The 57,671-nt window shown below is 44.8% G+C and carries 32 protein-coding genes, 1 tRNA gene and 10 pseudogenes (2 of these 43 cut by a window edge); 25 read left to right on the plus strand and 18 right to left on the minus strand.

Annotation, left to right across the window (positions count from 1 at the left end; translation table 11 throughout):
- Window positions 1–1,407: pseudogene (gene metG, locus A4A68_RS00250) on the plus strand (methionine--tRNA ligase) (its annotated part extends 231 nt beyond the left edge of the window); the annotation flags it as partial.
- Window positions 1,397–1,840, plus strand: a pseudogene (locus A4A68_RS00255) (hypothetical protein); the annotation flags it as partial. The pseudogenes metG and A4A68_RS00255, both read left to right, overlap by 11 nt.
- A 423-nt stretch (window positions 1,841–2,263) precedes the next feature.
- Here the strand turns inward: A4A68_RS00255 and A4A68_RS00260 are convergent.
- Window positions 2,264–2,339: transfer RNA gene (locus A4A68_RS00260), tRNA-Asn, on the minus strand.
- A gap of 1,402 nt (window positions 2,340–3,741) precedes the next feature.
- Here A4A68_RS00260 and nfuA point away from each other — a divergent pair.
- Window positions 3,742–4,320 (plus strand): Fe-S biogenesis protein NfuA, encoded by a 579-nt coding sequence (nfuA, locus tag A4A68_RS00265; RefSeq protein WP_067565233.1) that lies wholly within the window; start codon window positions 3,742–3,744, stop codon window positions 4,318–4,320.
- Window positions 4,321–4,527: 207 nt separating this feature from the next.
- On the opposite strand, the gene mrdB is transcribed toward nfuA, so the two are convergent.
- The 6 genes and pseudogenes from mrdB to leuS all read right to left on the minus strand — a co-directional run bounded on the left by mrdB (window position 4,528) and on the right by leuS (window position 12,750).
- Complete coding sequence (mrdB, locus tag A4A68_RS00270) at window positions 4,528–5,640, minus strand: peptidoglycan glycosyltransferase MrdB (protein ID WP_067565236.1); 1,113 nt, start codon at window positions 5,638–5,640, stop codon at window positions 4,528–4,530.
- Between the two features lie 6 nt (window positions 5,641–5,646).
- Complete coding sequence (gene mrdA, locus A4A68_RS00275; protein WP_067565239.1) at window positions 5,647–7,551, minus strand: peptidoglycan DD-transpeptidase MrdA; 1,905 nt, start codon at window positions 7,549–7,551, stop codon at window positions 5,647–5,649.
- Window positions 7,552–8,008: 457 nt separating this feature from the next.
- A pseudogene (locus A4A68_RS03825) lies at window positions 8,009–8,278 on the minus strand (RsfS/YbeB/iojap family protein).
- 236 nt (window positions 8,279–8,514) lie between these two features.
- Window positions 8,515–9,546 (minus strand): DNA polymerase III subunit delta, encoded by a 1,032-nt coding sequence (holA, locus tag A4A68_RS00280; protein ID WP_067565242.1) that lies wholly within the window; start codon window positions 9,544–9,546, stop codon window positions 8,515–8,517.
- Between the two features lie 31 nt (window positions 9,547–9,577).
- Entirely contained in the window at window positions 9,578–10,162 is a 585-nt protein-coding gene (gene lptE / locus A4A68_RS00285) for an LPS assembly lipoprotein LptE (RefSeq protein WP_067565246.1), read from the minus strand.
- A 14-nt stretch (window positions 10,163–10,176) separates the two neighbouring features.
- Window positions 10,177–12,750: a leucine--tRNA ligase gene (gene leuS, locus A4A68_RS00290; protein ID WP_067565249.1), complete on the minus strand. Its 2,574-nt coding sequence runs from the start codon at window positions 12,748–12,750 to the stop codon at window positions 10,177–10,179.
- Window positions 12,751–13,193: 443 nt separating this feature from the next.
- Here leuS and prlC point away from each other — a divergent pair, with 443 nt between their 5' ends.
- Window positions 13,194–15,230, plus strand: a complete 2,037-nt coding sequence (gene prlC / locus A4A68_RS00295) for an oligopeptidase A (RefSeq protein WP_067565252.1) — start codon at window positions 13,194–13,196, stop codon at window positions 15,228–15,230.
- Between the two features lie 345 nt (window positions 15,231–15,575).
- Here the strand turns inward: prlC and dxs are convergent.
- From dxs to xseB, 3 genes and pseudogenes are all read right to left on the minus strand, one after another.
- Window positions 15,576–17,388 (minus strand): annotated as a pseudogene (gene dxs / locus A4A68_RS00300) (1-deoxy-D-xylulose-5-phosphate synthase).
- Window positions 17,389–17,417: 29 nt separating this feature from the next.
- Window positions 17,418–18,320 carry a (2E,6E)-farnesyl diphosphate synthase gene (ispA, locus tag A4A68_RS00305; RefSeq protein ID WP_067565255.1) on the minus strand — a complete coding sequence of 301 codons (903 nt, stop codon included), beginning with the start codon at window positions 18,318–18,320 and terminating at the stop codon, window positions 17,418–17,420.
- Window positions 18,317–18,565 carry an exodeoxyribonuclease VII small subunit gene (xseB, locus tag A4A68_RS00310; RefSeq protein ID WP_067565258.1) on the minus strand — a complete coding sequence of 83 codons (249 nt, stop codon included), beginning with the start codon at window positions 18,563–18,565 and terminating at the stop codon, window positions 18,317–18,319. Before xseB ends, ispA begins: the two co-directional genes overlap by 4 nt.
- A 201-nt stretch (window positions 18,566–18,766) precedes the next feature.
- On the opposite strand from xseB, the gene thiI reads away from it, so the two are divergent.
- Entirely contained in the window at window positions 18,767–20,218 is a 1,452-nt protein-coding gene (thiI, locus tag A4A68_RS00315) for a tRNA uracil 4-sulfurtransferase ThiI (RefSeq protein WP_067565261.1), read from the plus strand.
- 92 nt (window positions 20,219–20,310) lie between these two features.
- Here the strand turns inward: thiI and yajL are convergent, their stop codons facing one another.
- Window positions 20,311–20,901 (minus strand): protein deglycase YajL, encoded by a 591-nt coding sequence (gene yajL, locus A4A68_RS00320; protein ID WP_067565264.1) that lies wholly within the window; start codon window positions 20,899–20,901, stop codon window positions 20,311–20,313.
- A 647-nt stretch (window positions 20,902–21,548) separates the two neighbouring features.
- Between yajL and mutS the strand changes: the two genes are divergently transcribed.
- The gene (gene mutS, locus A4A68_RS00325; RefSeq protein ID WP_067565267.1) at window positions 21,549–24,116 is read left to right on the plus strand and encodes a DNA mismatch repair protein MutS; all 2,568 of its coding nucleotides are present in this window, start codon (window positions 21,549–21,551) and stop codon (window positions 24,114–24,116) included.
- Window positions 24,117–25,599: 1,483 nt separating this feature from the next.
- On the opposite strand, the gene xseA is transcribed toward mutS, so the two are convergent.
- Complete coding sequence (xseA, locus tag A4A68_RS00330) at window positions 25,600–26,943, minus strand: exodeoxyribonuclease VII large subunit (protein ID WP_067565269.1); 1,344 nt, start codon at window positions 26,941–26,943, stop codon at window positions 25,600–25,602.
- Between the two features lie 89 nt (window positions 26,944–27,032).
- On the opposite strand from xseA, the pseudogene guaB reads away from it, so the two are divergent.
- Window positions 27,033–28,482, plus strand: a pseudogene (gene guaB, locus A4A68_RS03635) (IMP dehydrogenase).
- A gap of 197 nt (window positions 28,483–28,679) precedes the next feature.
- A pseudogene (guaA, locus tag A4A68_RS00340) lies at window positions 28,680–30,006 on the plus strand (glutamine-hydrolyzing GMP synthase); the annotation flags it as partial.
- Window positions 30,007–30,409: 403 nt separating this feature from the next.
- Here the strand turns inward: guaA and A4A68_RS03400 are convergent.
- Complete coding sequence (locus A4A68_RS03400) at window positions 30,410–30,652, minus strand: hypothetical protein (protein ID WP_158648161.1); 243 nt, start codon at window positions 30,650–30,652, stop codon at window positions 30,410–30,412.
- Window positions 30,653–30,805: 153 nt separating this feature from the next.
- Here A4A68_RS03400 and A4A68_RS03405 point away from each other — a divergent pair, with 153 nt between their 5' ends.
- Window positions 30,806–30,955, plus strand: coding sequence for a hypothetical protein (locus A4A68_RS03405; protein ID WP_158648162.1), 150 nt, complete (start codon window positions 30,806–30,808; stop codon window positions 30,953–30,955).
- Window positions 30,956–31,233: 278 nt separating this feature from the next.
- On the opposite strand, the pseudogene A4A68_RS00345 reads toward A4A68_RS03405, so the two are convergent.
- Window positions 31,234–31,989, minus strand: a pseudogene (locus A4A68_RS00345) (2,3,4,5-tetrahydropyridine-2,6-dicarboxylate N-succinyltransferase).
- 263 nt (window positions 31,990–32,252) lie between these two features.
- Window positions 32,253–33,218 (minus strand): glucokinase, encoded by a 966-nt coding sequence (gene glk / locus A4A68_RS00350; protein WP_067565272.1) that lies wholly within the window; start codon window positions 33,216–33,218, stop codon window positions 32,253–32,255.
- Between the two features lie 1,366 nt (window positions 33,219–34,584).
- On the opposite strand from glk, the pseudogene A4A68_RS00355 reads away from it, so the two are divergent.
- A pseudogene (locus A4A68_RS00355) lies at window positions 34,585–35,347 on the plus strand (dihydrodipicolinate synthase family protein).
- A gap of 236 nt (window positions 35,348–35,583) precedes the next feature.
- Window positions 35,584–35,931, plus strand: a complete 348-nt coding sequence (bamC, locus tag A4A68_RS03830) for an outer membrane protein assembly factor BamC (protein WP_067565275.1) — start codon at window positions 35,584–35,586, stop codon at window positions 35,929–35,931.
- A 793-nt stretch (window positions 35,932–36,724) separates the two neighbouring features.
- Here bamC and rpmG read toward each other — a convergent pair.
- Both rpmG and rpmB read right to left on the minus strand, forming a co-directional pair.
- Complete coding sequence (gene rpmG / locus A4A68_RS00365) at window positions 36,725–36,892, minus strand: 50S ribosomal protein L33 (protein ID WP_067565279.1); 168 nt, start codon at window positions 36,890–36,892, stop codon at window positions 36,725–36,727.
- Window positions 36,893–36,908: 16 nt separating this feature from the next.
- Window positions 36,909–37,145: a 50S ribosomal protein L28 gene (gene rpmB, locus A4A68_RS00370; RefSeq protein WP_067565282.1), complete on the minus strand. Its 237-nt coding sequence runs from the start codon at window positions 37,143–37,145 to the stop codon at window positions 36,909–36,911.
- A gap of 1,008 nt (window positions 37,146–38,153) precedes the next feature.
- Here rpmB and mreB point away from each other — a divergent pair.
- The 10 genes and pseudogenes from mreB (at window position 38,154) to A4A68_RS00420 (ending at window position 50,754) form a co-directional block, all read left to right on the plus strand.
- Window positions 38,154–39,197, plus strand: coding sequence for a rod shape-determining protein MreB (mreB, locus tag A4A68_RS00375; RefSeq protein ID WP_067565285.1), 1,044 nt, complete (start codon window positions 38,154–38,156; stop codon window positions 39,195–39,197).
- Window positions 39,198–39,289: 92 nt separating this feature from the next.
- Complete coding sequence (gene mreC / locus A4A68_RS00380) at window positions 39,290–40,354, plus strand: rod shape-determining protein MreC (RefSeq protein ID WP_082800136.1); 1,065 nt, start codon at window positions 39,290–39,292, stop codon at window positions 40,352–40,354.
- Window positions 40,351–40,839: a rod shape-determining protein MreD gene (gene mreD / locus A4A68_RS00385; protein ID WP_067565288.1), complete on the plus strand. Its 489-nt coding sequence runs from the start codon at window positions 40,351–40,353 to the stop codon at window positions 40,837–40,839. The genes mreC and mreD overlap by 4 nt, the downstream gene beginning before the upstream one ends.
- A gap of 885 nt (window positions 40,840–41,724) precedes the next feature.
- Complete coding sequence (typA, locus tag A4A68_RS00390) at window positions 41,725–43,536, plus strand: translational GTPase TypA (RefSeq protein WP_067565291.1); 1,812 nt, start codon at window positions 41,725–41,727, stop codon at window positions 43,534–43,536.
- Between the two features lie 469 nt (window positions 43,537–44,005).
- Entirely contained in the window at window positions 44,006–45,115 is a 1,110-nt protein-coding gene (gene mnmA / locus A4A68_RS00395; RefSeq protein WP_067566487.1) for a tRNA 2-thiouridine(34) synthase MnmA, read from the plus strand.
- Window positions 45,116–45,222: 107 nt separating this feature from the next.
- Window positions 45,223–45,852 carry a high frequency lysogenization protein HflD gene (hflD, locus tag A4A68_RS00400; RefSeq protein ID WP_067566490.1) on the plus strand — a complete coding sequence of 210 codons (630 nt, stop codon included), beginning with the start codon at window positions 45,223–45,225 and terminating at the stop codon, window positions 45,850–45,852.
- Between the two features lie 19 nt (window positions 45,853–45,871).
- Window positions 45,872–47,126: pseudogene (locus A4A68_RS00405) on the plus strand (lyase family protein).
- Between the two features lie 154 nt (window positions 47,127–47,280).
- Entirely contained in the window at window positions 47,281–47,952 is a 672-nt protein-coding gene (gene phoP, locus A4A68_RS00410; RefSeq protein WP_067565294.1) for a two-component system response regulator PhoP, read from the plus strand.
- A gap of 5 nt (window positions 47,953–47,957) precedes the next feature.
- Entirely contained in the window at window positions 47,958–49,424 is a 1,467-nt protein-coding gene (phoQ, locus tag A4A68_RS00415; protein ID WP_067565297.1) for a two-component system sensor histidine kinase PhoQ, read from the plus strand.
- Window positions 49,425–50,050: 626 nt separating this feature from the next.
- A pseudogene (locus tag A4A68_RS00420) lies at window positions 50,051–50,754 on the plus strand (MarC family NAAT transporter).
- A 97-nt stretch (window positions 50,755–50,851) separates the two neighbouring features.
- Here the strand turns inward: A4A68_RS00420 and A4A68_RS03645 are convergent.
- Window positions 50,852–51,046 (minus strand): hypothetical protein, encoded by a 195-nt coding sequence (locus tag A4A68_RS03645; protein ID WP_067565299.1) that lies wholly within the window; start codon window positions 51,044–51,046, stop codon window positions 50,852–50,854.
- A gap of 1,997 nt (window positions 51,047–53,043) precedes the next feature.
- On the opposite strand from A4A68_RS03645, the gene sodA reads away from it, so the two are divergent.
- From sodA to lon, 4 genes are all read left to right on the plus strand, one after another.
- Entirely contained in the window at window positions 53,044–53,661 is a 618-nt protein-coding gene (gene sodA, locus A4A68_RS00430; RefSeq protein ID WP_102135075.1) for a superoxide dismutase [Mn], read from the plus strand.
- A 578-nt stretch (window positions 53,662–54,239) separates the two neighbouring features.
- Window positions 54,240–54,863 (plus strand): ATP-dependent Clp endopeptidase proteolytic subunit ClpP, encoded by a 624-nt coding sequence (gene clpP / locus A4A68_RS00435; protein WP_067565305.1) that lies wholly within the window; start codon window positions 54,240–54,242, stop codon window positions 54,861–54,863.
- A 112-nt stretch (window positions 54,864–54,975) separates the two neighbouring features.
- Window positions 54,976–56,250, plus strand: coding sequence for an ATP-dependent protease ATP-binding subunit ClpX (clpX, locus tag A4A68_RS00440; RefSeq protein ID WP_067565308.1), 1,275 nt, complete (start codon window positions 54,976–54,978; stop codon window positions 56,248–56,250).
- A gap of 166 nt (window positions 56,251–56,416) precedes the next feature.
- On the plus strand, window positions 56,417–57,671 hold the 5' portion of the coding sequence (lon, locus tag A4A68_RS00445) for an endopeptidase La (RefSeq protein ID WP_173644518.1). It continues 1,097 nt past the right edge of the window; 1,255 of the gene's 2,352 nt are visible here — the first part of the coding sequence; the start codon lies at window positions 56,417–56,419; its stop codon lies beyond the right edge, outside the window.

Raw genomic sequence — 57,671 nt, forward strand, 5'->3', positions numbered from 1 at the left:
AACCTGGAGCATAAAAGGGACTTTGCTGGATTTGGTATTAGCTACGATAACTACTATTTAACCCATAGCGAAGAGAATCGACAGCTATCGACCTTGATTTACCAACGTCTAAAAGATAATGGATTTATTGAATCGAGGATCATTTCCCAACTATTTGATCCTGAAAAGGGCATGTTTTTGCCAGACCGCTTTGTGAAAGGCGGTTGCCCGAAATGCCACTCACCTGATCAATACGGCGATAATTGTGAAGTTTGTGGCGCCACCTATAACCCAACGGATCTAATTAATCCGAAATCGTCAGTGTCGGGCGTTACGCCGATCATACGAAAGTCAGAGCACTTTTTTCTTAACTTATCCGCTTTCAGTGAAATGTTACGTTCCTGGACGCATTCCGGTGCGCTGCAAAAGCAGGTGGCTAACAAGATGCAAGAGTGGTTCGAATCTGGGTTGCAGCAGTGGGATATTTCCCGCGATGCGCCTTACTTTGGCTTTGAAATACCAGATGCGCCAGGCAAATATTTTTATGTATGGCTGGATGCGCCTATCGGATACATGAGCGCATTCCAAAACCTGTGCCAGAAACGCAGTGATCTCCGCTTTGACGAATTTTGGAATGTGGATTCCAAAGCCGACCTTTATCATTTTATCGGTAAGGACATCGTGTATTTTCACAGCCTCTTCTGGCCTGCGATGCTTGAAGGTAGTCACTTTCGAAAACCAACTAATTTGTTTGTACATGGTTATGTAACCGTCAACGGCGCTAAAATGGCTAAATCACGTGGCACTTTCATCAAAGCTAGTACCTATCTAGCGCATTTAGATGCAGACTGTTTGCGTTATTACTATGCAACTAAACTATCGTCTCGCATCGATGATATCGACCTTAATCTCAAAGATTTCGTCCATAGGATCAATGCCGATATCGTCAATAAAGTCGTTAATCTAGCCTCGCGCAACGCCGGATTTATCAATAAATGCTTTGACGGCAAGCTATCGGGGTCAGTAGCTGACCCAGCATTATATATTATTTTCGTTAATGCTGCAATGTCTATAGGCGAGGCGTTCAGCAATCGTGAAATCAGCCGCGCAGTTCGAGAAATCATGGCATTAGCAGATTTGGCAAATCGCTATGTCGATGAGCAAGCACCTTGGGTCGTGGCAAAACAGGAAAGCCGAAAGGCGGATTTGCAGGTTATCTGTTCGATGGGCATCCAGCTGTTCCGAGTATTGATGACTTATTTAAAACCAGTTCTACCTTTTTTGGCAGAGCGAGCTGAAGCCTTTCTTGCTACCTCACTTCACTGGAACGATCTATCATCTCCGCTGCTGTCGCATCGCATACAACCGTTTAAGGTGCTGCTCAGTCGCGTTAAAACATCCCAGGTAGAGGCTGTGATTGAAGCATCGTTTCGACGGCAAGCTGCTGGGGTCAGTAGCTGACCCAACATTATATATTATTTTCGTTAATGCTGCAATGTCTATAGGCGAGGCGTTCAGCAATCGTGAAATCAGCCGCGCAGTTCGAGAAATCATGGCATTAGCAGATTTGGCAAATCGCTATGTCGATGAGCAAGCACCTTGGGTCGTGGCAAAACAGGAAAGCCGAAAGGCGGATTTGCAGGTTATCTGTTCGATGGGCATCCAGCTGTTCCGAGTATTGATGACTTATTTAAAACCAGTTCTACCTTTTTTGGCAGAGCGAGCTGAAGCCTTTCTTGCTACCTCACTTCACTGGAACGATCTATCATCTCCGCTGCTGTCGCATCGCATACAACCGTTTAAGGTGCCAACTGTCGTGATTGAGACCCTTTGCTTGAAGCTGCAAGGCGTCGGAAGCTAACGTGGAGTTTGACGTCTCATTAACTAGGACCTTATCACTCCCACAACAAACTGTAATGATTTACCAATATGGGTGTGCTGGTTCAGTGTGTCGTACGTTCTCATAGGTATTACCGTCTTCTCACTTGTTTGTTATTGATTTTAAACAACAAACGCGGCCTGTGATTAGTCATTTCGTGCCGCAATAGCACAATCCGTCACTCGATCAGATCAAGTGTAGATCGTGGAAATTAGAGATTTTATAAAGTTTATTAGCAGGCTTGAAAGAGCAGATTTTCTGCATTGGCAAAAGACACATAAAAGATATTAAATTAATCTCTAATTTCCAAATACTGAAGGCAAAATATATCTGGAAAGTTTTGCACATTTACACCTCAAATGAACATCATATAAGGATTTACAAGAACGCGTGAAAGCAGAAAATTGGCTCCTCTGACTGGACTCGAACCAGTGACATACGGATTAACAGTCCGTCGTTCTACCAACTGAACTACAGAGGAATCGCGAGAACGTAGAAAATCATAGCGAGACGCTGGTAAGGTGTCAACGAATAACCCTATGAAACAACTCAGTTGCGCAAGGCTTAATCGCATTGATGATGATCGGCGCTTGATAAAGAAACCGGCACCCTTTATAAATCCGGGAAAATAAAAGCGCTCTGATAACAGAGCATTTCGCTGGATCGCTGGCGTCCCCATACTAGCCGTTTATAAATTTTGTATATTCCCCATGTTATAGGGAATAGTGTCCGTGAAGACTATACTACTAAATTAAACTTGCGACCTACATAGATAATGAGATTTAAAGAATCTCGAATTTCGAACCAGCTCATATGCGCTAGATCAAAATCATTCATTCAAACTATCCTCTACCACGAGAGACGTCGGGTAGCTTCTATTTTTCATAAAAGCCATCAAGCTTTTCCAGCCATAGTGCTGTCGTTAAGAGTCAAAGGTGGTGATAAGCTTAAAAGCACTAATTTTCTATCTTTTAATTTTAAAGAGTATATCCTAAAATAGATGTTATCTGTCTTCATTGCAGAAAAGCTGATATTTTCACTATCAAAACGCTCAATCAGACAGACATTAGTAAAAACGAATCATGTTTTATATAAGAATACTGCACAAGTTTTGAGAATGTCATTTAGTGTATTTAAAAAATTACACTTAGTATAGCGCCTAATGCTGCAGTCATACGAATAACGATCTTATGTGTGTAAGAAGGCTAAGCCGCCGTATAGAAAAACGAGTTCTTACTCATGTTTCTCAAGTGAACATGACGCTGCAGAAATGATTAATGCTATTAAGAAAATTCAACACAGCCTTTAGGATTGTGTTGAATTTTCTGATGGTGACGTACGATCATAACACATCATATAGTGTTTCTGATTTTGAAAATCAATAGTTTTGCGAGTAAGATCTTTTATGTGAATACGTCAAGTTATATAACTCCATCCGTTATACTAATGACTAATTAAGTTTAACAAGATTTTATAAACAGGATATACATTAGTTATGTAGAAGACTACATTGAATTTGCATAATAGTATTAATAATTTTTGTAGCGTCTGTGTATTGCTCAAATCAAAAATATATATAGACTAATATCAACCTTCAGCCGCCTGGTGAAAAATTTATACATTTTATAGCGACACTAACTTTGTCCGAGTGTTTATCTATCTGTCTGTTGACTACATGAGTACATCAGACACAGGTTAAGAGAAGCTAAATTTAATGCATCTTTATATGTTTACCGTTACTACTTGAGAGATTATAATTGAGCTAGAAAAATAAGGCGGTTGACTGTTACAGTGAAATTCAGCTACACTTTTTTTATACCTTCTAGTCTGCATGGGAAAGCGTATAATTTCAGACTAGTTTTATCAGCTATCGGGTAAATGTTATGATCCGTATGACGGATGTTGCCCAGAGACATGTTGCCAAATTATTGGCTAATCAGGAACCAGGCACTCAGATCCGCGTGTTCGTCATCAATGCTGGCACAGCTAATGCGGAATGCGGCATCTCGTACTGCCCGCCTGATGCGGTAAAAGCTCTTGATACCGAACTAAAATTCGGTAAGATCTCCGCCTATATAGATGAGCTTTCTGTGCCTTATCTGCAGGATGCGGAAATTGACTTTGTTACGGATAAGTTTGGCTCTCAACTAACCTTCAAAGCGCCAAATGCCAAGATGCGCAAAGTGAACGATGACTCGTCTCTTATCGAGCGCGTGGAATATTTTTTGCAGTCGCATATTAATTTGCAATTAGCCGGACACGGTGGTCAAGTGACTCTGATAAAAATCACCGACGATATGCTCGCTATCCTACAATTTGGCGGTGGCTGTAATGGCTGTTCAATGGTAGACTACACCCTTAAGGAAGGAATTGAGAAAGCACTGCTAAAAACATTTCCTGAACTGAGGGGTGCGCGCGATTTCACCGAACATCAACGCGGTGAGTATTCTTACTATTCTTAATATAATGCTTGCTAATTCTTTCAGAAAGCGCCTAATTAATGATTAACAGCCCTTTGAGTAAGCAGAAGGCTTACCAACCGTTCACTTAGCTTCACTAAGGTATCATTTACGCATCCGTACAGGATGTAACCGTGTAGATGCTAGTCCCTGCTAGGCAGGGACAAAAGTATATCAGCAATGCATCTAGGCGTTTGCATTACTCATCCCCTATAAACTTTTTGACAACATTTTTCGATGAGTATGTATCGACATAACGATACCAAAACCCGCCATTAATACAATAAGTGCCGAACCGCCGTAGCTTACTAACGGTAATGGCACGCCAACTACCGGTAAGATACCACTAACCATACCGATATTGACAAATATATAAACGAAAAAAATCAGCATCAAACCGCCGGCCATTACTTGGCCGAATATGTTTTGCGCCTGTACTGCAATCACTAGACCGCGAATAATTATCCCAAAATAAAGCGCCAGTAGCACTAACACACCGATAAGCCCCAGTTCCTCACTCAATACAGCAAAGATAAAATCGGTATGGCGTTCCGGTAAGAATTCTAACTGTGACTGGGTGCCGTACAGCCACCCTTTACCCGATAAACCTCCGGAGCCGATGGCGATTTTCGACTGGATAATATGGTAGCCGGCGCCTATAGGATCTGTTTCAGGAGCGAGCAACATCATCACTCGATTGCGCTGATAATCATGCATCAAAAAGAACCACAGTACGGGGATAAACGCTGCCGCTAATAACGCGGCGACGGCAATCAATTTCCAACTCATACCAGATAAGAATAACACGAACAGGCCGGAGGCAGCAATAAGGATGGATGTCCCCAGGTCGGGCTGTGCTGCTACCAGCAATGTGGGTATAAAAATCAGCACCAGCGGAATAACGGTATTTTTCAGCGACGGTGGGCAACTATCACGGTTGATAAAACGTGCGATCATCAGCGGAACAGCAATTTTTGCGATTTCTGAAGGCTGGAAGCGAATAATACCTATATCTAACCAACGTTGCGCGCCTTTGCTGATCTGGCCAAACGCATCCACCAACACCAGAAGCAACACGCATAAAATATATAAATATGGCGCCCACGCTTCATAGACACGAGGCGGCACCTGCGCCATCACCAGCATCACTAGTATGCCCATCACTATCTGAGCAATCTTATGCTCCATCATGCTGACATCTTGGCCGCTTGCGCTCCACATCACCAGGACACTATAGATCAGCAATAGCGTTACAAAAAACAACAGTATCACATCAATATGCAATTTATTCCAAAGAGGAGTTTGTTTTGAATTATCAGTCATGATAGGTCAATCTCTCTCGAGACCGAGCGTGGAAATCGACTCTGCGTGTAAATCTGCAGTCTTATTGCTCAAAAGGATGTGATCAAGAATCTTTCGGGTAATCGTTCCCACTGTCGGTCCGATTCCGCCGTTTTCTAAAATGATCACTACACCAACTGTCGGTTTATCATAGGGGGCAAAAGCGGTCATTAGTTTATGATCGCGCAGACGTTCGGCGATTTTTTGGGCATTATAGGTTTCGTTAGCTTTCATACTATATACTTGAGATGTACCAGATTTAGCGGCTACTTTGTAAGGTGCGTCAGCAAAACTCTTGTGCGCCGTGCCGTTTGGCCGGTTGGCGACGCCATACATGCCGTCCTTGGCTATTTCCCAGAATCCAGAATGCGGGTCGCCGATTTGCAAATGATCCGGTTGATGGTAGGGAACCTGGCGGCCATTTCTCTGCGTGCCGGAGAGAAGATGGGGGGTTCGCACTACGCCGTCGTTAATCAGTGTCATCAGCGCCTTGGACATCTGCATCGGCGTAGCGGTCCAGTAACCCTGGCCGATCCCAACTGGGATGGTATCCCCTTGATACCAAGGTTTTTTAAAATGCGAAATTTTCCACTCTCTGGTCGGCATGACTCCGGCGTACTCTTCGGACAGATCAATATCAGTATACTGGCCATAGCCAAATTTAGTCATCCATGCAGAAAGCCTCTCAATACCCATGTCATACGCTACCTGATAAAAAAAGGTATCTGCTGATTCCTCCAGCGCCCGAGTGACGTTTAACCGACCGTGTCCCCACCGTTTCCAGTCGCGGTAACGTTTTTCTGATCCGGGAAGTTGCCACCAGCCAGGATCGAACAAAGAGAAATTTTTATTAATGATGCCAAGTGTGAGCGCTGACACCGAAATATAGGGTTTTACAGTGGAAGCAGGCGGATAGACACCTTGAGTAGCACGATTGATAAGTGGGCGGTTTTGATCTTCTAGCAACGCGTGGTATTCCTTGCGAGAAATTCCGTCGACAAACCGGTTTGGATCGTAGCTCGGGTTAGATACCAGCGCGCGGATGCCGCCGTTACGGGGATCTATCACAACTACTGCGGAACGGCTACCGGCTAGCAGCTTCTCAATATATTGTTGCAAGTTCAAATCTAAGGTCAAGGTAATATCCTGCCCTGCTTGGGGAGGCTGCTCACGTAGTTGACGGATCACCCGACCGCGGTTGTTGACTTCTACTTCTTCGTAACCAGTTTTACCGTGAAGCGTACTTTCATAATAGCGTTCAATACCTAATTTCCCAATATCGTGCGTCGCAGCATAGTTCGACAGAACCCCCTCTTGACCCAAACGTTCTACGTCTCGGTCGTTGATTTTCGACACATAGCCTATGACGTGGGTAAGCGCTGATCCGTAGGGATAATAGCGCCGCTGGTAGCCCTTTACTTCGAAGCCGGGGAAACGGTACTGGTTAACGGCGAAACGAGCCTGTTGCACGTCTGTCAAACCCACTTTAATTGGAAGTGATGTAAAACGGCGTGAGCGTTTACGTTCTTTTTCAAAATTGGCAATATCATCATCGATCAAATCGACAATCGGACGTAGGTCGGCAAGCGTCTGTGCTAAATCATCTATCTCTTCCGGTACTAGTTCTAACTGATAAATAGTGCGGTTTAGGGCGAGAGGAATACCATTGCGATCGTATATAATGCCGCGGCTCGGTGCGATAGGTACCAGTTTGATGCGGTTGTCATTAGAGCGGGTACAGTAATCCTCGAAGCAAGTGATTTGCAAATGGTAAAGATTGACAATGAGAACGCCGCTAAGTAGCAATATGCCGGCAAACGCCAGCAGTGCACGACGCATAAATAGTAGCGATTCGGCTGAATAGTCGCGGAAGGGGTTACGTTCTATTTTCATTCAAAGGAATTAGTTCATGTTAATCATTGTCACCATGTTACTCACGGTGATAAGGGTGCAAGAATGATTAGTAGTAATGCTTTAGGCAGGCCGTCTTATTTTCAATGCTCGAGCGCTGCTCTAATTATTTTGTGTTTCCAGGCGCGCGCTTGAGTTGTCCAGCGTAACAATGCGCTTCCATTTGACTACAAACCAACTGCCAGCATCTGCTCGACTTCCTTGTTCAGAGTACGTGCGATATCCACGTTTTCCCGCGATTACCATTATTATTTCCTTAAAGTCGAAAGGAAAATATTTGGAAGTGTTCAGCGCTTGTCATCACAAGGTGAAAACACCGAGAATAGTATATTTAAGAATTAAATTATGGTCACTATGCACCATAACTCATGACGACAATCCTTTGCTAAAACCGTTCTGCACCCAATCCAGTATTTTGCTATTGATGCAGTTTTACTTCTTAACTCCAGAGCTTTCTAACTCATAAAGACGAACGGCTTTCTTTTGCATCACATGTACAATCACATCACCAAGATCGGGCATGCGCCAGTCGGCGAACTCGTCTCCCTCTTGCCTAGCGGTATCAAGTCGATGACACATGATGCCTGTGTACTACATGATTAGAACAGCAATAATATCCTGGCTGGATATCCCAGTATAGATTACCATAACGCTTGACTTGCTGCGCGCATTAAGGGTGATAGTTACTTTCCCCTTTTCAGATGTCTATCTTATCAACAACAAAATCTTTGAGCTATAGTGACACGCAAAGGCTCCTCTCTCGACATGCCTCTGCCAGCTCTGTACTAAAATAGAGTAAGCCGCCTATCGGCCACAGAATGAATAAAGATTAACAACGCCGGCTAAGCTTCCCGCTTAGCCGGCGCACACATTAACGATATAAGAGCATTGTACACTCATGTCACTTTGACAGAAGAAGGGAGCAAGTTTTTACAAGCGTGGCTTTCAAACATCAAACATCACCGCTGGCAGCGATTTGCCGCACAACAATAACGCCACAGCGTTTAGATCAGACCATATCTGGTAGCTATAATTCTGTTTAAGCGCTAATTCGATTTTTGCCATTAATGCCACCGTATCGCGCAATTTCGCCAGAGTAAGGCGCTCTAAAGCCTTCGTTAATAGTGGTCGTCGATTTTGCCAGATATTGTAGCGGTCGAATAAAATTCGCAGCGGCGTGGTAGTAACTTGCCGTTTAAGCATCAGCAGCAGGAGGATTTCACGTTGGATGCTGCGCAATAGGATGACCGGTTCCTCGGCTTCTAGTCGCAATTGACGCAGAATATACGCGGCGCGTTTGCTTTTACTCGTCAGCACGGCCTCTATCCAATGAAATGACGTGAAATGTGCGGAGTTGTTCACGGCCTCTGCGACTCGCGGCAACGTTAGATTGCCGTCAGGGTAAAGTAGTGACAAGCGTTCCAACGCCTGAGCCAGCGCTATAAGATTGCCTTCGTAGCAATCACATAATAGCTGGCAGGAGGTATCATCCAGTATCAACTTCATGCTTGAAGCACGCTTTGTCACCCAGCGCGATAGCTGTGCCTGCTCCGGCGTAGCACAGCTTACAAGAACTGCGTTTTGACTAAGCAACTTGAACCAGGCGCTGTTCTCCGTGGCGCGGGTCAGCTTGCTACCGCGTAGAATCAAGAGCATGTCATCATGCAACAGCGATGCTAGCTGGCGTATTTTTTCTGCCATAGCGGCATTAACGCCGCTCTCTGGGAAGACAAGAAGCAGTGTTTGCCGACTAGCGAACAGACTGCGTGCTTGGCATAAACTAAAAATCGCGTTCCAATCGGTAGCAACATCCAGCGTGATACTGAAATGCTCGTTAAATTGCTGCGCCTGTGCCCGGTCACGAATGTGGTTCTGGCTTTCCTGTAGCAGCAGCAAATCGTTCCCAAACAGAAAATAACATTGATGCAATGCTTCTTGCAATTGTGTATCTAACTGCTCGGCATACAACCGGATCATTGCGCTAATCGCTTCTGCATCAGATATAGGATCATACAGAGGCTGACACCGCCAAATGCGGTGATTGCTGTTGTTTCAGTTTTGCATATCGCTTTACCTCTTTCGAGATATGCACTGTCAGCATCTTTCGGACAAGCTGCTGTGCAGCTTGCTGGCGCATCTCCTGGCAAATAATATTTCTTTCGGCATCCTTCGCCAGCGCCGTTAGCGGATTATCAAAGAACGAGCGATAAATCTTGATGTCGATAGGATAGTAATCTTTTCCTGGCATCAAGATCTGCGCCTGTACGATAAGTGTCATCAGGTATTCGGCAGTTTTACCGTCCTGAAACACTGAAGTGGTGACTTGATTTTCCGATGAATTGACAATACGCAGCGACGGCAGTGTATTGTTTGTATTGTTTTTATTTTGAACGTCATCAACCAGCATTATATCGTTCAGGCGCAGTTCTTCTCTTACAGCTCGGGTGAACGACCCACAAGAATCATAACTGTTCAAGATTATAGTTTTCATTTCGGTCGGCACCTTAGCTATAGTGTCGTGCAAATGATAGTTACAGCCAGTGGTGATCATTACTGCCAGGTCTATTACCAGTGCTATAATCCAATATCGCACAACATCTCCTTTTGTTAACCTGCAACCAGGTTAAGTAGCTTGCCTGGTATATAAATCACCTTACGTACCGTAGTCCCGGAAAGGTATTTCGCTACCAGATATTCCTGAGAAGCACGTTCATACACCAAAGCTTCGTCTGCATCTGCTGGCACGGTAATCTTACCGCGCAACCTGCCATTCACTTGAATGACTATCAGTTTGTCATCTTCCACTATAGCAGTGTCGTCTGCCACTGGCCACGGTGCATCATCAATATCCCCTTTCCCGCCCAACGCCTGCCAGAGTGTAAAACATGCATGTGGAGTGAAAGGATAAAGCATCCGCACGACTGCTAACAGCGCTTCCTGTATCAGAGCGCGATCTTGTTCGGTTTTCTGCAGGAAGCGTAACAGCTTATTCATTAGTTCCATAATCGCAGCAATGGCGGTGTTGAACATCTGACGGCGGTCGATATCGTCGGTAACTTTAGCGACGGTTTTGTGCACCTCGCGGCGCAACGCTTTTTGTTTATCGTTTAGAGTGTCAATATCCAGTCCGCTTGTAGGACCCTTCTGGGTATGTTCATAAGCTAGTTTCCAAACGCGTTTCAGAAATCGGTTAGCCCCTTCTACACCAGATTCCTGCCATTCGAGCGTCATTTCCGCCGGTGCGGCGAACATCATGAACAAGCGCACAGTATCAGCGCCATATTTCTCGACCATTTCTTGCGGGTCAATACCGTTATTTTTCGATTTTGACATTTTACTCATGCCGGCGTATACCAGTTCGCAACCGCTGGCATCGATTGCTTTCACAATACGGCCTTTCTTATCCCGTTCCACGCTGACATCCAACGGCGATACCCAGACGCGCTCGCCGCTATCGGAAAAATAATAGAAGCTGTCGGCTAGTACCATTCCCTGACACAGCAAACGTTTGGCCGGCTCGTCGGAGGCAAGTAGACCCGCATCGCGGAGCAACTTGTGATAAAAACGAAAATACATAAGATGCATAATAGAATGTTCAATGCCGCCAATATACTGATCCACCGGCAGCCAGTAATTGGCGGCAGCCGGATTGAGCATGCCTTGGTTATAATTCGGACACGTATAGCGCGCGTGATACCAAGAAGATTCCATAAAAGTATCGAAGGTATCGGTTTCACGCAGCGCGAGTTGACCGCGGTAGGTGGTTTTTGCCCAATCAGGATCAGCCTTTAGCGGGCTGGAAATCCCATTCATCACCATATCTTCTGGTAGAATAACCGGCAACTGTTCTTCCGGTGTCGGTACGACAGTACCATCTTCAAGTGTCATTATCGGAATAGGCGCGCCCCAATAGCGTTGGCGGGAAACCCCCCAATCTCGCAAACGATAGTGCACCTTATGCTTGCCAAGGCCCTTTGCTATCAGCGAATCAGTGACAGCGTTAAAGTTCGTCTGAAAATCCAAAAACTCATCAGAATTGAACAGGATGCTTTTTTCTGTTATCGCCTGCACGCCGAGATTTGACTCGCTACTACCGGTATTATAGATAACCGGTTTTACTGGTAAGTCATACTTTCGAGCGAACTCAAAATCGAGATGGTTATACCCCGGCGCTGCCATGACAGCGCCCGTACCGTAGTCCATCAGCAAAAAGTTAGCGACCCAGACCGGTAGCATTTCTCCGGTCAGCGGATGAACTGCATGTAGGCCGGTGGCCATACCTTTCTTCTCCATCGTGGCCGTGTCCACTACTGCTTTGCTCATGCAGCACTCTTGAATAAAGTCGGCTAGAGCTGGATTAGACGCCGCTGCCTGCAGAGAAAGCAGATGATTTGCTGCTACTGCAACATAGGTTATACCCATAAAAGTATCCGGGCGTGTAGTGTAGACCGTTAGTGTTTCTTCGCTCTCTGCGATTTGGAACGTAATTTCCAGTCCTTCAGAACGGCCGATCCAATTTCGCTGCATAGTTTTCACCTGCTCTGGCCAATGTTCGAGCTTGTCTAAATCATATAAGAGTTGGTCAGCGTAAGCGGTAATCTTCACGAACCACTGCGGTATTTCTTTTCGCTCGACTTTTGTATTACAACGCCAGCAGCAGCCCTCGATGACCTGTTCATTAGCCAGCACTGTCTGATCCTGCGGACACCAATTAACCGAGGAAGTCTTTTTATACACCAACCCCTTTTCATATAAACGAGTGAAAAACCACTGTTCCCAGCGGTAGTAGTCCGGGCGGCAAGTGGTGACCTCACGGCTCCAATCGTAGCTAAAGCCTAGAAGTTTTAGTTGGCTCTTCATGTAGTCGATATTGGCGTAAGTCCATACCGCCGGAGCGGTATTGTTTTTCACCGCGGCTCCTTCAGCTGGCAGGCCAAACGCATCCCAACCGATAGGCTGTAGGACATTTTTACCTAACATGCGCTGATATCTAGCGATTACATCACCGATAGTATAGTTGCGAACATGCCCCATATGTAAACGACCGGAAGGATAAGGCAGCATAGAAAGGCAGTAGTACTTTTCCTTATCGGGGTCTTCGGTAACCTTAAACGTGTCGTTTTCATGCCAGTATTGTTTGACGGTGGATTCTATCTCTTCTGGGCGATAAAGCTCTTGCATGGCAGCCAGTGGTCCTTAAGTAAAATACGGCAACGCTCGTGCATGGAGCGTATGAAGAATAATTCTAGAGTCTATTCAGCATAACGGATAAACGATAATTGCAACAACTGTTTACTTCGCTGGTCCAGCGGATGGAATGAAAGGACATGACGCAATAGTAATGAATAGTTCTGATTGCAATGTATTTTTAAAAAATTACGTCACAAAAGTTTATTACTAGAAGTTAGCATTGATGGATGACAACACCGAGCGTAGCATTTTTTTAAGAAAATGGCGACAGGTAGTTTGTATGCTAGGATTGGTTTTGGGTGAATTTTGACCACCTCTTAAGCGGAAGGTTATTGAATCATGACGCACGTCGGTTGTTATGAGCTTCGCTCACCATTGATTTTCACTATAGTTAACCTCATACTTCTCTTACTCATAATCATCAGGATCGCTCGATGACCAATCCGTTACTAACCTCGTCTTCCTTGCCCCCTTTTTCTGCTATTCGCCCTGAGCATGTCGTGCCAGCGGTGAAAGTCGCACTTGAGCACTGCCGTCACACCATTGAAGAAATCGTATTGCAGCACGGTCCGTTTACCTGGGAAAATCTCTGCCAGCCGCTGGCTGATGTGGATGATCGTTTAAGCCGGATTTGGTCAACGGTAAGTCATTTAAACGCTGTGCAGAACAGCCAGGCATTACGTGAAGCTTATGAACAGAGCCTGCCACTACTATCTGCATACAATACTTGGATAGGGCAAAATCAACGATTGTACCGAGCATACCGTAATCTGCGCAACGGTCAATATTATACACAACTGAGTATGGCACAGAAAAAAGCGGTAGATAACGCGCTGCGCGACTTTAAATTGTCTGGGATCGGGCTTCCGGAGGAAAAACAGCAGCGTTATGGACAAATTGTCGCTCGTTTGTCAGCGCTGGAATCGACTTATAGCAATAACGTTCTGGACGCCTCTATGGGTTGGAGCAAGCTGATAACTAACCAACAGGAACTGGCTGGCATGCCTAAAAGTGCCCTTGAGGCTGCCAGCGCACAAGCCTGCGAGCAGAAGGGTTGGTTGTTGACGCTTGATATCCCTAGTTATTTGCCTGTGCTCACCTATTGCGATAATGCCGCGCTGCGTGAGGAGCTTTACCGCGCTTATAATACCCGCGCCTCCGACCAGGGGCCAGATGCTGGGAAATGGGATAACGGTCCCATCATGAGCGAGATTCTGGCATTACGACATGAGCTGGCGCAATTACTAGGATTTAAAAGCTATGCCGATAAATCCCTAGCCACCAAAATGGCGCAGGATACTCAGCAAGTACTAGATTTTCTCACTGATCTGACTAATCGATCGCGCCCACAGGGCAAGCAAGAGCTAGCTCAGCTGCGCAATTTCGCGCAACGCTACTTCGGTTGCGATACGCTGAATCCTTGGGATATAGCGTATTACAGCGAAAAACAAAAACAACACCTGTTCTCGGTTCATGATGAGCAACTGCGCTCTTATTTTCCTGAGACGCAGGTCATTAGCGGTCTGTTCGAAGTGATTAAGCGTGTCTACGGCATCACCGCAGAAAAGCGCACCGACATAGATACCTGGCATCCAGACGTTTGCTTTTTCGATTTGTTTGATGAGCATCGCGAACTGTGCGGCAGTTTTTACTTGGATCTGTACGCTCGCAATAATAAACGCGGTGGCGCTTGGATGGATGATTGTGTTAGCAGGATGCGTAAGTCCGATGGCGAACTGCAAAAACCAATAGCCTATCTCGTCTGTAACTTTAGTCGCCCGATAAACAACAAACCAGCACTGTTTACCCATAATGAAGTGACGACGTTGTTCCATGAGTTCGGGCATGGGTTGCATCATATGCTGACTCGTATTGACACTCCTAGGGTAGCCGGCATTAGCGGCGTGCCTTGGGATGCAGTGGAGCTACCGAGCCAGTTTATGGAATATTATTGCTGGCAGCCTGAAGCGCTAGCATTGATTTCCGGCCATTATGAAACTGGTGAGCCGCTTCCCAATGAGCTATTAAATAAGCTTCTGGAAGCAAAAAATTACCAGGCGGCGTTGTTTATTCTGCGCCAACTAGAATGTAGTCTATTTGATTTTCGCATGCATTACCAATATCAACCTACGCAGGACGCGCACGTGCTTGATACTCTGGACTCGGTACAAAAACAGGTATCAGTAATACCAACTGTACCGTGGGGACGATTTCCTAACGCCTTTAGCCATATTTTCGCCGGTGGTTATGCGGCTGGATATTACAGTTATTTGTGGGCGGATGTGTTGGCAGCGGATGCTTGGTCGCGTTTTGAAGAAGAGGGGATTTTTAATCGGGATACTGGCAAATCATTCCTCGATACGATCCTTTCCCGAGGTGGTTCCGAAGAGCCGATGGTACTTTTTACCCGTTTCCGCGGTCGCGAGCCAAAATTAGATGCAATGCTACGCCATTGCGGTATTCGAGAGTAAAGAATATTGAGTACATATACTGGTTTGTCTGGGTTTCCGTGTGTATAAACACTATTACGACATAGCTATTTATGTAACTGATTCCACAGCCTGTTTATCAGGTTTTTAGACTCATGTATTGCAGCAAAACATGTATAGCAACACAGACAAGCAAAAATATAGAGTCAACCATAGAAAATCATAGACAATAAGAGCGGTTAATCACAGGTCCGCTAAGTAACGACCTGAGGGATAAGACCAGCAAAGACGAACAATTTCTTAGCAATCAACGCGGCATGACACAGTATCTTTAAGTACAGTACCTGCAGCACAGCTTAAGAAAACACGGTTCCTGTATACGTAAGTTTAAGCTAGCCAATCTTCGATTTTCCTCTGGATCCCAATACCATTCAGGCCAGGATCCGAGCGGATTACCTCTTGGCTGCCTTGAGGAATGAAAGGTCCGGGTAGACCAATTTCAATACTGGCACTTGCAGCCGCTGCTGTATCACATGCTCGTTTACGCCACCACCAGAAACGCAATGACATTTTCCTCGACTGTCACTAGCACCGGATGAGTAGTGGCTAGTGCGTTTATCAGCGCGCCGTCAAGGGGCTTCACGAAGCGAATCCACCAGAGTTGCATTTAGCGCTTGTGCTACTTGTTCGACTTTGGGCAGTAACGTACCGAAATTAAGAATCGCTACGCCGCCGCCTTGGCATTGTGCTATCCCTTTCCCCAGAGGCAGTTCATGTAAAGCGTGAATGGGGCACCTGTACCGTTACCGCGCGGATAGCGCGCTGCACTTGGACCAGCCTAGTAATGATAACCTGTATACAGCATTAGCCTGAATTCATTTTCATCGTTTGGCGTCATGATGACCATATTGGGAATGCATCGCAGGTAGGATAGGTCAAATGCGCCTTGGTGAGTCCGCCCATCAACACCAACAACACCGCCGCGATCGACGGCAAACAATACAGGCAAATTCTGTATTGCAACGTCATGGGTTACCTGATCATATGCACGCTGCAAAAAAGTAGAATAGATAGCAACCACAGAGCGATAACCGCCGATATCCAGCCCGGCGGTAAAGGTGACCGCATGCTGTTCGGCGATGACGGCATCAAAATACTGGCACGGATTCTGACATGAAAACACCAACATTCCAGAGCCTTCGCGCATAGCGGGTGTAATCGTCATTAGCTTGTCATCGTCCGCGGCGGTAACGCGCAGCCAATCACCGAAAATAGTCGAGTAGGCAAGTGCCCGCCTTTTCGGCAGGGTTCCCACGTGGGAATCAAATTTCGGAACCGCATGCTAACTGATAGGGTCTTTTCAGCTAGCGTATACAACAATTGTAGCCTTGTTTGGCCCATATATTCTTCAGTGTCTGCATCAATTCCTGTACATCATGGCCGTCTACCGGACCAATATAGTTAAACCCCATCTCCTAGAACAACGTACACGGCACAATCGTGCCTTTAGTGTGCCCTTCTGTACGCTTTACAAGCTCTTTAATCGATGAAATGCCGGATGGCACCTTTTGCTGTTTTTACGTAATGTGGAGTAAAGCTTGCCGAACAAGATCTGCGCCAAATAGTTATTCAGCGCCAAAACATTTTCTGAAATAGACATTTCGTTGTTATTTAACAGCACCAACAAATCAGATTTGGTATCATCGGCATTGTTCATTGCCTCGAAGGTCATCCCGGTGGTAATTGCTCCGTCACCGATAATGCAAATCGTGCGGCGGCCTAACCACTCGTTCCACCGTCACTGCCATACCCATCCGGAACTGATGGAAGCGGAAAATGGCCACAGAAAGTATTGTCATATTCGCTTTCTCCGCGCCAGGGAGACGTGTGCATGCCGTTACGCTGACAAATAGTAGCAATACGATCCCGTCGCCCAGTCAAGATTTTATGTGGATAGCCTGATGGCCAACATCCCAAATCAGTTGGTCGAAAGGGGTATTATACACATAATGTAGTACCACCGTCAGTTCCACTGTGCCCAATCCCGAGGCAAAATGGCTGCTTGAACGGCTTACGCTATCGAGTAGAAATTGCTGAAGCTCATCACATAGCACTACTAAGCTTTCTTTGGCAATTGACGCGGTTCCATAGAATTATTAGCTAAGACCAGAATCGGATATTTCTTGACATCAAGGCTAATATGTACTCATATCTGAGACGCAATAACCACTATTTATCGCGCTCTATAATATAGCGAGCTAGTGCTACTAACAAGGCGGTATCATAACCAAGCGCAGCAACATATTCTAAGGACTCCAAGGATTCATGATACAGTGCATGAGCCTTGGCTCGCGCTATATCCAGTCCTAGGAGGCTTGAATAGGTGTGTTTGCCCAATCTCTTCTCCGTTCCTTGTCGTCTTCCGTCAGTATTACTGTCGACCACGATATCTAAGATATCGTCCTGTACCTGGAAAGCTAAGCCTATGGCAGCTGCGAAACGATCGAGATAACGCAGCGCTGGTCCGCCGTGTATTCCAGCCACAAGCACGCCCATCCGAACCGCTGCGCGAATAAGCGCACCAGTTTTATGGCGATGAATCGTCTCAAGTTGAGTGACGGAAGTCTGCTTCCCATTAGTCGTTAAATCCAATGCCTGTCCAAAACACATACCGTCAGCGCCGCTGGCACTGGCTAGCGCTGAAATCATTTGTAATCGATCCCGTGGCGACACCTCTGACATTTCCGCGTCAGCTAGAATACTGAAGGCTAGCGTTTGTAGCGCATTACCGGCTAGAATAGCAGTCGTTTCGCCAAATTTGACATGGCAGGTTGGTAACCCGCGGCGCAGTACATCATTATCCATTGTTGGCAAATCGTCATGAATCAGAGAATAGGCATGAATACACTCAATTGCAGCGGCCGGCGCGTCAAGGCTTTCGGCTGTAAGCCCGAACAACCGGCCAGTTTGATACACTAAGAACGGCCGCAGCCGTTTCCCTCCAAGCAATGCACTGTGACGCATTGCTTGGATAAGTGGCACCTGCGGATTGGCGAAGGCGCTGAGATAACGCTCCAGCGCCGCATCCACTTGCTGGCGGCTATTTTCAAGCGCGCTCGTAAAATCAGTCATAGCGTATCATTTTCAGGCGCAAAGGAGGCAAGTTGGGCGTCTGGCGTATCGTTTAAGAGTATCTGTACCCGCTGTTCTGCTTCTTGTAGGGTTTTTTGACTTTGTCGCGCTAGGTGAACGCCATGCTCGAATTCATTAAGCGCCTGTTCCAGCGGCAGTGCACCGGACTCAAGACGGGTCACTATCTGCTCTAGTTCTTTAAGCACAGTTTCAAAACTGGCGGGTTGTTCTGCTTTTTTTGGCATGTCTGCATTCTACCTATGAATAGCAAAGACGCGAACGATGGTCCATGTTAGCTCAAAATATGGTGAAAAAGAAAATTACGCCTTAATCTCGCGGCATAAAGTGATATACTCCGCGCCATCAGGGTGGAAACCGATGCTAAATTTTCGATTATATAACGTATTGCGGCGCATTACTTTGTAACGATTAAAATAATTCCTATTATGAAATTCATCACCAAGCTGTTTCCGGAAATCACAATAAAAAGTCAATCTGTGCGATTACGTTTTATAAAAATACTCACTAGTAATATTCGCAATATTCTTAAACATTGTGATAAATCGGTAACGGTAGTGCGTCATTGGGATCACATCGAGGTTCGTGCTAGAAATGAACAATACCGTTCTTTGGTAGCTGACGCCTTAACTCGCATTCCAGGAATCCATCAAATTCTAGCTGTGGAAGAGCGTCCTTGGAAGGATATGCATGATATTTATCTGCAAACGCTAGCCATGTATCGCGAGCGTCTGGTGGGAAAAAGCTTTTGTGTGCGAGTTAAGCGTCGCGGCATGCACGATTTCACTTCCCAGGATGTGGAACGCTACGTCGGTGGCGGTTTAAACCAAAATGTAGACAATACCCGCGTAAACCTCAGTCATCCTGACGAAACGATTTTTCTAGAAATTAATCATCATCGACTGTTGTTAATAACCGAGCGCCTCGAAGGGCTAGGCGGTTTTCCTGTCGGAACCCAGGAAGATGTACTATCGCTTATCTCTGGCGGCTTCGATTCCGGTGTGTCTAGTTATATGCTGATGCGCCGCGGCTGTCGGGTTCATTATTGCTTTTTTAATCTTGGCGGCGCGGTGCATGAAATCGGCGTCCGTCAAATGGCGTATCATTTATGGCGCCGCTTTGGCCAGTCTCATAAAGTCCGCTTTATATCTCTTGATTTTACGCCAGTGCTAAATGAAATTCTAGTTGAAGTGGACGATAGCCAGATGGGGGTAGTATTAAAACGCATGATGGTGCGCGCGGCGTCGGCTATCGCGAAGCGCTACGATATCCAAGCATTGGTCACTGGAGAAGTCATTGGTCAAGTTTCCAGTCAGACTTTAACTAACTTGCGTTTAATTGATAACGCGTCAGACGCACTTATTTTGCGTCCACTCATTTCTCATAGCAAGGAACATATTATTACTCTGGCGCGCCAGATTGGCACAGAAGAGTACGCTAAAACCATACCGGAATACTGTGGCTTAATTTCCAAAAGCCCAACTGTTCGAGCGGTGAAAAGCCGTGTTGAGAAAGAAGAGAAGCAATTCGATTTTGCCGTATTGGAAACGGTGGTAGCACAGGCGCAAATAGTGGATATCCGTGAGTTGGTTTCCGAAAAGGGGTACACGCCTGTCGCCGAAGTGGAAATCACAGCGGAATTAGATAGTGGCGATATCGTACTGGATATCCGTTCGTATAATGATCAGGAAAGTAGCCCATTAACGCTGGATAATGTATCGGTACAGACACTGCCGTTTTACAAGTTGGCCAATAATTTTGATCAGCTAGATCAGAATAAATCGTACTTGCTGTACTGCGACCGAGGAGTAATGAGTCGTCTGCAAGCGCTCTATTTACGCGAGCATGGGTTTCGAAACGTAAAGGTTTACCGTCCTTAGTCTCCGGCGGACTCTTTCAGAAAATACGACTTGTATCTGTTTCGAATTTATTGCAGTCTTCTTCTCCCAGAACTCATTGAGCCTCTGGTTCGCTAATCTTGAAAATTTGCAATGCCATAAGGCAGTACTAACTGCGCCGCCACCTTGGCCGCAGCCGGACGACTACAGAGCAACGCGATAATATGCAGGGCGAAATCCATGGCGGTCCCCGGTCCCTGGCTTGTAAGGAGCCGGTAACGCTCATCATAGACAACCCGCTGATCCACCCAACGATCGGCGGGGATCCGATCCTTCAGCGCTGGAAAACATGTCATGTTGGCTTGACTGAACAACTGATTGTGCTGCAATACTAAAGCCGGCGCGGCGCATATCGCCGCTACTAGTTTGCCGTTGAGGTGCATTCGACGTACACACTCCAGGAGCAGTGGGCTATGCTGGAAACACTCGGCGCCCTGCATACCTCCTGGTAGGACAATGGCGTCAAAGGGCTGCTCCGATAAAGTCGATAGCGGCGCATCGGCAAGAAGCCGCACGCCGCGCGAACTGATAACGGTCAATCCGTTATCGCTGTTGACTTTGGCCATACGTACCTGATTTTCAGCACGTACCAATAAATCGAACGTCGTGACGACTTCGGTCTCTTCGCTACCATCTGCTAAACAGATAAGAATTGACTTGTTCATAGCTTTCCCTTACGTATCATCTCATCAAAATAGTTACTGATTCTTCGGTGCACACGTTCCTCCATGCGTACGCCGCAGAGCACAGCCGGTAATATGATTTATTTCAACTTGTAGTATCATTGTTCATCTCTGAACGTTATATTTTGAAGGCAAAAATCCGCCAGCCATAGGTGTTCCAATACGTCACAATCCAGAATAGAAAGATTCCGGTCCGCGTATTACTTTGCTGTACAAAATAAAGTTATGCATGCCGGCGAGAAATTTTCCGCAGTATATATCATCTTTTAATTATTTTCCCTTGCAGTCATTTAATATCGTGTCATGCATCGTCTCTGATCTTGGAATACACATGCTTTTAAAGCATGCTGTTTGATATTGGTGTGTAATTTCAAGCTATGCCGTTCTGTCCGATTAGTATATTTTTATTTGCCTGGTTTAATTTAACTAAATATTATAAACAGGCTATGTATCAGTCATGAAAAGGTTATAAAATTTGCTTAACAGTAATTAATTGTTTCTATCGTATGCGTTAGGCTCGTGTGATTAACCTTATGATTTGTAATAGATCAAATAAAACATGCAGTTATCTCTTCCATTGATTGGACCTAAAATAACAAAAATCTTTGACTTATAACGAGGATTATTTTATGTCGATACTTCACACTAAATACTTGAACTCGCACACCCCTATGATGCAACAATACCTTAAGCTAAAGGCCCAGCATCCAGATATCTTGCTGTTCTACCGGATGGGAGATTTTTACGAACTTTTCTATGATGATGCTAAACGTGCGTCGCAACTGTTAGACATTTCCCTCACAAAACGGAGTGCTTCCGTCGGTGAGCCCATTCCCATGGCTGGAGTTCCTTATCACGCAGTAGAGAATTATTTGGCTAAGCTAGTAGCACTGGGAGAATCAGTCGCCATCTGCGAACAGATTGGCGATCCCCTTACGATGAAGGGGCCAGTAGAGCGCAGTATAGTCCGCATCGTTACCCCTGGCACGCTCAGCGATGAAGCGTTGCTCAATGAACGCCAGGATAACTTGCTAGCCGCTCTCTGGCAAGAGTCGCACGGTTTCGGTTACGCTACGCTGGATATCACATCAGGCCGTTTCCTGGTTTCCGAGCCAGCAAACCGAGAAGCTATGGTCGCGGAATTACAGCGTACCAATCCAGCAGAACTGCTTTATCCGGAAACGTTGCAAGATATGACGCTGCTCACGCACCATCGGGTCCTGCGGCGCAGGCCGCAGTGGGAGTTTGATATCGATACCGCCCGTCAGCAGCTCATCCTACAGTTCGGCACCCGCGATCTAACTGGTTTTGGCATTGAGCGGGCACAGTTAGCCCTGCGCGCTGCTGGTTGTTTGCTGCAATATGTCAAAGATACGCAGCGCACCTCGCTACCACACATTCGCACCATCACGTTGGAGAGACAACAGGATAGTATCGTTATGGATGCTGCTACACGGCGGAATTTGGAGTTGACGAAAAATCTTAGCGGCGGAGGCGAAAATACGTTAGCAAATGTTTTAGACCGCACAGTAACGCCTATGGGTAGCCGCATGCTGAAGCGCTGGCTACACATGCCCAGTCGGGACATCATTATTCTTACCGACCGTCAGCAGAGCATCCATGCGCTACAAAACCACGTAGCAGAACTGCAACCGCTTTTGCGTCACGTAGGTGATTTGGAGCGGGCGCTGGCGCGGCTGGCACTACGTTCAGCGCGCCCGCGCGATCTAGCACGCATGCGTTATGCCTTTACACAGTTTCCGACCATTAAGGAGTTACTCTGCGGTCGATCAGAGCCTCATTTATTACAGTTGCTGAATAGGATCGGAGAATTCAAGATGTTGCGTGATTTGCTGACGAAAGCCATTATCGAAGTACCACCACTACTGGTGCGCGATGGTGGCGTTATCGCTCCAGGTTACCACGCCGAGCTAGATAAATGGCGCGATCTTGCAGGAGGAGCAACAGATTATCTCGATCGTCTAGAACTACGCGAACGGGAGAAAACCGGGTTAGAAACGCTCAAAATTGGATTTAATGCTGTACACGGCTACTTTATTCAGCTTAGCCGCGCCCAAAGTCATCTGGCGCCAATCCATTATGTACGGCGTCAAACACTGAAAAATGCTGAACGCTATATTATTCCGGAATTAAAAGAATATGAAGATCAAGTGCTGACCTCAAAGAGCAAGGCGCTAATGCTGGAAAAAATGCTGTACAATGAACTTTTCGATCTGCTATTGCCCCATTTGGCAGCTCTACAACAGAGCGCCGCCGCGTTGGCGGAGCTGGATGTATTAAGTAATCTAGCCGAGCGTGCGGAAACCCTGCACTATGTATGTCCAACGCTCAACGCCCGTTCAGGAATCCACATTAGTAGCGGCCGCCATCCTGTCGTAGAATATGTGTTAAACGAGCCTTTTATCGCCAATTCACTGATGTTGTCCAACACGCGGCGCATGCTAATTATCACCGGCCCAAACATGGGCGGTAAAAGCACCTATATGCGCCAAATTGCCTTGATTGTGCTGATGGCATATATCGGTAGTTTTGTCCCGGCTGAGCAAGCTACTATTGGTCCAATAGATCGAATATTTACCCGCTTAGGTGCCGCCGATGATTTGGCCTCCGGCCGTTCCACTTTTATGGTAGAGATGACCGAAACCGCTAATATCTTGCACAATGCCACGTGCCAGAGCCTGGTTCTGATAGATGAAATCGGCCGCGGCACCTCGACCTATGATGGGTTGTCACTGGCTTGGGCCTGTTCGGAAAACCTAGCGCGTATTAAGGCTATGACCTTGTTCGCTACACATTACGCTGAGCTTACCACTTTACCGAAACAAATAGACGGGGTGTTTAACGTTCATCTAGATGCTGTGGAGCACGATGATACTATTGCCTTCATGCATAGCGTACAAGAAGGCGCTGCCAGCAAGAGTTACGGCCTGTTAGTGGCAGCTTTGGCTGGGGTACCGCGTGAGGTTATCAAACGCGCGCGTCAGAAGCTCAGAGAGTTAGAAGCGTCGTCTATCGATGTGCTAGCAAGCAGCGTGGGCGATTGCTATCTATCGGTACCACAACCTGAGGCAAAGCCCGTGACGCCGGCATGTAAGGTTTTAAAAAACCTAGACCCTGACAGCCTGTCTCCACGACAGGCACTAGAGTGGCTATACAAGCTGAAAAAAATGCTATAGGTTCCGAGATTCCTGGAAAAATCGGTAAAAACAGTGATAGCTATCTCACTTCCAAGTCTAATTTTTAAATTAGACCAAAGTTATTTTAGCAGTTAGCAACGAAGATAGCCGATCTTGCACAGCATCTAGCGTACGCCGGCTCGTCTTTTAAGACAATAGCCTTGCGGTAAAGTCATCTACTAACGTCTTCTTCCCTATTTTTATCAAGTTTTCATATATAACTTACTTTAAGATTTATTAACCTTCACTATTGCGGTATTATTGAGACAGATGCTGGCCATCGGCACTTTATGTTATAAAACTCACTATATCCTCTGCATCGAGGATATGTGTGATTAAAATTGTCAAACGAAAGAATACGCTATTATCGTGCCGTTGCCTAAGCTCTCGGTGTAATCGTTGTCGTACGAGCAAACGAATAAGCCGAACAAGATTATACTTGTCACCAACTTAATCATTGAAGGTTAATCCACAACGGCAAAACCTTCTTAGTGAGAAGGCCATGACTATTTTTCGCTTTATAGCGTACTTTACTTATGAAAAGTAACACGACCAGTTTAACGCCAGATCTATAAACTGTATTTGAAAACGTTTTAACGTTATTTTTCTATCAAAACGCTTAACAGACATCAATGACTTCAACATTAGATCTTATATTATTGCTGCTTGAGTGTCATTTTGATATAAATAAGACTGAATCTTCAATACTCAACATCCAGAATTATACATTAAAATATAAACGATAATTAAGTACCTCGATAGTGAATAAAGTGCCACGCAAGTACAGATATGCTACGTTCTCTGTAGACTTTCTAAAGTTATCAAAGGCAAACCAGATGTGCATTAGGAATGTGCTGGCATCAGTCCAGAAGTATGCCTCAAAAACAGAAAACAAGCTCTTGTGTTTTCAGTCTTATTTTATCGTTCCAATCTAAAGCTTTAGCACTATGAAAGCGGACTTATATTTAAGTTGCATGAATTATCAATGATGTTATATCTACTTCGTAAGTGATTAAAAGTTAATGCCAATACACCTTGACAACTTTCGTTTCCACTAGAATCAGATGGTAATCCTATCCTAGAAGGAAATGGCTCGGTTTTTAGCCCTAAATTTAGGTTGCTATCTTATAATGTATATGGCTATCTAGTTGTCTTGCCTATCATGATGACAAAAGGTATCAAACAGAAACCATAAAGATTGATACGATGACATCGTTTATCTATTGAGTAGCGTGATAAGCGGGCAGTTCACTATGCGTCCGATTTTTCTCGGCAGCACCTTGTCTGTTGCTGATGTTTACCACGATTTTTCGCAAGATAGTCTTCGCCAAACGCGTGACTAGTAAACTAGATCTTAACGAAAATAGCACTAGACATGCCGATTTTATCGGGCGGTGGTGGACGCGATACACATAGCCATGTGCCGTGTGATGGCGCGTGTTCATACAGCCACCCACTAAACCACCAAAAGGTGTCTCTCTGGTTAACAGGTTATTTTGGTCACCTTACTTTCTATCCAGCCATCGTTCAGTCTGATAGTCAAATGATCGCCTATATTTAGTTGGCGGGTGTTTTTCACTATCGCACCATAAGCATCTGTCGTGATGCTGAACCCCCGCGCTAGCGTTTGCAGTGGACTCATGCCTTCCAGACGGGAACAAAGTGCGATAAAGGCATTATTTTGCCGATTCACCTCCGTGTTTATTCCCTGGATCAATTGGTATTGCAACGCCTGCAAACGCTGCTGCGCTTGATTGATACGCGCCGTGAGCGCCTGCTGTACAAGACGCTTGTTCGCATAGTCGCAGCAGCGCTGTGCGTGTCGCCACTGACCCTGTACCCCGTCGTCAAGACGGCGGTGCAAGGTTACAAGCGCGGTGTTTTGCCGAGCAAGTCGCAGTTGGGGATGCTGCTGTTGTAAGCGGTATTGTAAACAGTTGTATCGCTGTTGGTGCTGCGCGAGTAAATAATCCATCGCCATTTCCAATCGCTGCTCTTGCGACTGAAATTGCCGTAAGAGCTCCAGCTGATCGCGACTCACTAGCTCGGCCGCCGCCGAAGGGGTTGGCGCGCGTAAATCGGCGACAAAATCTGCAATAGTTACATCGGTTTCATGGCCGACGGCGCTAACTACCGGAAGGAGACTGGCGAAAATCGCTCGCGCCACTCGTTCATCGTTAAAGCTTGCGAGATCCTCCAGAGAACCGCCACCGCGACCGACGATTAGTACATCGCACTCAGCACGACGGTTAGCTGTTTCGATAGCACGAACAATTTTGGCCGGCGCTTCCTGTCCTTGAACCACAGTAGGATAAATTACCACCGACAGCGACGGGTCTCGGCGTTGCAACACCTGCAAAATATCATGCAACGCCGCCCCACTGGCAGAGGTAATTACCCCTACGCGGCAAACAGGACTGATCAGCGGTTGCTTGAATTGCTGACTGAACAGCCCCTCGTCGCTTAATTGCTGTTTAAGCTGCTCGAACTCCTGTTGCAGAAATCCATCTCCGGCAGGCTGCATATTTTCGGCAATGAGCTGATAATCGCCACGCGGCTCATAAAGCGTAAGAGATGCACGCACCAGTACCTGTTGACCGTTGCGTGGCGAAAAGATTATACGGCGATTGACGTTACGAAACGTCGCGCAGCGCACCTGGGTGCGGTTATCCTTTAAAGTAAAATACCAATGGCCCGATGCGGGTTGAGAAAAATTGGAGATCTCGCCCGTCAACCAAATCCGCCCTATCTCACCTTCTAGCAGTTCACGAACTGTTTCGTTCAGGCGACTAACGGTAAAAACCAGGGATGAGAGCTGGGTAGACATGTGAAAAGAATTGAATTTAATTGTACAATCTCGACAAGATGATACTACTTATTGTGAAACGATAAGTAAGATATTTTTTAAAAATAACACTGGAAGCAACCGATTATGTTCTATATATTGCAAAGCAATGTTTATCTGTTTCACATCCACCTTGGCGAGATATTACGTTTGCTCCTTCTCACCACTCCATAATTTTTCCCCACACTGCCGATCTCGGCACTCAATTGACTCAAAAATTCGCTTTAACATTCCCGTACTGTCCGCGAAAATAGACACAGTAACGAAATCTAGCTTAGCCATCCCGATAGCGCGGGAAGGCGGTATCGGTTTAATTCATACAAATATGTTTATCGAACGTCAAGCCGAGGAAATCGATCGTGTAAAACGCTATGAAAGCAGCGTCGCTGCTTATCCCCCAATGCGTCGTGCCAAATACCCATTTATCTGAGGTAAAAGCTGACTGTGTATAACCGTTTCGCTAGCTGCCTAGTGGTAACAGATAAAAATGAATTTGTAGGAATCATTACCGGCCGCGATGTTCGTTGTGTTGCCGACCTAAGTCAGATGATTTCCTCTGTAATGGCGCTGAAAAACGCTTGGTGACTACAAAAAAGCGAGACTCGTGAAAAATATTGGTATTCGAGGAACAGATTCATGTAATCGGCATGATTACGGTAAAAACTTCCAAAAAGCCGAGTGTAAACATAGCGTTTGTAAAGATGAACATGGCCGCTTTCAAGTTGGTGCTGCGGTAGGCGCTTTACCTGCAATGAAACGCGCATTAATGCCCTAGTGAACGCCGGCGTTGACGTTTTATTATTGATTCCTCACAACGCTCATTCCGAAGGTGTGCTTCAACGTATCCGCGAAACACGCGCTAAATACCCAGACCTTCTAATCATTGGCGGCGACATCGCTACCGGTTCCGGCGAACTTGCGCTAGTTGCGGTTGGTGTCAGCACGGTAAAAGTGGGCATAGACCCCGGTTCTATCTGTGTTGCTCGTATTGTCACCGGTATGGGTTGTGCCGCAGATTACCGCTATCTCTGATGCTGTGGAAGCCTTGGAAGGGATAGAAATTCCCGTCGGCGCTGACGGCGCATCCGTCGATATTGCTAAAGCTATTGCCGCAGGTGCTGCCTGCGTTATGATAGGATTATTGTTTGCAAGCACTACAGAATCTCCGTGAAAATCAAACTATTTCAAGGTCGGTTCTTCAAATCTTACCGCGGCATGGGATCTCTTGAAGCAATACCGAAAGGTTTGCCGACCGGTGTTTCCAAATTAATAACATAACCGATAAATTTGTGCCGGAAGGAATTGAAGGCCGAATAGCAAGCATATAAAGGGCACCTGCAGGAAATTATCAAGCAACAAATGGGCGGCCTACATTCTTGCATGGGCCTGACAGGTTGTGCTATTGCCGATGACTTGCGTACTAAAGTGGAATGTATTCGTATCAGCGGTGCTGGTATCCAGGAAAGCTACATTCATGATGTCGCTATCATCAAAGAATCTCCAAACTACCTCTTGGGTTAAAGTCTTACTTCAGTATGCAGGCTTCGCCTGGCCACCATTGTTCTGTTCGGTCGAAGATAACCGAACAGATGTTTTTGTTATACGTTTTCGGATACGTCATCAATGCACCTAACTATTGGCTCGCAGGATTCGTGAATTTTTGGCATGGAATGTAACCGAAGATCAAATACGTTAGAAAACATCATTGAACAGGATAGCCACGTGCGCCGAATTATGTATTTCAAGCAGACATACCAGTGCGCTGGCGTTTGCTATGGTATGCAAACTATGGCGATGCAACTTGGTAGAAAAATCCAAAACTCGACACAGCGTGTGTTTGGCTATGCTCAGGCATGTTAAGAGACAGCTTGCTGCTACTCGACATTCAGGACGACATCAGTACAGGCGGAACGCCACTGCTGGACGTCTGGATGAGACATGTCGATAAGGTTCCCGCTATTCCAGAAAATGTTGTCACTATTGCTAGCACCGTTACCATTATAGAAAACGGTTATACGGCATGTAATTTCATTCCGAAGTCACTCATTCCTCTCAGAGTCAGCGTATGTTAGAACACTTCGTTTTTGATATTTGTCAGTGCGCGCCTCTGTGGGCGCCGGCTAAAATCATCGAAGATGCCATTATCCGTATTCGAGAACAAGTTAGTAACAATCGAGTTATATTTAATTTATCCGGCGGCGTTGACTCATCGGTTACCGCCATGCTGCTGCATCAATCCATCGGAAAGCGGATGGTCTGCGTATTCGTCGATAACAAACTGCTACGTATTAGTAGCAAAGCCAGTCAAGCGGTAGAATGTTTGACGATCACGACGGTTTGAACATCATTTCTATACTGGAAGAAGATAAATTTTTTATGCGCTGACCGGTGTTGACGATCCGGAAATTAAACGCAAAACCATCGGACAGGTGTTGTTGAAGTGTTTTACGAACAAGTACTGAGCCTCACTGACGTGAAATGGTTGGCGCAAGGCACTATTTACTCAGACGTTATCGAATCTGCTGTGTCTACTATAGAAAAGCCCATATTATCAAGTCGCATCACAACGTTGGCGGTTTGCTTAAAGAAATGAAAATGGCCTTAGTGAAACCTTTGAAAGAGTTGCTTAAAGATGCAGTTCGAAAAATAAGCCTGGAACTCGATTTGCCTTATGACATGCTTTATCGTCACCGTTTCCCGGGCCGAGTTTAGGCGTACGCGTACTGGCGAGGTGAAAGAGTGTTGTGATCTGCTACGCCACGCTGAGCCATTCTTTGTAAAAGAACTGCATAAAGCGGGTCTGTACAATAAATCAAGCCAAGCCTTTACCGTTTTCTTTCCCGTGCGCTCCGTCGGAGTAATAGGCAATAGCCGCAAGTATAACTGGATAATTTTACTGCGCGCGGTGGAAACTATCGACTTTATGACTTTCCATTTAGCACATCTACCGCCTGGCGTGTTTCCAACCGTATCATCGATGAAATTGACGGCATTTCTCGTGTCGAGTATGATATCCTAGGTAGGATGTCGTCGACGGTTGAATAGGAATAATCCGCATTCAGTATATAGTTTAGCATTGTATGACATCAAATAGTATCGTAAACAGAGAATAGAATAATTCGGGATATCAATCTAAAGCATGATGTATTAATAATATGTTAGTTATGTAGCGCCCTGCTTGTTTTTTAAAAGTCACTCAGCTATTTTGATGATTTTTGTTATACCTGAGCGCTCAAACTTAGGCCAGAAGATTTTTGGTATTATCCACTTGTTTGGTTTCAAACCATAAAAGTAAGTATTTAAAGTAAAATTGTCAATCATCTGCGCTTAAATCAGTTGCGTATGTGACGTTTTCGTAAATAAGTTTCCTTTCTCTTTTACAGATGTGTCGATGACAGGATCACTTGTTATGCATTAAGAACGGAGGATGAACATCTTCCTACAGGAGTTAAAGCGCAACTTTTTCACGTACTTCGGCTGTTGATATTGGCAACAGTAGAGCGATGAACACTGAATGCACCGTCCGAGATAATGTGTGACTAAAACGATAAAGCACACTTTTGCATTTAATGTATGCGGGGCGAATTATCCGCGCTGGCAGGAGAATGCTATAGCCAGCTATGCCTGGAATATCTTCACCAAAGCGCCCTGCCTCCACTCCGGCGGCAGAGTGCAATATGAGGTTTATCATCTACGCTGACGATAACAGCGTAAGTAAAGTGCAAAAGCTCTTTGAAACAAGCTTTCAGTACAGGTTTTAAAAAATTCGACCGCGTACTTGTCAGTGATATGGCGCCAGACAGCATCATTTTAATCGACGGAAGCCTCGTAGGAAAGCACCCTATTGCTGCAAATTCTTTGCAAACTTGCTGCCGACATAAAAACTCTATATGTCACCGAAAAAGAATCTTTATGGCAGGTGCAGGGTGGTGAACATCGGTTCGGACTTTCCACCAACGAACTAAATATGTTATCAGAAACTGATATTAAATAAATTTATGCGACCGCCTTGCGGGAACAACCGATCGACTCGATTCAGATAATATACACGTAGAATGTGCAGTCTTTACCAGATATCGTCGTCTAAGTACAAGAATTTTCCACTTATCTGACGAGTTTCGCTAAAAACCTAGGGGATAATTATGATTGGTTACGTAACCAAGGACGGCATGCTAGCAGCACTGCACTGCTATATTTGATAGAACGCTTCACATTAATCTTTACCATTGTATTTTAAAATATAAATGTACAGACAATCTACAGCTATCATTATTAATAGATAGTGTGCAATAATTCGTTGACACTTACTTTGCTGCGAGTTTTAGCGTCGACCTTTTTACTATTACCGCGCAGTACAGGCTATAACATCCATTTTAGAGAGCATATTACCAGAGACGACTGCCGATCCAGACGGGACACAACTAAATGTATGTCACCGCTCGCAATCGTAGATCTTAGTGCTTTGAATGATAAACACGCCATGAAAATGGCTGAACTTCTTTCATGATAGTACTCTCAACTACTTCGGAGCGAGCACCGACAAAGCAGTTATTTTTGATAATGGCTGGGTTAACCAGTAGTGGCTCTAACATACCACCTATGCCACGCAGGAACCCAACGATATCCAGATATCCACCATGGATGCCTCCATCTACATAAACGCCGATATTAACATAGGAAAGCATTAACACCGTATTGCGAGAAAATGTAGGCGCCGTAACGCACGCTGGACTGTGGAAAAACGCGGAACCCGCGTGCCGGAAACGTTCACTGTCCCAATCGACAAACTTCATTATTGACACTTTGTCAAAACGCGTTTCGCCGCCCTCAATCAACTGATCATCAGTGATACGAAATGAGAGCAGTACCGCTTTAGCCACTGATAGGTAGCACATATGCCGTTGATTTTTCCGAGATGCGAAATATGCCTCTGTCAAGGGCAGAGATTACCTGATTTACCGCGTCGCGAGTAGCAGCGCCGATGTTCCTCGGTGTAATCTCGGCGCTTTTCTCAAAGGCAGTTTCAATAACCTGTTATAATGACTGCATCTCACACTCGCGGTAATTTCCTATCTACAAATAGACTCGTTAAGTTCTTTCTTGTCTATTAGGCCGCATAATCTTTAATATGCCATTAGAATCTAGAAGGTTAAACCTTTCTACATAAGGATACCTTAAGGATATACTGGTAAGGTATTTGTTAGTTAAGGCTCTTTTTAAAGATGCGCACTTTCTTGGAAACTTCCGGCCTTGCGTAGCGCAGGAAGATGCTTCACGGTAAGTTATGACGATTACAGCTTATAGCCCATTAGTTGGCGGATATAAGCGCCGGCACCAAGCAATCCAGGCTGCTCATAACGAATCAAATACACCGGAATATCCAACAAATAATCTTTGAACCGCCCTTTATCTTCAAAGGCTGCACGGAAACTCGAAGCTCGGAAGAAATCCAGAAAGCGCGGTACAATACCGCCAGCGATATACACGCCGCCGAAAGTACTCATATTTAACGCCAGATTACCGCCAAAACGTCCCATCAGAACGCAAAACAATGACAGCGCGCGTCGGCTGTCGAGACAATTGTCGGACAATGCCTTCTCAGTTACCTGCTTTGGCTGCAAACTTTCTGGCAACCGGCTGTCCGCCTTAACAATAGCGCGGTAGAGATTAACCAGCCCTGGACCGGATAAAACCCGCTCGGCGGAAACGTGCCCCCATTCTGTACGCAGCACCGACAAAATATTGTCTTCTTCTTTGCTGTTAGGAGCAAAGTCTACATGACCGCCCTCGCTCGGCAGACTAATCCAGCGATTATCCACTTGAATTAAATAGCTAACGCCGAGTCCTGTGCCTGCGCCGTAAATGGCAATCGGCTTCCCGGCAATTGCTTTACTGCCACCAAACTGGATGACATCCTCCTTGGCTAACATCGGTATAGCCATCGATACCGCGCTAAAATCATTGATAATTTCAAGTTTGTCGAGTGCTAATCTGCTCTTCATTACTTGGATAGAGAATGCCCAAGAACGATTAGTCATCTCAATCCAATCGTCGGTGATCGGACAGGCGATAGCAATGCAAGCCTCTTTTAACACGACTTTTTGGCCGATTAAATAATAACGGATAACCCGTTCTAGAGTAACGTTATTATCGCCTGAATAAGTATGAATGTGGGATATCTTTCCTGTATCCACATCGCATAACGCTAACCGGACGTTAGTCCCGCCAACATCTCCAACTAAGACATAATTTGTCATTCGTTTTATTCATTCTCTTTCCAGCAGTTATTACCTGGATAACAAGCTTAAACAATTTTTAATAATATCGTATTGTTATAAGCAAAATTATTATTTATAAGTTCCGGAAATCTTCTTTTACCGCTTTCGCCTTGCTAACTCAGCATAAAATCCACCTCTTATCATCTCTGCATGGATCTCTGTGGTATCAAAAATCGGAATAGACATCACGCTCTAGCTGAGTTAGCAAACCGATTTGCGTGCACCAAACACAATGCTCTGCCAAGCTTCAACTGAAGTCTATCTAGTTGATCGCCCTCCGTTACAAATAACAGCAGTCGTTATCACCCAGTGCAACACTGTATAGCCCTTTGCCAATTATAGTGATTACGACCATACGCAAACGATGATCATGGCGATAAGCACGCACAGTTTGGTAGAAGAATAATTTAACACAGCTCTTTACTACTGGGCTAGAGAAACGAAAAGACAGACGTGGTTCACTATGATACTATCAACCAAGACATGGGTGAGTAAAATGCCGCTCTTCCGTGTAGGTTGGCAGAGATAAGTTACAGTAGGTTGCCATCATCAATTCAACGATTTTAGCCGTAATTTTCAACATCAATGTTAGAAAGAAATGATACTGATAATGATGACATTCCGCAGCAATGACAATCTCGAGCGTAAAACTAATAGTAACGCTGATGGATCTTGCTACTAATAGAGCCTAAACAGCAGGTGTTCATCAGATCGGTTTTACTAGTAGTAAAGTTCAACTTGACAGCACGATGATATAGATCTACAGTAGCACCACTTCTTGGAGAGAAGTGGTCGCGCTGCGACGTTATCTCCGTCATCACTATCGACATCCGGCCGTGTTGCTTTCGTTATAATTAATAAATCTAGTTTGTGCTTATGGCAGTAAAGTAAATTTTACTTAGACAATGATGTCCAACCCCTAAGAGTAGGATAATACAGGCAAATTTCTCGCCTAGCATAGCAAAGCGAACTACGGCCGCAGTTTTTAACATTGCCTGACAATATCAGGACAGTCTATATAAGAAAGGTGAATTTTGCTTTCTGTCCAGCAGATTGTAATTTATAACGGTATTCCTGAAAACATTTACTGCTAAGGCTTAGCAGCTTTTGTGCGAGATGTGAATATCAAGATTAGCCTCTTTAAGGCTCAATTTATAAATATCACCCAAAACCATACCAGCACGATGATTTCGTTGAATCTACTGAACTAATGTTTACTTGCTTTTGGATAGGTAATAAAAGCACCATCGACGATCTGTTTGTGGAGTGATAGTTAATGTTTACTGAAAGTATAGTTGCACTGGTTACTCCGATGGACAACAAAGGCAACAACGACTAGGTTAGTCTGAATAATTAATCGTTTATTATGTCGTCAGCGATACTACAGCAATCGTAGCCGTGGGAACGACTAGCGAAACGTCTGCTTTGAGCTACAACGAGCACGGAATGTGGACCTTAGAATTTAGCGCCTGGCGCATTCAAGTTATAGCGGGCACGGGCACTAACTCTACTTCTAAAGTTGTCGCATTGATCTGCCACTTTAACAACAGTGTTGTAGTAGGTTGCCTAAGCGTTACACCATATTACAATCAGCCAAGTCAGGAAGAGTTACTTCAGTATTTTAGGGCTATCACAGAGAGCATGATTTATCGAAAATTCTGTACAATGTGCCAGCCGAATACCGGCTGCGATATGCTGCGCCTAGACCCAATTGGCGAATATCAAAACGCTATCTGGACTAAGGAAGCAACGGGAAATAAAGTCGTGTCAGCTAGATTCAAGAACAAGTCAATAACGATTTCTTGGTGTTAAGCGGCGATGACGCGAGTGCATTAGACTTCATTCAACTTGGCGGGTAAAAGGGTGATTGCCGTGACAGTAAATGTTGCTGCGAAGGAGCTGATGCAGCTAGAGACCGTCGGTAATCATGCCGACGCGCACTTCCTTAATCAACGTTTGATGCCGCTATATCAGAAACTTTTCCAACTTAGTCCTATACCGATTGAATGGGCTTATAAGGCATTGGTAATAGCGACTGCACCCTTCGCCTAGCAATGACGCCATCGGATCGCCGTGTAGTAAGACTAGAATTCTTACGGGGAGTTTAAGATAGGTGTTAGTTGTTATTTTTTTTTGATTAAATTTACTGATAGCGGCGTATAACGCCATATACCATCTAATGCTTTTAAGTTGTGCCGCTCTATTTGCTTTTTAACCGAATGATTGATTAAATCCAATAAGATCTTATAAATGAAATATACATTAATTATGTAGGAAATAATTTTTAACAATGTTAATAATTAGGACACTTATCTTTCCAAAACATGAGCATCAGAATCGATGTATGACAAGATTATTTAGATATAAATTGCAAGTAACGAAAGTAGTGTTAATTATCATACTGCTTGAGGCCTGTACCAGCGTACAGGATCATAAGTGTCATATAAAAGGAAGTCAAGATTACCTAAAAGCGCCTTTGCTTTGCGCACTGAGAAGTCCTTCCGGCATAATTCTGCCTCTACATAATGACAACTATGAGATTCCCGCTATCCCGTACAATGGTGCAGTAGGAAAAGAGCTGAATATTTGTCCCCCAGCGCTATTGAACGATTCCCGTTCACAATATTCCACCGACAAGACGTGCATAAACACTGATAAGACTCACGACCCTATTGATACAGATAAACAGTAGCGATGTAACTCATTCTGCTTTTATAACACTATACCGTTGAAACATTTAACAGTAATATAAGCATATTGCAACAGCTTAACGACGACATGGGTGAAATCGCCGATTTGAACGTACGAAGTAACATTGATAATTGATAAAAGCAGTTGCCTCTTTTGAGAGTGCAATCGTCGTACAATGCTGTATATGGTATGCGCTACCATGTATCGGGTGACTGTACTAAGGACGATGATTTTTCCCGATGAAGACTATCAACTTCAAGGCAGCGTGACAACCGTAGCACAATCTAGTATACCGATCCGAAAGAGCATCCCTTGACCTAATCGAAGAAGAACCACCAGTAACAGCATTATAGACGGCATTCAGCAGGTCTATATCTAGTTATACCTGTATTAAAACGTTATTGCTATTAGAATATATAAAGATGCAAGTTAGCTGAGCTGTATTGCAAAAAAACAGTTTACATTGTCAATGATCTAGATTTGCTGGCCCTATCGTTCCGCGACGATATGTCAAAATTAGATGGTCTGCGTATTGAGCAATTCGATCGCAAAGGCATAATTAACAATAAGTTTAGTTATCCGAGAACGGTATTCCAACCCGACTTCTTTTCCGATAACGAAGTCCTGGTAAAAACTGGCGATGGTACATGTAGAATATGTGGTAAGCAGCCCCGGTTTTCTAGTAAACCGTTGAGTCTTAAAAGACACTATGCACGATCAAGCAATGAGCCCTACTGTACCACTTTGGCTTGGCGTAATGAGTTTAGATAATATTCACTACCAGTATACCAAAATTATTTGATTTTAGCTTCTTTGTAAATTACATACTGACGCACTACCGGATCGAATTTTTTTAATTCTATTTTTTCAAGTTTGGCACGCTTGTTTTTAGTAGTGGTGTAGAAATGACCAGTACCAGCAGAAGAAACAAGCTTAATTTTCTCGCGAACACTCTTAGCCACGATTCAATTCCTTACTTTAATACTTCCTTTTACTGACACGAAGATTGGCCAAAACCGTTTCGATACCCTTCTTATCAATTACATGCATACCTTTAGCAGATACGCGAAGCGTGACAAATCGTTTTTTGCTTTCAACCCAAAAACGGTGAGAGTGCAGATTAGGCAAAAAACGACGTTTGGTCGCATTCATTGCATGAGAGCGGTTGTTTCCGCTTACAGGACGTTTTCCAGTAACTTGACAGACTCGAGACATATCAATTCTCCAAAAATCAAATCAGCGGTAATGGGATAGATGCCTCGTCGGACTAATACTATGCCAAATCTATCATAAAGTAGATTATTATGCGCTTTAACGAGCAACTTATCAAGTTCTGTGCGGTTAAAGATTCCAAAATACTTTATCCGCGCTAACTAATTAAATAGTCTATCATCATAAGAAATGAGTGGCTTTACCCAACTTTGCCGTCACTTTACGTTCGGTGCATTGGTTCAGGTGTTAACTGTGATTGATTAGACAATTACAGTTATCAAGAAATATAATCTGTTCTGGTATACTAAAGCTGTCATCACAATAAACTGAGATATTATCTTAAAGTAGAGAAGTGAGTTTTATTAGCAATAGCATCAATACTGTCTGATCGCGACTAAGAACAATTTTTCATGGGAAGATTTTCTGCCGCATATACCTCTATTGATAAAATAAGGGTATATATGAACGTGAATGTCTGACAAACATACCTAAGCAGAAAATATGAAACAGTCGACGATTGATGTATACCTGCATAATACAGGTTAAAATGACAAATAACTCTATAAAAACAACCAATAGCAATTCCATTTAGTCGTCAATGTACATACAGTACAGTACTTAGAAAAAATTTTAACCCTCTGTGATACTATTGCTGACAATACAATTGCTCCAAGAGTTAACTATAGGTTAGTTGCTGTCCGATTGAGACTATAAAAGAATGCAAGTTGCAACTTCGTCACGCAAAAATAGAAACATAGAACGAAAATTTGATTGCAATCTCTACAATAATTGCCATCAGATTGCTATATCGTAATTTTAGCTAAAATTTGTGGTTAGATTTCATAAAGGCATATAACATTGATTTTAATTCACTATCCTTAACGCGTGATGACAGTTCCCTAACGTGGATGTACTTTCACAGAAGTTATTACGTCTTGTCGCTGCTTCTCGTGGTTAATAAAGTGGACGGATTTCATCCTCCGCCTCAGCTCGTAGGATTCATCTTAAGTTATGCTTAAAAAATTTCGTGGCATGTTTTCCAATGACTTGTCCATCGACCTGGGTACCGCCAATACCCTCATTTACGTTAAAGGACAGGGTATTGTTCTGAACGAACCTTCTGTCGTTTCCATTCGGCAGGATCGCGGTGGCTCACCCAAAAGCGTTGCAGCTGTTGGCTATGAAGCGAAGCAGATGCTGGGGCGCACGCCTGGTAATATTGCAGCCATCCGACCGATGAAGGATGGCGTTATCGCCGATTTTTTCGTCACTGAGAAAATGCTGCAGCACTTTATCAAACAGGTTCATAGCAACAGTTTTATGCGCCCTAGTCCGCGTGTTCTAGTTTGCGTTCCGGTAGGTGCAACCCAAGTAGAGCGCCGTGCGATTCGTGAATCCGCCCAAGGCGCAGGCGCGCGTGAAGTTTTTTTGATTGAAGAACCCATGGCTGCCGCCATCGGCGCCGGTCTACCTGTTTCTGAAGCGACGGGATCGATGGTGGTGGATATCGGCGGTGGCACCACTGAAGTCGCGGTTATTTCGCTTAATGGCGTAGTATATTCCTCTTCCGTTCGCATTGGAGGCGATCGTTTCGACGAAGCTATTATTAGCTATGTTCGCCGTAATTATGGCTCGCTGATTGGTGAAGCCACAGCGGAGCGGATTAAGCACAGTATTGGTTCCGCTTATCCAGATGACGAAATGCGTGAGATTGAAGTCCGTGGTCGCAATCTAGCCGAAGGCGTGCCGCGTGGTTTTATCTTGAACTCGAACGAAATTTTAGAAGCGTTACAAGAACCGTTAACCGGTATTGTGAGCGCGGTGAGAGTAGCGCTGGAACAGTGTCCGCCGGAGCTAGCCTCCGATATCTCAGAACGAGGTATGGTGCTTACCGGCGGCGGTGCTTTGCTGCGTAGCCTCGATCGCCTGCTAATGGAAGAAACCGGCATCCCAGTCGTAGTGGCGGAAGATCCTCTTACCTGCGTCGCCCGCGGCGGGGGAAAAGCACTGGAGATGATCGATATGCACGGCGGCGATTTGTTCAGCGAAGAATAACCTGCTTCGAAAAGGGAAAACCGTTTGGATACATACAAATAATGAACAGTTTTAAACGGTTCCTCCTTTTTTGTTGAGGAAAAATATAGTTTATGAAGCCAATTTTCAGCAGAGGCCCGTCTCTTCAACTGCGACTGTTTTTGGCGGTAATACTTGCTGTTGCCGCGATTATTGCTGATCGTCGGCTTGGGATATTGGTGAAGATCCGTACCTATATGGATGCGGCTATTAGTCCTTTTTACTTTCTGGCGAATAGCCCTCGTCAGATATTGGACAGTGTGTCGCAGATGCTAGCTACTCGTGCTCAGCTGGCTTTGGAAAATCGAGCGTTACGCCAGGAGTTACTGCTAAAAAACAGCGAGCAGCTGTTGTTGGGCCACTATAAGCAGGAAAACGCCCGTCTGCGCGAACTGCTGAGTTCGCCGCTGCGTCGGGATGAACAAAAAATGCTTACCCAGGTGATTTCCACCAATACCGATCCTTATAGCGATCAGGTTGTGATCAACAAGGGAGTGAACAATGGCGTTCATATCGGCCAAGCAGTTATCAGCGATAAAGGTGTAGTAGGCCAAGTGATTGCTACTAGCAAATTTACCAGCCGCGTACTATTGATTTGCGACGCTTCCCATGCACTACCAACTCAGGTACTGCGCAATGATATCCGCGTGATCGTTTCTGGTCATGGTTGCACTGAAGATTTACAGGTGGAGCATTTACCGGGCAATACCGATATCCGCGTCGGCGACATACTAGTAACCTCCGGTTTGGGTGGCCGCTTTCCGGAAGGGTATCCGGTAGCGGTGGTATCTTCAGTGCAGGTTGATACTCAGCGTGCCTACACTGTTATTCAGGCTCGATCTACCGCTGATTTGCAGCACTTGCGATATCTACTATTGCTATGGGGCGCTGATCCGCGCGGCGAAATTCCACTGCCGCACGATGAGATTCATAGGATGGCTAATGAACGCCTGATGCAAATGATGTTGAAGGTGCCGTCGTCGCAGACCAGCGGTATTTCCCATCCTATTGCAGGCAACACAACAACCAAAAGCACGTGCAGCATAAATAATAGTCATAGTCATCAGAATGCCGCCGGCATAACTCAAAAACCATCGTCTCCTCGGCCGCTGTTTAGCGGCGTAGAAAAGCGACAATGAACCGGTATCACCGCCACAGTGGCTGGATCATTTGGCTTTTATTCTTTATTGCGATTATTTTGCAAATTATGCCTTGGCCATTGCAGTTGTATCTTTTTCGTCCTTCCTGGCTTAACTTGCTGCTTATTTACTGGGTAATGGCGTTGCCACATCGGGTTAATGTAGGCACCGGATTCACTCTCGGACTGATCATGGATCTGATACTTGGTTCAACGCTGGGTGTGTGTACTCTGGCACTTAGTATTCTTGCATATCTTGTAGTATTCAAATTTCAGTTATTTCGCAACATGATCCTTTGGCAACAAGCGTTGATTGTGACGCTTCTGTCATTAACAACCAAAGTGGTCGTGTTCTTGGCGGAATCTTTGGTGATTAATATTTCATTCCGCCCAGAAATTTTCTGGAGCAGCGTGATCGATGGCGTATTGTGGCCATGGCTATTTCTATTGATGCGTAAAATACGTCGGAAATTCGCCGTGCAGTAGCAGTTGTGACTCATATTAATGATGGTAATGTATAGTCATATACTAGACAATAGTCTTATTATGCATCACAAATAATTTTACAAGCAAGACGTTTACTATAAGTACGTAAATTCAAGTGATACCGCTTTATTTGTTACATTCAGTCCAACAAAATCTTTCAACAGTCCATGTACATGTGGATTCAAACGTGATAATACTTTCACGCGGGTGGTTAAACTCTTTAATACAGCTCGAACTTTACTGGCATCATGCATATGAAATCGTTTTCTTCCTTACGCAGCGTGGTGATGGTAAAACACCCATAATAGTATCATCGGTACACTTTGGATTAGAATCTTGTGATTCTGATCTAGGACGTTCGCGCATGTTTCTTCCGCCGGTAGATCGTAGAAGTTTTAATTCATGGCATCGACAAGACGGACTCCGTTGATCATGCTGTCTAGTCTGATCATTAACAGTGCGGAGAACACAAGATATAGTAGTGTCCGATCTAGGAAACATATTGCGATACGGTATGCTTTCATACTGGCGATCACCAGAATGCGAATGAGATGATAAGCGTCAGTTATTTATAAAACGAATCCATGACAGCGAAAAATGTGTTGGGCCTAGCCTTATGTCAGACTGTTAATTCCTTTTCAGCCGTTAATAGAAGGGCATCGAACATCAGATATTGCTTCGACGCCTGTAAATTAGGTTTTTCCTGAAGGTTGCTAAACTGTTCTAACACTACTAAACTGACGTATATATAGCTGAACGAAAGGGAATTGCACGCCTGGCAGAGGTATGCGGCGTGTAAGAAGGCATAAGCGCTATAGATCTTATTTAGTCACTCGTTTAATCCGTGTATAATAACCAGCTGTGTTTGATACCTGAGGCAAAGTTGTGATCGAAAATCTGCGTAACATCGCTATTATCGCACATGTAGACCATGGTAAAACCACCTTAGTTGACAAGCTGTTAGAACAATCTGGCACGCTTGGTGTCCGTAATAGTGCAATCGAACGCGTGATGGACTCCAATGATTTGGAGAAAGAGCGTGGAATTACTATCCTGGCTAAAAATACCGCTATTAATTGGCACGATTACCGTATCAATATCGTCGACACCCCAGGGCATGCCGACTTCGGCGGGGAAGTTGAGCGCATAATGTCAATGGTTGACTCGGTATTACTGCTGGTCGATGCTATGGATGGGCCAATGCCACAGACACGTTTCGTGACACAGAAAGCATTTGCATATGGCCTAAAACCTATTGTGGTTATCAATAAAGTCGACCGTCTAGGCTCACGTCCCGATTGGGTCGTCGATCAGGTTTTCGATCTGTTCGTCAATCTAGGCGCAACCGACGAACAGCTTGATTTCCCGATTGTTTACGCCTCAGCGCTGATGGGCATTGCCGGTTTGGAATATAAAAACATGGCGGACGATATGACGCCATTGTTTGAATCCATCGTGAAAAATGTTAAAGCGCCGAACGTCGATGTTGACGGCCCGTTCCAGATGCAAATTTCCCAGCTGGACTACAACAGCTATGTTGGTGTTATCGGCGTTGGGCGCATCAAGCGCGGCTCGGTAAAATCGAGCCAGACCGTGACCATAGTGGACAGAAGGGGTAAATGCCGTAACGGTAAAGTTGGTCAAGTTCTGAGTCATATAGGCTTACAACGCATTGAATCTAAACTGGCTGAAGCCGGCGATATCATCGCGATCACCGGGCTGGGCGAGATGAATATCTCCGACACCCTCTGCGATCCGACTCAAATTGAAGCGTTACCTCCTCTGACTGTTGATGAGCCGACCATCTCTATGTTGTTTAGCGTCAATACCTCGCCCTTCTGCGGTAAAGAAGGGAAATACATCACTTCGCGTCAAATCTTGGAACGTTTGAATAAAGAGTTGGTGTATAACGTAGCGTTACGGTTGGAAGAAACCGAAGATCCTGATACTTTTCGCGTTTCCGGCCGCGGCGAATTGCACCTCTCGGTGCTTATCGAGAACATGCGTCGTGAAGGATTCGAGATTGCCGTTTCTCGACCGAGAGTTATTTTCCGTACTATCAATGGCGCTAAACAGGAACCTTTTGAATTGGTTACTTTAGATATTGAAGAACAGCACCAGGGACAGGTTATGGAAGCTATGGGTAGCCGTAAGGGCGAGATGCGCGACATGTTGCCAGACGGCAAAGGGCGCATCCGTCTAGATTACGTGATTCCAAGCCGGGGTTTGATCGGTTTTCGTACCGATTTTTTGACTATGACCTCTGGGACCGGTCTGTTATACTCCACCTTTAGTCATTACGACAATATACGTCCCGGTGCAATCGGCCAGCGCCAGAACGGCGTGTTAATTTCCAACGGTCAGGGTAAAGCGTTAGCCTACGCTCTATACAGTCTACAGGATCGTGGCCGCCTGTTTCTGGGGCACGGGGCAGAAGTTTACGAGGGCCAGATTATTGGTATACACACCCGATCCAACGATCTAACTGTAAACTGCTTGACCGGTAAGAAATTGACCAACATGCGCGCGTCAGGTACCGATGAAGCAACGACGCTAGTGCCGGCGATCAAAATGTCTTTGGAACAAGCGTTAGCATTCATCGATGATGATGAATTGGTAGAAGTGACACCACAATCCATTCGCTTGCGTAAGCGTTATCTGACTGAAAACGAACGTAAGCGCGCTAATCGCTCGTGATGGTTGATGCTCCAGAACGTTACTGAAATCAGAATATAAAAGCCCGCTGCTTTTTGTAGCGCTTAAAAAAGTGTTTGCAATTATCTTATTGGTTCGCCTAATAAAGAATTCACAACACTTACTGTGAACTTACGCTTTATTCAGTTTTTTTGACCATTAATCTGCTGCCCTGCGCGACAGCTATCCAGCAAAATAACAATATCGACGGCTGTCCTGTAGGTGCCTGTTCTATTGCCCTTTCCAATCAGTTACGTGCATCAACGCCTGTTGTTTGATTGGATCTGCCCAGCGTAACTGGTGATTTTAACGCGTACAATTCCGGCGAAGCCGGACGAGCGGTGTGAGTACGCTTTAGGCGTAAAGTGCTTTCCGACCGAAGGTGGAAGTCAGGAGGCAGGCATAATAGCATACGATGCCGGTTTTATTGCGTAGCGCAATGCGTAGCTATCATCCCACTCAAGAGAATTATATGTCAGATAACACTCAAAAAAAAGTAATCGTCGGTATGTCCGGCGGTGTCGACTCTTCCGTATCCGCTTGGTTGCTACAACAGCATGGTTATCGAGTGGAGGGACTGTTCATGAAAAACTGGGAAGAGGACGATAATAAGGAATATTGCTCCTCATCAAGCGATTTAGCTGACGCCCAAATGGTATGCGATACCTTAGGTATCGCACTTCATACCGTCAATTTTGCCGCCGAATATTGGGATAATGTTTTCTCGCATTTTCTTGCTGAATACCAAGCAGGCCGCACTCCCAATCCGGATATTTTATGTAATAAGGAAATTAAATTTAAAGCGTTTCTAGACTTCGCCACTGACGATTTGGGCGCTGACTATATTGCCACTGGTCATTATGTACGCCGCGTCGACGTAGCTGGTAAAAACCGCCTACTGCGCGGTCTAGATGATAATAAAGACCAAAGTTATTTTTTATATACGCTAGGAAGCGCGCAGCTTGCGCGCTGCCTATTCCCAATAGGAGAGTTAGCGAAATCAGAAGTGCGTCGCATAGCCACCGAACTTGCCCTGGCAACGGCCGACAAAAAGGATTCTACCGGTATTTGTTTCATTGGCGAGCAAAAGTTTCGTGATTTCCTAGGCCGCTACTTGCCGGCGCAGCCGGGAGCAATTGTTTCGATTGACGGCCAAAAGGTGGGTCACCACCAGGGACTGGTGTACCACACACTGGGTCAGCGTAAAGGCTTGGGCATCGGCGGCACCCGCGGCTGTACTGAGGATCCCTGGTATGTAGTAGATAAAGATATTAACCATAATCAGCTGATTGTTGCTCAGGGACACTTGCATCCACGACTAATGTCTACCGGTCTTATCGCAGGTCAGCTACACTGGGTCGAAGGGAAACCGCTTACAGAAGCTCTGTGTTGCACAGTAAAAACCCGTTATCGCCAACCAGATATTGCTTGTCTAATAACGCCACAGGCGGACGGACGTTTGCAGGTGACTTTCAACCAGCCTGTCTTCGCCGTCACGCCTGGCCAATCGGCGGTGTTTTATCTGGAGGAATGCTGTTTGGGGGGTGGAACAATAGAAGTGAGGCAGCCCTTAAGTCATTAAGAGCTCTATAACATGGCAAACACACTTTTATAGCATGATTAAACAAGCGTCTTTTGATCGGACCCCAACTGGTTGACTGAACTTCAGAGATGGATACAGGAGTTATCTTGACCAAGAATTATTTCGACATTACGCTGGCGCTGGCGGGTGTGTGCCAAAGTGCGCGGTTGGTGCAGCAGCTCGCACATCAAAGTTATTGCGATGAACCGCCGCTGCGCGTTTCTCTCCAGAGCTTGCTTGACTTGAATCCACCGTCAGTGTGCGCAGTCTACGGCGATAGCCCGGCTAATCTACGAATGGGCCTGGAAACATTGCTAGGTTTACTGAATGCCTCGTCGCGAGAGAGACTAGGTGCTGAGCTGACCCGGTATATTTCGGGGCTAATGTTACTTGAACACAAACTGAAAAGTAATCGCGTCATGCAGGCAGAGTTAAGTCGCCGAATCGATGCGCTTGACCGTCAGCTAAACTATTTTGATTTACTATCAGACACGTTTTTCAGCGTGATGGCCAGCATTTATATGGACATAATTAGCCCGCTTGGACCGCGTATTCAGGTCACTGGCACAGCTTCAGTATTACAAAACACACAAATCCAGGACAAATTACGCGCCGTACTATTGGCAGGTATCCGGTCTGTCGTGCTGTGGCAACAGGTTGGTGGCGGCAGGTTTCAGCTGCTATTTGCCCGTAATCGATTGTTTAAAGAAGCCAAAAAGATACTTTTACATGCTTAATCTCCAGGAATTGAAAGCAATGGAGCTATCCTCCTTAACTGCTGTTTCGTCTATAGACGACCGATACGGCGCAAAAGTCAGTCCGCTACGCTTAATTTTCAGTAAATTCGGTTTGCTAAAATTCCGCGTGAAAGTAGAAATAATGTGGTTGCAAAAGCTGGTTGCCTGTGACGCTCTTAAAGAGGTTCCCTTTTTTAACGACCACATAAACGGTTTCCTAGACACTGTTATTGCAAACTTCAGCGCAAATGGTGCTGAACGCATCAAAACCATTGAACTTGCCGCTAATCATGGTATGAAAGCAGTAGAATATTTTTTGAAAGAGAAGATTTCTGCGAAACCGGCACTGCAAGTGACAAACGAATTCATCCATTGCTTGCACTTCCGAAGACATCAATAATTTTTCTCACGCGCTGAACGCTATCGTGATGTCCCTTTTCTATTGCGCATCCACGGCCGGCGACACTCTCGACTCTTGGTAAGGAAATGTGCAATGTTGCTTATCGTATGACGTAGCAATATCGTCAGTTGGATCAAGTAAGAAATACTGGGTAAAATTAACGGCGCCGTTGGGCGTTATAATGCCAATATGGTCGCTTGTCCTGAAGTGAATTGGCATCGGTTCAGCATAGAGGCGTTCATCTGGGCTCGTTGGCTGAAATATCTATGCTACCCGAATCGGGTCACATGACTATATTGCCGAAATGTTCGACTGCATTGCGCGATTTAATACTATTGTTATCGATTTTAAACGTGATGAGTGTGGATATATCGCACTCAATCATTTTAAACAGCGTACCGTCCCGGCGAAATCGGCTCTTTGACTATGCTGCATAAAGTAAATCCTATCGATTTCGAAAACGCGGAAGGAAATCTTGGATTGGCGAATGTGGTAATACATCATCTAACGTCGAAATTACCTATTTCGCACTGGCAATAGGATTTGACCAATTCAACTTTGCTGTGCAATTTAGGTGTTGGGATGAGTTATAAGCTCTATCGCATACCAATCTACCTTAAAAGGAATCAGTAAACTGGAATTAAGCTCATTTATTGACAGAATTGGACAATAACTAAGAAGTCTTTGCTAGACCCAAGATGGTCATGGGTCAATACGGAATTGAAAACCATACGAAAAGTTCAAAAAAAACTAAGCTTGCAGTAAGCCTCTTGAGGCTGAGGTTATACGTGGAAGCCGAAAAGTACGGCGAAAAACACTGACGTCAGATAATTATATCGGCCGCGCCATGACAATAGTTGACGAATTAAAATAAGTCTAAGAAAAAGAACATGCGCACCAGACTTTAGTTGTTTCTCTATCGGGATGCTCTTATCCGGTAAAATATTTCTTCCCAGTCAGGAAGATAACCGTTTAATAAGACAATGACGTCGCCTAATCCGTTAAGGGTAAATTTATTAGGAGCTTCGATGCGAATTCTGGTCATAGAAGATAATTCTCTTCTTCGTCATCATCTAACAGTACAGATGCGTGAAATGGGACACCAGGTAGATGCTGCTGCGGACGCCCGAGAAGCGGACTATTTCCTAAATGAACACCCACCAGATGTCGCCATTGTCGATTTAGGCCTTCCCGATGAGGATGGGCTTAATCTTGTTCGCCGCTGGCGCAGCCATCAGGTGAAAATCCCTCTATTGGTACTTACTGCCCGCGAAGGTTGGCAGAATAAAGTTATGGTGTTGGAAGCCGGCGCTGATGACTATGTCATCAAACCCTTTCATTTGGAAGAAGTAATAGCACGTATGCAGGCGTTAATGCGCCGCAACAGCGGTCTTGCTTCGCAAATTATCACACTTCCGCCTTTCCTCATTGATCTTTCACGACGTGAGCTCATGATTAACAAAGTTAATATTAAGCTGACCGCATTTGAGTATACCATTATTGAGACACTGATACGTAACGCCGGTAAAGTTGTCAGCAAAGATTCGCTGATGCTGCAATTGTATCCTGACGCTGAATTGCGTGAGAGTCACACTATTGACGTATTGATGGGTCGTCTGAGGAAAAAAATGCAGGCCAATTACTCGCATGAAGTGATTACCACAGTGCGCAGTCAGGGCTACCGTTTTGATGTGAACTAACTTCTATGAGGCCGTTTTCTTTACGCCACAACAAACCGTTTTCTCTGCACGTCAGATTCTTGCTAGCGGCAGCCTGCGTAGTGTTAACGGTCTCTCTATGCTATGGCATGGCAGCTGTCATTGGCTATAACGTCAATTTTGAAAAAATATCATTTCGCCTGCTACGCGGTAAAAGTAATCTTTTTTTTAGTCTGGCGCAGTGGAAAAATAACAAGCTGTCGATAGCTATACCGCAGAATATCGACATCAATTTTGCCGTTCTAGTGCTGATTTATGATGAAAATGGCCATATTCTCTGGCGCCAACGTTATATACCGGCGCTGGAATCACGCCTACAGCAAGATTGGCTAGACAAAACCGGTTATTTTGAGTTAGATATTGATATGCGTACTAGTCAAGCGATGGTAAAAGCTAACCCAAACGCCCAGGTTCGGCTAAAAGAACTTAACTGCAGCGACGGCAATGCTTTGACTCACTCCGTGGCGGTCAACCGTTATCCGCCTACCGGCCATCTTCCTCCGTTGACTATTGTGGCCGTCGACACCATGCCTAATGAACTGCAACGAACCGATCTTATATGGAAATGGTGTAGCTATGTTTTCTTTACCAATCTGTTCCTAGTAGTGCCGCTGCTATGGCTGGCGACGCATTGGAGCTTGCGCCCTATTAAAGATTTAGTGCAGCAGGTGCGCGAATTAAAAGTAGGCGAGCGAGAATGCTTTGACGAAAATCTGCCGCGTGAACTGGATAATTTAGTGTGTAACTTAAATGTTTTACTAAATAATGAACGTCAGCGCTATTTGAAGTACCGCTCGACCCTATCTGATTTTACCCATAGCTTAAAAACGCCTCTGGCAGTGCTACAAACCACGCTACGCTCCCTGCGTACTGATCGCGACACCAATATTGAAATGGTTGAGCCGATTATGCTGGAACAAATCAGTCGGATTTCCCAACAGATAGGCTATTATCTGCATCGTTCCATCGTTCATTCGGATAATAATGCGCTAAACCGTGAACTGCATTCTGTACCACCACTGCTTGATAGTTTATGTTCTTCTCTGAACAAGGTGTATCAACGTAAAGGTGTTTCCCTGTCACTAGACATTTCACCAGAGCTGACGTTTATTGGCGAAAAAAACGACTTTATAGAAGTTATAGGTAATATTTTGGACAACGCCTGTAAGTATTGCCTGGAATTTGTTGAAGTCAGCGCCTGCGAAAGAGAATGCGCATTACATATAATAATCGAAGATGATGGCCACGGCATCCTTGAATCCAAACGCACGCTTATTTTTCAACGCGGTCAGCGCGCCGATACGCTGCGGCCAGGTCAAGGCTTGGGCCTTTCTGTGTCGGCGGAAATTCTTGCGCAATACGACGGTGACATCGTGATTGGCGAAAGCACCCTCGGTGGGGCTTTGCTCGAAGTCATCTTCAAGAAGCAGGAACTGCAGCTTGAAAGTGATTGAAGACGTTCACTTCGCCTCATCACGTTTAACGTACCACGAATTATTAGCTTGAGTACAATACTGTCAGATGCTTCCGGTCGTTATTAACGCGTGTTTCGTGATTTCGTCGACCCGCGGATGGACTGCCCGTCTGGCTGTGAAAGCGGAGATAGACAGTCGTTTAATAGCTATATGCTGGCAGCGGCAGTAAGACATAGTCCGTTTACCAGCTATCACTTTTAGTGTAATCTTTTGCCTGATTGGTAAAAGGCTTTAGATATGATCTAGTGCTAAGTTGGTAAAAGGTTTCTAGAAAACACAACTGATCTCGTGAATTTATCGCAATCATTTGACAAATCGTAAACTGTGGTAGATGAGCGATTCCCCCTGACCAGTGCGGGTACAGACGCCAATTAAGGCGCTATCCTCTCCACTCCAATGGGCTGAACCATGGTTGCATAAGTAACGCGTAAAAAGGCGTTAATGCGAATAGTTTGATTACACGAGTAGAGTCCAGTTTTATTCTTCTCTATCTGTAAGATGGAAAAGATCATTCAATCATTCTTGATTATGTCCTGACAATTTATTAGTTGGCCGATAAGGGTCAATGTTTCTATCGACAGGGAAACGATTTGGAGGCCGCGTATATGTTTGACCTTTTCAAAGCAATCGGCTTGGGCCTAATAGTTTTGTTGCCGTTAGTAAATCCGATCACCACCGTGGTGTTGTTTCTCAGCCTTAGTAAGAACATGACCGAGGTGGAACGAATCAGCAGGCCTGGTTAGCATCTGTTTATATCTTCGTCATTATGATAGGCGCCTTTTGTGCCGGTACATTGATAATGAATGTTTTTGGCATCTTTATCCCAGGGCTGCGTATTGCCGGTGGGCTTATTGTTTCTTTTATCGGTTTTCGCATGCTATTTCCAGCACACGCTGATAACGATTTTGATTTTGTTAATACAAATACGCACGGAATACATAAGAACAAAAGCACCAATATTGCTTTTGCACCTTTGGCTATGCCTAGCACAGCGGGTCAGGCACCATCGCCATGATTATCAGCTGGGCTTCAACCGTTAAAGAAGACGTCTACTTTCTCCTTGGATTACTACGCTTGCGCCGGTGCTGATTTTCTTAACCATCAGCGTAGTTGTTTGGATAGGGCTACGTAGTTCTGGTGTTATTATGCATATAGTCGGCACAAGCGGTATTGAAGGGATTTCACGGCTAATGGGATTCTTTTGGTGTGTATGGGCGTTCAATTCGTTATCAATGGCATATTAGAGAGTATTGCCGACTATCCGCTTGATATCGTTATTAGCGCCCCTATCTTAAGGGGAAACTCTTAGTTATTATGCTAAGTCCTTATTTTTTTAGCATCACTGCCTGCCAAAAGTGCATTCAGTGATGGGACGCTACCTTACTTTTTAGATAAATAGTTACGGTTTAACGGCCAATCACAGGCCTTCCCGACGCGTCGGGAAGGCTTCGTGTGTCTTTGCACATCTGGCAAGTATCTAAATTCGATGCTATTAAGATCTGGCTGAGGCTTGTGGCGTCCATCCGGCGTAACGCGGTCATACCGCCAATCAGCATATCCGTCAGCACTAGTAATACGACCGCCAATAATCCACTAACCATCCCATAGATTTTACTCCTTATCGATATTATTAATTTAGCAACAGCAGAGATATACTAACTACGGCGTCATTTACGCGTTACCCATTTTGCTTCCTGACACGCTGGACTTACAATATGCACCGCGTGCGCAAACGTCTATGCGGTGTGGAAATCTATAGTTCACAAAATGCCGACTCAGCTAGTGAAATTGGGATCGTAGATGTCATAATCGCCACCTCTTGTATTATGGTTAGGAGAAAGAAAAGGTTGCTCTATTCCATAGAATTTCTACTACACTGCTATTATGTAAAATAAAAAACGCAGTTTTCTGCATGACAAGATTGGTGTGATCAGCGAGACTGTTTTAACGATACTTCTAAGCTGACAATTGCTAAACGACTCTAAGTAATAATTTAATCTTTCTTGACGCGCTATCAGAAAAGCCACCACTGTGGTGGTGACGTTCTAAGCATCGGATTTCTCATTAGAGATAATCAGGAATGCCTATGTAGCCCTCATATGGCAGATGCGATGATGTCGACAATTATATCAGCTAGCATGTTTTCATATTAATTACGCCGTATATGTAAAACATACCGTTGCTCAGCATTGGCTAGAACGGTAGGTTCTCTCAATATAGCAGCGATTGCCAGCCTCTCTAATTGATAAAAGACTATATACAGATCGGCATCGAGACCATCCATGTGGCAATCATGAAAACATGAGGTGCTAAAATCGTTAGATATCACCACGAGCTACTTTAAGTAAGTGTTGTGATGTAATGTGAGAAAAGGGCGCTGGCACCTATAGTGTTTAAGGTTGCTAATGCTAACTAGACAGGTGGAGAGTATGGTTGCATAGCCTTATTACCTGACGGCGTTGAGGTACTCCATATAATCGATCACTTATTTGATGTGGCTATTACCCAATACTCGCGCGATAGCAAAAATGAAGTTAAAACGTTTCAAATATAGCTTGCAGATGGAGCCCGAAACTCCAGATGTTGACTGTTACATAATAAGAAGAAGACAATCACTTTAGTTTTGTTATATTGTTTTTAAAAATGATGGAATCAGTAAATGCGAGTCGCTACAAAAAATAACAAATATGATTAGCGAAGAAATATCAATAAAAAGTATCAATAAAAAAAGAGGTAGTGATTAGCGTTAGTGATGGTAAAGCATCCAATGTTATGTATTTTTTTGATTTTGAAAATAAACGTTCTTACAAGCAAGGCGTTTGTTGTGGCATATTAATTTAAATAATGCTATTCCATCTGCTAAATATATTTTTACTTACTACATAACTGCTTGAATTCAACAACACTTTGCAAGTAAACATTACATCAGTCATGTAATGCATTCTTGCTTTAAATATATAAGCAAAAGCTTGTTTTCTAATGCGATCGCAATAACCATAATTAGGCAAGAAATCTCTTTAGGAAGAGTCTTAAAATCCGAAACGCTGCATTAAGAAACGATTCGTTATCCTTTGTGACACTGCTCTATTTTAAATAATCTTATAGTCTTGCATCTTATAGCAATATTTTATAAGACATACAGTTACCTTGCTCGATTTATTGCCATCTTACAAAGCATAATCTATGCTTGCCTTGAACTTGTGACGGTCAATGCAGTCTTTTATATGACTGATGCATAGCGCGTTTATAAGGTCCCGTTTGGCTTAATCATTCATATCGCAAGCAAAATATACTCAGCAGATAGAGTGGCACAACTAGAGACTCAGAATGAGATTGTAGTCGCTGCTTCATGAGACTGAAAGCGTAGCACGGAGCACTGGCCGAACACTTCGGCTTGACGATAGTAGGGTGAAATAGAACCTAGCATGGCCTGTAACCACTTAGAAATGATTATTAAAGATACAAGTTAACCTTGTTCATTTTAAAATCATCGATAAATGTTTTATTCAAAATTTAATTGACTATAATGATAAAATTGTTTACGCGACTTTAACATGTGTTTTAAAAGAACCGATTTAACTAAAATGGAGAAATTAATATGAGTTTTACACTATCTCCCCTGTCTTATAGTTATGAGGCCTTAGAGCCGTATTTTGATAAAGAAACAATGGAAATTCATCACACTAAACACCATCAGGCCTATATTAATAACGCTAATAATGCTCTGAAAAACCTGCCGGAATTCGCCAGTCTATCTGTTAACAACCTGATCCAAAAACTGGACCAGCTTCCGGCGGATAAAAAAACTGTGCTGAGAAACAATGCTGGCGGACATGCCAATCACAGCCTATTCTGGAAGATCCTAAAACAAGATACGACTTTAAAAGGTGAACTGAAACACGCGATCGAATGTGATTTCGGAGGCGTTGACACGTTCATAGAAATGTTCGAAAAAGCTGCCACCACTCGCTTCGGTTCCGGCTGGGCCTGGCTTGTAAAAAAAGACAGTAAATTGGCTGTCGTCTCCACCGCTAACCAGGATAATCCACTGATGGGCGAAGCAATTTCTGGAACCTCCGGCTATCCGATTCTTGGCCTGGACGTCTGGGAGCACGCATACTATCTGAAATATCGAAACCGCCGTCAAGATTACATTAAGTCATTCTGGAACGTGGTAAACTGGGATGAAGTCACCGCACGTTTTAAACATACTTAAAACATCACCGCAACATACACCAATACCGTCTAGCGTCCTCTTATGCCTTGGTTGGTTTTTGTCCGCACCCACGCCGGATAAAGTCGTAAGAACAGTCTTTAATGTTGAAGTTATTGTTTGTTATAAGGTATGTAACATGAATAATCCTCACTGGTTGTTTTAGGATTGCAATCTTATAAGAAAATAAGCTTTTCTCATGGATTTCAAGCGAGACATACACAGACACTGTATAAATTATTAACATTATTAAGCACATTCAACATAGCTTCTACACAATTGTGATTCAAGGCTCTGTCGCATTTAATCAGTCATGTTGTAAATAAAAACATGTTCAGTGTTTACAACAAGAACATTTGAGTAACAACTATGCTTGCATACTATTGATGGTGATAAATAGCGCTATATTTAATAGGTAAGCAGTGTTACAAAGAAAGATGCACCACATAATTACTTTGTAATATACGTCGCTAAATGAGAAGGAAAGAGAAAAACCGTACAGACAGTGACATGACGATAGCGTCGTATATCACGTAAAATCGAAACCCATGTATCAAAAGCTTTGTTTTTAGGAGATAATGATGTCATATAGTGGCGAACAAAATAACTTTGTACCTCATATGGCTCTAGTACCGATGGTAGTGGAACAAACTTTACGCGGAGAGCGTTCATACGATATCTTTTCGCGCTTGTTAAAAGAGCGAATTATCTTCATAACAGGTCAGGTCGAAGAACACATGGCGAATTTGATTGTGGCACAAGTGATGTTTTTGGAATCGGAAAATTCGGAAAAAGACATCCATCTGTACATTAACTCGCCAGGTGGGGTGATTACTGCTGGCATGTCAATTTATGACACTATGCAATTCATCAAACCAGATGTCAGCACATTTTGTATGGGGCAAGCCGCTTCTATGGGGGCATTTTTGCTAGCTGCTGGTGCTAAAGGCAAGCGTTTTTGTTTGCCTAATTCACGAGTGCTGATTCATCAGCCACTAGGCGGTTTTCAAGGCCAAGCTACCGATATCGAGATTCATGCTCGTGAAATCCTGAAGGTCAAGACACGGATGAATGAGTTGATGGCAAAACATACAGGACAACCGCTCGAAGTAATAGAGCGGGATACTGAACGCGATCGTTTTCTCTCTGCCCATGAAGCGGTAGACTATGGATTAGTGGATTTTGTCTTGAGTCAGCGTACATAACGGCTGCTCCATGGCGGCAAATTGAGTCGGCGCGGAAATCAGTTCTAAGTTCAGTCGTCGTATTATCTCTCTAATTGCAAGCGGGACAAAGATGAAAAAAAGAGGTTGATTGATGACAGATAAGCGCAAAGACGGTTCAAGAACGCTTCTATATTGCTCTTTCTGCGGAAAGAGCCAGCATGAAGTGCGTAAGCTAATTGCCGGGCCGTCGGTGTATATCTGCGATGAATGTGTCGATTTATGCAACGATATCATTAGTGAAGAAATAAAGGAAGTCGCTTCGTATCGTGACCGCAGACCGCTACCGACGCCCCATGAAATCCGACATCACTTGGACAATTATATTATCGGCCAAGAAAAAGCTAAAAAAGTGCTCGCGGTGGCAGTTTACAACCATTACAAACGCTTACGCAATGGCGACATTAACAATGGCATTGAGCTTGGTAAAAGTAATATTTTGTTGATTGGCCCTACCGGCAGCGGTAAAACCCTATTGGCGGAAACGCTGGCCCGCTTCTTGGATGTGCCTTTTGCTATGGCCGACGCCACCACTCTAACAGAAGCTGGGTATGTCGGGGAGGATGTGGAGAATATTATTCAGAAGCTTCTGCAGAAGTGTGACTACAATGTACAAAAAGCTCAGTCCGGTATTGTCTATATTGACGAGATTGACAAAATTTCCCGTAAGTCGGATAACCCTTCTATCACCCGAGACGTATCCGGCGAAGGAGTACAGCAAGCGCTGTTAAAACTGATAGAGGGAACTGTAGCTTCAGTCCCCCCCCAGGGGGGACGCAAACATCCTCAGCAGGAATTTCTTCAGGTAGACACCTCGAAGGTCTTATTTATCTGCGGCGGTGCCTTTACGGGTTTGGATAAAGTGATTGAACAGCGCACCGAAACCAACCGCGGTATTGGTTTTAGCGCTACCGTTAAAGGTAGCTTGGAAAAAATAACTGAGGGTGTATTGCTGGCGCAGGTGGAACCGGAAGATCTAATTAAATTCGGCCTTATCCCTGAGTTTATCGGCCGATTGCCCGTTGTCACAACCTTGGATGAATTAAGCGAAGAAGCGCTTGTTCAAATTTTGCTCGAGCCGAAAAATGCGTTAACAAAGCAGTATCAAGCGTTGTTCAACCTTGAAGGCGTAGAGCTGGAATTTTGTAGTAAAGCCATAACCGCCATTGCAAAAAAAGCCATGGCCCGTAAGACCGGAGCCCGCGGCCTGCGCTCCATCGTAGAAAGCGCGTTACTAGAAACTATGTATGAACTGCCTTCCAAGAACAGCGTAGAAAGAGTGTTGATCGACGAAGCGGTCATTGCAGGCCAGTCGGATCCGTTGCTTATCTACAGTAAGCACGAAGCGCAACAAGCCTACGGAGAATAATAGAAGTATAACGGTACACGGCAAGTAACAGCGTCTATAGGAGAATTTCATCACTGGCTACCGTTGAATATAAGCGGTTCGACCCCATATACCCGGATACCTAATTGTTGAAACAGGCCAACGCGTTTCACAAAACCTGGCGGAAGATAAACTGAGAGAGAGCTCTATGAATGCTGAGCGTTCCGAACGCATAGAAATTCCCGTATTGCCTCTGCGCGATGTAGTGGTCTATCCGTACATGGTCATCCCTCTATTTGTCGGTCGTGAAAGGTCGATTCGATGTCTTGAAGCGGCTATGGACAACGATAAGAAAATCATGTTGGTAGCACAGAAAGAAGCCTCAACCGATGAGCCAGGGATAAATGATCTTCTTTCCGTCGGGACGGTGTCGACCATTCTTCAAATGCTGAAGCTGCCAGACGGCACAGTGAAAGTGCTAGTAGAAGGATTAACGCGCGCTCGCATCAAAGAACTTTCGGACAGCGGCGATCATTTCAGCGCCGAAGCAAACTATTTTGACGTGCCTGAGCTGAATAAGCACGAACAGGAAGTTCTAGTGCGAACTGCTATCAATCAATTTGAAAGTTATGTCAAACTGAATAAAAAAATTCCTTTCGAAATACTTACCTCTTTAAACAGTATCGATGATGCCGCCCGTTTAGCTGATACGATCGCAGCGCATATGCCACTGAAGCTAGCCGAAAAGCAGTCAGTGCTGGAAATGGCTAATGTGACCGAGCGGCTTGAATATCTGATAGCAATGATGGAATCAGAAATTGATTTATTACAGGTAGAAAAACGTATCCGAAATCGTGTTAAGAAACAAATGGAAAAAAGCCAACGTGAGTACTACCTAAATGAACAGATGAAGGCGATTCAGAAAGAATTGGGCGAGATGGATGACGCGCCGGCTGAAAACGAAGTGCTAAAGCGCAAGATAGTGGAAGCTAAAATGCCGAAAGAAGCTCGGGAAAAAACCGAAGCTGAGCTGCAGAAATTAAAAATGATGTCACCGATGTCGGCTGAGGCAGCCGTGGTGCGTGGCTATATCGATTGGATGCTATCGGTACCCTGGCACGTGCGCAGTAAAGTAAAAAAAGACTTGGTCAAAGCACAGGAGACTTTGGATAAAGATCATTACGGACTTGAACAGGTCAAAGACCATATTTTGGAATACCTGGCAGTACAAAGCCGAATCAGTAAAATTAAAGGGTCGGTCTTGTGTCTGGTAGGATCGCCAGGAGTAGGGAAAACTTCGCTTGGTCAATCTATCGCTAAGTCGACTGGTCGTCAGTATGTGCGCATGGCGTTAGGTGGAGTACGCGATGCGGCGGAGATCCGAGGGCATCGCCGGACCTATGTTGGCTCGATGCCGGGTAAGTTAATGCAAAAAATGTCCAAGGTCGGCGTGAAAAATCCCC

Origin of the sequence: Candidatus Doolittlea endobia, from assembly GCF_900039485.1 — a bacterium.
Classification (GTDB): domain Bacteria; phylum Pseudomonadota; class Gammaproteobacteria; order Enterobacterales; family Enterobacteriaceae; genus Doolittlea; species Doolittlea endobia.

Excerpts from the sequence above, each read along its gene's own strand:
- phoP (WP_067565294.1), top strand. The coding sequence starts at position 47,281 with ATGCGAATTCTGGTCATAGAAGATAATTCTCTTCTTCGTCATCATCTA.
- mrdB (WP_067565236.1), bottom strand. The coding sequence starts at position 5,640 with ATGACTGATAATTCAAAACAAACTCCTCTTTGGAATAAATTGCATATT.
- glk (WP_067565272.1), bottom strand. The coding sequence starts at position 33,218 with ATGACAAATTATGTCTTAGTTGGAGATGTTGGCGGGACTAACGTCCGG.
- clpP (WP_067565305.1), top strand. The coding sequence starts at position 54,240 with ATGTCATATAGTGGCGAACAAAATAACTTTGTACCTCATATGGCTCTA.
- mrdA (WP_067565239.1), bottom strand. The coding sequence starts at position 7,551 with ATGAAAATAGAACGTAACCCCTTCCGCGACTATTCAGCCGAATCGCTA.
- holA (WP_067565242.1), bottom strand. The coding sequence starts at position 9,546 with ATGATCCGGTTGTATGCCGAGCAGTTAGATACACAATTGCAAGAAGCA.
- xseB (WP_067565258.1), bottom strand. The coding sequence starts at position 18,565 with ATGCCAAAAAAAGCAGAACAACCCGCCAGTTTTGAAACTGTGCTTAAA.
- thiI (WP_067565261.1), top strand. The coding sequence starts at position 18,767 with ATGAAATTCATCACCAAGCTGTTTCCGGAAATCACAATAAAAAGTCAA.
- rpmB (WP_067565282.1), bottom strand. The coding sequence starts at position 37,145 with ATGTCTCGAGTCTGTCAAGTTACTGGAAAACGTCCTGTAAGCGGAAAC.
- A4A68_RS03400 (WP_158648161.1), bottom strand. The coding sequence starts at position 30,652 with ATGATAAACCTCATATTGCACTCTGCCGCCGGAGTGGAGGCAGGGCGC.
- mutS (WP_067565267.1), top strand. The coding sequence starts at position 21,549 with ATGTCGATACTTCACACTAAATACTTGAACTCGCACACCCCTATGATG.
- leuS (WP_067565249.1), bottom strand. The coding sequence starts at position 12,750 with ATGCAAGAGCTTTATCGCCCAGAAGAGATAGAATCCACCGTCAAACAA.
- A4A68_RS03645 (WP_067565299.1), bottom strand. The coding sequence starts at position 51,046 with ATGGTTAGTGGATTATTGGCGGTCGTATTACTAGTGCTGACGGATATG.
- yajL (WP_067565264.1), bottom strand. The coding sequence starts at position 20,901 with ATGAACAAGTCAATTCTTATCTGTTTAGCAGATGGTAGCGAAGAGACC.
- prlC (WP_067565252.1), top strand. The coding sequence starts at position 13,194 with ATGACCAATCCGTTACTAACCTCGTCTTCCTTGCCCCCTTTTTCTGCT.
- bamC (WP_067565275.1), top strand. The coding sequence starts at position 35,584 with ATGACAAGATTATTTAGATATAAATTGCAAGTAACGAAAGTAGTGTTA.
- ispA (WP_067565255.1), bottom strand. The coding sequence starts at position 18,320 with ATGACTGATTTTACGAGCGCGCTTGAAAATAGCCGCCAGCAAGTGGAT.
- mnmA (WP_067566487.1), top strand. The coding sequence starts at position 44,006 with ATGTCAGATAACACTCAAAAAAAAGTAATCGTCGGTATGTCCGGCGGT.
- mreC (WP_082800136.1), top strand. The coding sequence starts at position 39,290 with ATGAAGCCAATTTTCAGCAGAGGCCCGTCTCTTCAACTGCGACTGTTT.
- clpX (WP_067565308.1), top strand. The coding sequence starts at position 54,976 with ATGACAGATAAGCGCAAAGACGGTTCAAGAACGCTTCTATATTGCTCT.
- mreD (WP_067565288.1), top strand. The coding sequence starts at position 40,351 with ATGAACCGGTATCACCGCCACAGTGGCTGGATCATTTGGCTTTTATTC.
- sodA (WP_102135075.1), top strand. The coding sequence starts at position 53,044 with ATGAGTTTTACACTATCTCCCCTGTCTTATAGTTATGAGGCCTTAGAG.
- phoQ (WP_067565297.1), top strand. The coding sequence starts at position 47,958 with ATGAGGCCGTTTTCTTTACGCCACAACAAACCGTTTTCTCTGCACGTC.
- mreB (WP_067565285.1), top strand. The coding sequence starts at position 38,154 with ATGCTTAAAAAATTTCGTGGCATGTTTTCCAATGACTTGTCCATCGAC.
- nfuA (WP_067565233.1), top strand. The coding sequence starts at position 3,742 with ATGATCCGTATGACGGATGTTGCCCAGAGACATGTTGCCAAATTATTG.
- xseA (WP_067565269.1), bottom strand. The coding sequence starts at position 26,943 with ATGTCTACCCAGCTCTCATCCCTGGTTTTTACCGTTAGTCGCCTGAAC.